Annotated in this window: 42 protein-coding genes and 1 pseudogene; 11 read left to right on the top strand and 32 right to left on the bottom strand. The window is 71.2% G+C overall.

From position 1 onward, the window contains the following. Nucleotides 1-85 precede the first annotated feature (85 nt). The 3 genes and pseudogenes from ABZ070_RS12120 to ABZ070_RS12110 form a co-directional block, all read right to left on the bottom strand. A pseudogene (locus ABZ070_RS12120) lies at nt 86-529 on the bottom strand (aminoglycoside phosphotransferase family protein); the annotation flags it as partial. 153 nt (nt 530-682) lie between these two features. Then, entirely contained in the window at nt 683-889 is a 207-nt protein-coding gene (locus ABZ070_RS12115; RefSeq protein ID WP_356632656.1) for a hypothetical protein, read from the bottom strand. 220 nt (nt 890-1,109) lie between these two features. Further along, nucleotides 1,110-1,340, bottom strand: a complete 231-nt coding sequence (locus ABZ070_RS12110; protein WP_356632654.1) for a hypothetical protein — start codon at nt 1,338-1,340, stop codon at nt 1,110-1,112. 232 nt (nt 1,341-1,572) lie between these two features. Between ABZ070_RS12110 and ABZ070_RS12105 the strand changes: the two genes are divergently transcribed. Next, nucleotides 1,573-2,739, top strand: coding sequence for a serine/threonine-protein kinase (locus ABZ070_RS12105; RefSeq protein WP_356632652.1), 1,167 nt, complete (start codon nt 1,573-1,575; stop codon nt 2,737-2,739). A gap of 19 nt (nt 2,740-2,758) precedes the next feature. Here ABZ070_RS12105 and ABZ070_RS12100 read toward each other — a convergent pair whose 3' ends face one another. The 9 genes from ABZ070_RS12100 to ABZ070_RS12060 form a co-directional block, all read right to left on the bottom strand. Beyond that, entirely contained in the window at nt 2,759-3,574 is an 816-nt protein-coding gene (locus tag ABZ070_RS12100) for an RNA methyltransferase (RefSeq protein ID WP_356632650.1), read from the bottom strand. A 112-nt stretch (nt 3,575-3,686) separates the two neighbouring features. Further along, on the bottom strand, nt 3,687-4,919 hold the full coding sequence (cobA, locus tag ABZ070_RS12095; protein WP_356632648.1) for a uroporphyrinogen-III C-methyltransferase: 1,233 nt from the start codon (nt 4,917-4,919) through the stop codon (nt 3,687-3,689). Nucleotides 4,920-5,124: 205 nt separating this feature from the next. Then, a complete protein-coding gene (gene cobT / locus ABZ070_RS12090; protein ID WP_356632646.1) occupies nt 5,125-8,751 on the bottom strand; it encodes a nicotinate-nucleotide--dimethylbenzimidazole phosphoribosyltransferase in 3,627 nt (1,208 codons plus the stop codon). A gap of 308 nt (nt 8,752-9,059) precedes the next feature. Beyond that, nucleotides 9,060-10,331 (bottom strand): precorrin-6y C5,15-methyltransferase (decarboxylating) subunit CbiE, encoded by a 1,272-nt coding sequence (gene cbiE, locus ABZ070_RS12085; RefSeq protein WP_356632644.1) that lies wholly within the window; start codon nt 10,329-10,331, stop codon nt 9,060-9,062. A gap of 122 nt (nt 10,332-10,453) precedes the next feature. Continuing rightward, entirely contained in the window at nt 10,454-11,083 is a 630-nt protein-coding gene (locus ABZ070_RS12080; RefSeq protein ID WP_356632642.1) for a GNAT family N-acetyltransferase, read from the bottom strand. Nucleotides 11,084-11,259: 176 nt separating this feature from the next. Next, entirely contained in the window at nt 11,260-12,120 is an 861-nt protein-coding gene (locus ABZ070_RS12075; protein ID WP_356632640.1) for a MetQ/NlpA family ABC transporter substrate-binding protein, read from the bottom strand. A 75-nt stretch (nt 12,121-12,195) separates the two neighbouring features. After that, nucleotides 12,196-12,867, bottom strand: a complete 672-nt coding sequence (locus ABZ070_RS12070) for a methionine ABC transporter permease (RefSeq protein WP_356632638.1) — start codon at nt 12,865-12,867, stop codon at nt 12,196-12,198. After that, nucleotides 12,864-13,982, bottom strand: coding sequence for an ATP-binding cassette domain-containing protein (locus tag ABZ070_RS12065; RefSeq protein WP_356632636.1), 1,119 nt, complete (start codon nt 13,980-13,982; stop codon nt 12,864-12,866). Before ABZ070_RS12065 ends, ABZ070_RS12070 begins: the two co-directional genes overlap by 4 nt. A 332-nt stretch (nt 13,983-14,314) precedes the next feature. After that, the gene (locus ABZ070_RS12060; RefSeq protein WP_356632634.1) at nt 14,315-14,962 is read right to left on the bottom strand and encodes an HAD-IA family hydrolase; all 648 of its coding nucleotides are present in this window, start codon (nt 14,960-14,962) and stop codon (nt 14,315-14,317) included. 86 nt (nt 14,963-15,048) lie between these two features. Here ABZ070_RS12060 and ABZ070_RS12055 point away from each other — a divergent pair, with 86 nt between their 5' ends. Together ABZ070_RS12055 and ABZ070_RS12050 are read left to right on the top strand one after the other, a co-directional pair. Beyond that, nucleotides 15,049-15,408, top strand: coding sequence for a hypothetical protein (locus tag ABZ070_RS12055; RefSeq protein ID WP_356632632.1), 360 nt, complete (start codon nt 15,049-15,051; stop codon nt 15,406-15,408). A 2-nt stretch (nt 15,409-15,410) separates the two neighbouring features. Then, nucleotides 15,411-15,851: a hypothetical protein gene (locus ABZ070_RS12050; RefSeq protein WP_356632631.1), complete on the top strand. Its 441-nt coding sequence runs from the start codon at nt 15,411-15,413 to the stop codon at nt 15,849-15,851. 24 nt (nt 15,852-15,875) lie between these two features. Here the strand turns inward: ABZ070_RS12050 and ABZ070_RS12045 are convergent, their stop codons facing one another. From ABZ070_RS12045 to ABZ070_RS12035, 3 genes are all read right to left on the bottom strand, one after another. Then, nucleotides 15,876-16,379: a GNAT family N-acetyltransferase gene (locus ABZ070_RS12045; RefSeq protein ID WP_356632629.1), complete on the bottom strand. Its 504-nt coding sequence runs from the start codon at nt 16,377-16,379 to the stop codon at nt 15,876-15,878. Nucleotides 16,380-16,417: 38 nt separating this feature from the next. Then, on the bottom strand, nt 16,418-16,957 hold the full coding sequence (locus tag ABZ070_RS12040) for a sigma-70 family RNA polymerase sigma factor (RefSeq protein WP_356632627.1): 540 nt from the start codon (nt 16,955-16,957) through the stop codon (nt 16,418-16,420). A gap of 175 nt (nt 16,958-17,132) precedes the next feature. Continuing rightward, nucleotides 17,133-18,281, bottom strand: coding sequence for a glycerophosphodiester phosphodiesterase (locus tag ABZ070_RS12035; protein ID WP_356632625.1), 1,149 nt, complete (start codon nt 18,279-18,281; stop codon nt 17,133-17,135). Between the two features lie 208 nt (nt 18,282-18,489). Here ABZ070_RS12035 and ABZ070_RS12030 point away from each other — a divergent pair, with 208 nt between their 5' ends. Continuing rightward, entirely contained in the window at nt 18,490-19,179 is a 690-nt protein-coding gene (locus tag ABZ070_RS12030; RefSeq protein ID WP_356632623.1) for a lysophospholipid acyltransferase family protein, read from the top strand. Nucleotides 19,180-19,316: 137 nt separating this feature from the next. Here the strand turns inward: ABZ070_RS12030 and ABZ070_RS12025 are convergent, their stop codons facing one another. From ABZ070_RS12025 to ABZ070_RS12015, 3 genes are read right to left on the bottom strand one after another with little or no spacing between them, the layout of a single operon-like run. Further along, on the bottom strand, nt 19,317-20,861 hold the full coding sequence (locus ABZ070_RS12025; RefSeq protein ID WP_356632621.1) for an MFS transporter: 1,545 nt from the start codon (nt 20,859-20,861) through the stop codon (nt 19,317-19,319). Beyond that, on the bottom strand, nt 20,858-21,409 hold the full coding sequence (locus tag ABZ070_RS12020) for a helix-turn-helix domain-containing protein (RefSeq protein ID WP_356632619.1): 552 nt from the start codon (nt 21,407-21,409) through the stop codon (nt 20,858-20,860). Before ABZ070_RS12020 ends, ABZ070_RS12025 begins: the two co-directional genes overlap by 4 nt. Nucleotides 21,410-21,447: 38 nt before the next feature. Next, nucleotides 21,448-22,785 (bottom strand): BTAD domain-containing putative transcriptional regulator, encoded by a 1,338-nt coding sequence (locus ABZ070_RS12015; RefSeq protein ID WP_356632617.1) that lies wholly within the window; start codon nt 22,783-22,785, stop codon nt 21,448-21,450. A gap of 114 nt (nt 22,786-22,899) precedes the next feature. On the opposite strand from ABZ070_RS12015, the gene ABZ070_RS12010 reads away from it, so the two are divergent. Next, on the top strand, nt 22,900-23,424 hold the full coding sequence (locus ABZ070_RS12010; RefSeq protein ID WP_356632615.1) for a hypothetical protein: 525 nt from the start codon (nt 22,900-22,902) through the stop codon (nt 23,422-23,424). Nucleotides 23,425-23,449: 25 nt separating this feature from the next. Further along, nucleotides 23,450-23,956, top strand: a complete 507-nt coding sequence (locus ABZ070_RS12005; RefSeq protein WP_356632613.1) for an HAD domain-containing protein — start codon at nt 23,450-23,452, stop codon at nt 23,954-23,956. 9 nt (nt 23,957-23,965) lie between these two features. Here ABZ070_RS12005 and argH read toward each other — a convergent pair whose 3' ends face one another. Further along, nucleotides 23,966-25,393 carry an argininosuccinate lyase gene (gene argH / locus ABZ070_RS12000; protein WP_356632611.1) on the bottom strand — a complete coding sequence of 476 codons (1,428 nt, stop codon included), beginning with the start codon at nt 25,391-25,393 and terminating at the stop codon, nt 23,966-23,968. Between the two features lie 85 nt (nt 25,394-25,478). Then, entirely contained in the window at nt 25,479-26,672 is a 1,194-nt protein-coding gene (locus ABZ070_RS11995; protein ID WP_356632609.1) for an argininosuccinate synthase, read from the bottom strand. Between the two features lie 267 nt (nt 26,673-26,939). Between ABZ070_RS11995 and ABZ070_RS11990 the strand changes: the two genes are divergently transcribed. After that, nucleotides 26,940-27,527 (top strand): pyridoxamine 5'-phosphate oxidase family protein, encoded by a 588-nt coding sequence (locus ABZ070_RS11990; RefSeq protein WP_356632607.1) that lies wholly within the window; start codon nt 26,940-26,942, stop codon nt 27,525-27,527. A 67-nt stretch (nt 27,528-27,594) separates the two neighbouring features. Here ABZ070_RS11990 and ABZ070_RS11985 read toward each other — a convergent pair whose 3' ends face one another. The 6 genes from ABZ070_RS11985 to ABZ070_RS11960 form a co-directional block, all read right to left on the bottom strand. Next, the gene (locus tag ABZ070_RS11985) at nt 27,595-28,140 is read right to left on the bottom strand and encodes an arginine repressor (RefSeq protein WP_356632605.1); all 546 of its coding nucleotides are present in this window, start codon (nt 28,138-28,140) and stop codon (nt 27,595-27,597) included. A gap of 7 nt (nt 28,141-28,147) precedes the next feature. Next, the gene (locus tag ABZ070_RS11980) at nt 28,148-29,353 is read right to left on the bottom strand and encodes an acetylornithine transaminase (RefSeq protein WP_356632603.1); all 1,206 of its coding nucleotides are present in this window, start codon (nt 29,351-29,353) and stop codon (nt 28,148-28,150) included. After that, nucleotides 29,350-30,264, bottom strand: coding sequence for an acetylglutamate kinase (argB, locus tag ABZ070_RS11975; protein ID WP_356632601.1), 915 nt, complete (start codon nt 30,262-30,264; stop codon nt 29,350-29,352). Before argB ends, ABZ070_RS11980 begins: the two co-directional genes overlap by 4 nt. Next, on the bottom strand, nt 30,261-31,412 hold the full coding sequence (gene argJ, locus ABZ070_RS11970; RefSeq protein WP_356632599.1) for a bifunctional glutamate N-acetyltransferase/amino-acid acetyltransferase ArgJ: 1,152 nt from the start codon (nt 31,410-31,412) through the stop codon (nt 30,261-30,263). The genes argB and argJ overlap by 4 nt, the downstream gene beginning before the upstream one ends. Continuing rightward, nucleotides 31,409-32,437, bottom strand: coding sequence for an N-acetyl-gamma-glutamyl-phosphate reductase (gene argC / locus ABZ070_RS11965; RefSeq protein WP_356632597.1), 1,029 nt, complete (start codon nt 32,435-32,437; stop codon nt 31,409-31,411). Before argC ends, argJ begins: the two co-directional genes overlap by 4 nt. 505 nt (nt 32,438-32,942) lie before the next feature. Then, a complete protein-coding gene (locus ABZ070_RS11960) occupies nt 32,943-33,347 on the bottom strand; it encodes a DUF5997 family protein (RefSeq protein WP_356632595.1) in 405 nt (134 codons plus the stop codon). A 58-nt stretch (nt 33,348-33,405) separates the two neighbouring features. On the opposite strand from ABZ070_RS11960, the gene ABZ070_RS11955 reads away from it, so the two are divergent. Then, nucleotides 33,406-34,227: a LysR substrate-binding domain-containing protein gene (locus ABZ070_RS11955; RefSeq protein ID WP_356632593.1), complete on the top strand. Its 822-nt coding sequence runs from the start codon at nt 33,406-33,408 to the stop codon at nt 34,225-34,227. A 96-nt stretch (nt 34,228-34,323) separates the two neighbouring features. On the opposite strand, the gene ABZ070_RS11950 is transcribed toward ABZ070_RS11955, so the two are convergent. The 3 genes from ABZ070_RS11950 to ABZ070_RS11940 all read right to left on the bottom strand — a co-directional run bounded on the left by ABZ070_RS11950 (nt 34,324) and on the right by ABZ070_RS11940 (nt 36,932). Beyond that, nucleotides 34,324-34,899: a histidine phosphatase family protein gene (locus tag ABZ070_RS11950; protein WP_356632591.1), complete on the bottom strand. Its 576-nt coding sequence runs from the start codon at nt 34,897-34,899 to the stop codon at nt 34,324-34,326. Nucleotides 34,900-34,930: 31 nt separating this feature from the next. Beyond that, nucleotides 34,931-35,383: a GNAT family N-acetyltransferase gene (locus ABZ070_RS11945; protein ID WP_356632589.1), complete on the bottom strand. Its 453-nt coding sequence runs from the start codon at nt 35,381-35,383 to the stop codon at nt 34,931-34,933. Nucleotides 35,384-35,495: 112 nt separating this feature from the next. Continuing rightward, on the bottom strand, nt 35,496-36,932 hold the full coding sequence (locus ABZ070_RS11940; RefSeq protein WP_356632587.1) for a PLP-dependent aminotransferase family protein: 1,437 nt from the start codon (nt 36,930-36,932) through the stop codon (nt 35,496-35,498). Between ABZ070_RS11940 and ABZ070_RS11935 the strand changes: the two genes are divergently transcribed. Together ABZ070_RS11935 and ABZ070_RS11930 are read left to right on the top strand one after the other, a co-directional pair. Beyond that, nucleotides 36,931-37,827, top strand: a complete 897-nt coding sequence (locus tag ABZ070_RS11935) for a DMT family transporter (protein WP_356632585.1) — start codon at nt 36,931-36,933, stop codon at nt 37,825-37,827. The genes ABZ070_RS11940 and ABZ070_RS11935 overlap by 2 nt on opposite strands. A gap of 103 nt (nt 37,828-37,930) precedes the next feature. Beyond that, nucleotides 37,931-38,122: a DUF1918 domain-containing protein gene (locus ABZ070_RS11930; protein ID WP_356632583.1), complete on the top strand. Its 192-nt coding sequence runs from the start codon at nt 37,931-37,933 to the stop codon at nt 38,120-38,122. Nucleotides 38,123-38,137: 15 nt separating this feature from the next. On the opposite strand, the gene ABZ070_RS11925 is transcribed toward ABZ070_RS11930, so the two are convergent. Next, nucleotides 38,138-39,400, bottom strand: a complete 1,263-nt coding sequence (locus ABZ070_RS11925; protein ID WP_356632581.1) for a family 10 glycosylhydrolase — start codon at nt 39,398-39,400, stop codon at nt 38,138-38,140. A 173-nt stretch (nt 39,401-39,573) separates the two neighbouring features. Between ABZ070_RS11925 and ABZ070_RS11920 the strand changes: the two genes are divergently transcribed. Then, nucleotides 39,574-40,434: a 3-hydroxybutyryl-CoA dehydrogenase gene (locus ABZ070_RS11920; protein WP_356632579.1), complete on the top strand. Its 861-nt coding sequence runs from the start codon at nt 39,574-39,576 to the stop codon at nt 40,432-40,434. Nucleotides 40,435-40,484: 50 nt separating this feature from the next. Here ABZ070_RS11920 and ABZ070_RS11915 read toward each other — a convergent pair whose 3' ends face one another. Continuing rightward, nucleotides 40,485-41,015 carry an NUDIX domain-containing protein gene (locus ABZ070_RS11915; protein WP_356632577.1) on the bottom strand — a complete coding sequence of 177 codons (531 nt, stop codon included), beginning with the start codon at nt 41,013-41,015 and terminating at the stop codon, nt 40,485-40,487. A gap of 51 nt (nt 41,016-41,066) precedes the next feature. Continuing rightward, entirely contained in the window at nt 41,067-42,404 is a 1,338-nt protein-coding gene (locus ABZ070_RS11910; protein WP_356632575.1) for a transcriptional regulator, read from the bottom strand. Nucleotides 42,405-42,891: the final 487 nt, after the last annotated feature.

The following is a 42,891-nucleotide window of genomic DNA, read 5'->3' as shown; positions in this document are numbered from 1 at the left end:
TACTTCACGTATGCACCTGCGCACCCGTGCCCCTCGTCGGCCTGCGCCGCAGGCGCAGAGATAAGGCTTCCCGCGAGGAACGCGGCGACGGCTCGACGCGGTGCAGACGGGCCAGCAGGACGGCGGCGTCCTCCCAGGGGGCGGCATCCGGGTCCGCCGGGTCGACAGGGGTGCCGTAGGGCCACACCGTGACGGGCCGGTCCTGCGGCTCGGCGACGGTCCCGCGCGGGAGCGGGATCGGCGGCAGCAGGATCCCGGCGAAGGCCGGGTGGGCGGCCAGGCCGAGGCGGGCGCGGTGGCCGTCGCGGTCGGTGTCGGGGGCGTGGGCCTTGGCGACGGCGGTGCCGTGACGGACGACGATTCCGTCGGGGCGGTCGGCGAGCGTCTCGCCGGAGCAGGAGCCGGGGGTGTCGGGGGCCTCGTCGGTGCCCTCGCGGGCGCCGCAGGCTCGGCAGGTGGCGCGGGGGGTGGTGCGGTGGGCGGCGTCGCGGGCGACGTCGGCCAGGGCGCGTACGACGGGTCCGGTCACCGCTGGAGCGTATCCCGGGGTCCGCAATGCGCGATGGCCGGTCAGCTCCCCAGCTGACCGGCCAAACGCTGCCGTCCGCCGCACCCCCGTCCCCACGGGGCTGTTGGCCGGATGTCCCCGACCCGGACCGCTCTTCCGGGCCCGGGGCGCCTTTCAGCGCCCCAGCATCACGCCCACGGACGACGCCTGTGTGACCACCGCATCCCAGCCGCCGAAGACGACCACGAGCAGTGCCGCGAGGGGAAGGACCATGGCTGTCGCGACCAGCGGGTGCCGGGTGCCGGACGGGCGGGCGCCGAACGCGGCGGATGCCCTGCGTCCCTGCGTGCGGATCATCGTCCGCGATGCCGTGTCCGCCATGGTCCTTCTCCTGTCGTGGTTGGCAGCGGCGGGTGTCTGACCTCGGGGGACGAGTGCTGCACCCGCCGCTTGACATCAACATTAGGGAAGCGGAGGGGCCCGGGCGTCATGCCCTCGTACCGATTGGCGGGCCTCCCGGAGGATGAGCCGTCACCCCCCGGTGTACTCCCCAGGGTGGAGACGCCGCTGCGGGAGTTGGGGTCTTCCCTGAGGGGGCCGCTCAGTCGGTTGCGTCCTCGCGCGGGACCGGCTGCTCCACCAGGGCCAGCACGCGGTTGGCCATGAACCGGGCCGTGCGGACGGCGGTGCCGGTGCGCGTGACTTCGCTCACTTCGACCACCCCTCTGCGGACCGCCGTCTCGACCCTGCGGCCCGCCCGGCTTGCCACCACTTCGTAGGTACGGGTCGTGTCCCCCGCGTCCACGACTATCTCCACGCGGTCACCCTTCATCGATCCAATCCCCCTTCTTCGACGAGGCGTTGAGATCTCGCACGAGCCGGCGGAGATGGATCCGGCCTCCGCTGACCACCCCTCAAGTGTCCCATCGGGCACTGACAATCGATCGGCTCACGAGGGCGCGGCCTATGAGCGCACCGGCGCGGCGGTACGTAAGCTGTGCCACGTCACAAGCGGACGACCGGGCAGCGGGGTGGGGCCTCCCCACCGTAGGTAGGGGACGGACATGGCGATGATGCGGCTCCGGCGCGAGGACCCGCGTGTCGTCGGCTCGTTCAGGCTGCACCGGCGGCTGGGCGCGGGCGGTATGGGCGTCGTGTACCTCGGGTCGGACCGGCGGGGCCAGCGGGTCGCCCTGAAGGTGATCCGGCCCGACCTGGCGGAGGATCAGGAGTTCCGCTCGCGGTTCGCGCGCGAGGTGTCCGCAGCGCGGCGGATCCGCGGCGGCTGCACGGCCCGGCTGGTGGCCGCGGACCTGGAGGCCGACCGGCCGTGGTTCGCCACCCAGTACGTCCCCGGCCCCTCGCTGCACGACAAGGTGGCGGAGGAGGGCCCGCTGCGGGCGGCCGACGTGGCCGCGATCGGCGCGGCGCTGTCGGAGGGCCTCGTCGCGGTCCACGAGGCCGGCGTGGTGCACCGCGACCTGAAGCCGTCGAACATTCTGCTGTCGCCCAAGGGGCCCCGGATCATCGACTTCGGCATCGCCTGGGCGACGGGCGCGAGCACGCTGACCCATGTGGGGACGGCCGTGGGGTCGCCCGGCTTCCTGGCTCCCGAGCAGGTGCGCGGTGCCGTGGTCACGCCGGCCACGGACGTCTTCGCGTTGGGTGCCACGCTGGCCTATGCGGCGATGGCCGACTCGCCGTTCGGGCACGGCAGTTCCGAGGTGATGCTCTACCGGGTGGTGCACGAGGAGCCACAGTTGCACGGGGTGCACGACGCACTGGCTCCGCTGGTCTCGGCTTGTCTGGCGAAGGATCCGGAGGAGCGTCCCAGCACCCTGCAACTGTCCATGCGGCTCAAGGAGATCGCGGCCAGGGAGGCTCAGGGGCTGCACGACGCGCGGCCGCCGGCGCAGCGGGAGCGGGTGGAGCTGGACCGTGCCACCGCGCGCTACCCGGAGCACATGGAGCGTACCGAGCGCATGGAGCGGCGTACGGGTGGCTCGACGAGGCCGCAGGCGCCCTCCCGTACCGGCGGCGGGTCCCGGCCTCAGCAGCCGCGCAACACGGGCGGTACGAACGGCCGGCAGGGAGGCACCCGGTCGGGCGCCAGGACGACGGCGACCGGGCGGCGGCCCGCCAATCCACGGCTGCTGCGTCAGCGGATCACGGTCTTCTTCGTGGTCACGCTGATCGTGGCGCTGGGCATCGCGGCGGCCCAGAAGCTGTAGCCGCCGTCAGCGGCAGCGGCTAACGGGGGCGGCCGGTCGCGACCGCGTAGAAGGCGACCGCGGCCGCGGCGCCTACGTTGAGCGAGTCGACTCCGTGTGCCATGGGAATGCGGACCCACTCGTCGGCCGCCATCAGCGCCTTGGTGGACAGCCCGTCGCCCTCCGCGCCGACCATGAGCGCTACGCGCTCCAGGCTGTGCGGGGCCGCCTCTTCGATGGAGGTGGCTTTCTCGTCGGGGGTGAGGGCGAGCAGCCTGAATCCTGCCTCACGCACCGTTTCGAGACTCTTGGGCCATGTGTCGAGGCGCGCGTACGGAACGGAGAACACGGCGCCCATGGAGACCTTGACGGAGCGTCGGTACAGCGGGTCCGCGCAGTCCGGTGAGAGCAGCACCGCGTCCATACCGAGGGCCGCCGCGCTGCGGAAGATGGCGCCGATGTTGGTGTGGTCGTTGACCGACTCCATGACCACCACCCTGCGGGCGGGGGTCAGGAGTTCGGCCGCCGCCGGGAGGGGCTTGCGCTGCATGGACGCGAGGGCGCCCCGGTGCACGTGGTAGCCGGTGACTCGTTCCGCGAGGGCGGGGTCGACCGCGTACACGGGGGCCGGGACCTCGTCGATGACGTCGCGCATGACGTCGACCCACTTGGCGGAGAGCAGCATCGACCGCATCTTGTAGCCGGCCTGCCGGGCGCGGCGGATGACCTTCTCGCCCTCGGCGATGAACAGGCCCTCCTCCGGTTCGCGGCGGCGGCGCAGTTCGACGTCGGTCAGACCGGTGTAGTCGCGCAGACGGGGGTCGTCGGGGTCCTCGATGGTGATGAGATCGGCCACAGGGTGATACTGCCTTCTTGGATGTGCGGTGCCAACGGTTCCAGCAGAATGCCGTTACCGGTGGTTACTTGTGCCGGTGGTCACTTGTACCGGCGGCTACTTCTGCCGGTGGCTACTTCTGTGTGCCGACGGCGACGACGTCGCCGATGACGATGACGGCCGGGGGCCGTACGTCCTGCGCCTTGACGGTCTCCGCGACCGTGGCGAGCGTGGCGTCCACCCTCCGCTGGGCGGCGGTCGTTCCCTCCTGGACGAGAGCGAGCGGGGTGTCGGGCGCCTTGCCGTGGGTGATGAGGGCCTGCGCGATGGCGCCGATCTTGTCGACTCCCATGAGGATCACCAGCGTGCCCCGCAGGCGGGCGAGGGACTTCCAGTCGACGAGCGAACGCGGGTCGTCGGGGGCGACATGGCCGCTGACGACCGTGAACTCGTGCGCGACGCCGCGGTGGGTCACCGGGATACCGGCGGCCGAGGGGACCGAGATGGAGCTGGAGATGCCGGGCACGACGGTGCAGGGGATGCCCGCCTCCGCGAGGGCCTGGGCCTCCTCCATGCCGCGGCCGAAGACATACGGGTCGCCGCCCTTGAGCCGCACGACGGCCTTGCCGGCCTTGGCGTGCTCGATGAGGGCGTTGTTGATGGCCTCTTGGGCCATGAACCGGCCGTACGGGATCTTCGCGGCGTCGATCACCTCGACGTGCGGCGGGAGTTCGTCGAGCAGGTCGCGCGGGCCCAGGCGGTCGGCGATGACGACGTCGGCCTCCGCGAGGAGCCGGCGGCCGCGGACGGTGATCAGGTCCGGGTCGCCGGGCCCGCCGCCGACGAGGGCGACGAACGGGGCGCGGGTGCGGTGGTGCGGCGCGGCGAGGGTGCCGTCGCGCAGCCCCTCGACGATCGCGTCGCGCACGGCGGCGGAACGCCGCGGGTCGCGGCCGGTGAGGACGGCGACGGTCACGCCGTCGCTGCGGCCTGTGGCCGGGGTCCAGGCGGTGGCGGCTTCCGCGTCGTCGCTGCGGACACACCAGGTCTTGGTCCGCTCGGCCTCCGCGGACGCGCGGGCGTTGGCGTCGGCGTCGCTGGTGGCGACGAGGGCGTACCAGGCGTCGGCGATGTCGCCGTCCTCGTAGCGGCGACGGGTCCAGGTGATCTCGCCGGACTCGGCCATGGCCTCGACGGAGGGGGTGGCGGACGGGGAGATCAGGGTGACGTCGGCGCCGGCCGCTACCAGGGCCGGGAGCCTGCGCTGGGCGACCTGCCCGCCGCCGATGACGACGACGCGCCGCCCCGCGAGACGGAGACCGACGGGGTAGGCGGGTTGCTCGGCGTGCGGGACGTGCTCGGCCATGGCGGTGCGGCTCCTCGGGCGGGGCAGGGCGGTGAGTGAGGCCGCTGCGACGCTGAAGCGGCTGGTGGGGACGGGTGAGGGGTCCTGGCCACCACGATACGGCCCCGCGTGGGGAGCCTCGGGGGCCGTTGCGGAACAGTTGCTTCCGGGACCTGTGCGCCGCGCACCCGGTACGGAGCGGACCAGGTGCGCGGGCGAGGACGGCCTACTTCTCCGTGACGCCTGCCGAGTCGAACGTCGCCACCTCGTGCATGGCGCGCGCGGCGCTCTGGACCACCGGCAGCGCCAGCAGGGCGCCCGTGCCCTCGCCGAGACGGAGATCGAGGTCGACCAGCGGCCGCAGGCCCAGCTTGTTCAGCGCCGCCACATGACCGGGCTCCGCACTTCGGTGACCGGCGATGCACGCGGCCAGCGCCTCGGGGGCGATGGCGCGGGCGACGAGGGCCGCCGCGCCCGTGCTGACGCCGTCCAGGACGACCGGTGTCCGCAGCGAGGCACCGCCGAGAATGAGACCGACCAGCGCGCAGTGCTCCAGACCGCCGACCGCCGACAGAACCCCGATCGGGTCCGCCGGGTCGGGCCGGTGGAGTTCGAGGCCGCGGCGGACGACGTCGACCTTGCGGGCGTGCATCTCGTCGTTGATGCCGGTACCGCGACCGGTGATCTCGGACGGGTCGGCGCCCGTGTAGACGGAGATCAGCGCTGCGGACGTGGTGGTGTTCGCGATGCCCATCTCGCCGGTGAGCAGCGCCTTGTTGCCGGCGGCCACCAGGTCGCGGGCGGTCTCGATGCCGACCTCGATCGCCGAGAGCACCTCTTCACGGCTGAGGGCCGGTCCGGTGGTGAAGTCTGCGGTGCCGGCACGCACCTTGCGCGGCAGCAGGCCGGGGGTGGCCGGCAGGTCGGACGCCACGCCGACGTCGATGACGCAGACCTCGGCCCCGACCTGGTTGGCGAAGGCGTTGCAGACCGCCCCGCCGCCGAGGAAGTTGGCCACCATCTGGCCGGTGACCTCCTGGGGCCAGGCCGTGACTCCCTGGGCGTGCACGCCGTGGTCGCCCGCGAAGATCGCGACGGCCGCGGGCTCCGGGATCGGCGGCGGGCACATCCTGGATAGGCCGGAGAGCTGTGCGGAGATGATCTCCAGCATCCCCAGCGCGCCGGAGGGCTTGGTCATCCGCTTCTGGCGTTCCCACGCCTCACCGAGCGCCTTGGCGTCCAGCGGGCGGATGTTGGTGACGGTCTCCTGCAAAAGATCGTGCGGCTCCTCGCCGGGCAGCGCCCGGCGGCCGTACGTCTCCTCGTGGACGACCCACGACAGGGGTCGGCGCTTCGACCAGCCCGCCTGCATCAGCTCGGGTTCCTCGGGGAACTCGTCGACATACCCGACGCAGAGATAGGCGACGACCTCGAGGTGCTCGGGCAGGCCGAGCGTACGGACCATCTCGCGCTCGTCGAAGAAGGAGACCCAGCCGACGCCGAGCCCCTCCGCGCGGGCGGCGAGCCAGAGGTTCTCGACGGCGAGCGCCGAGGAGTAGGGGGCCATCTGCGGCTGGGTGTGCCGGCCGAGGGTGTGGCGGCCGCCGCGGGTGGGGTCGGCCGTCACGACGATGTTCACCGGCGTGTCGAGGATGGCCTCGATCTTCAGTTCCTTGAACTGCTTCGCCCGGCCCTTGGGCAGCGACTTGGCGTACGCCTCGCGCTGGCGCTGGGCGAGTTCGTGCATCGTGCGGCGGGTCTCCGCGGAGCGGATGACGACGAAGTCCCAGGGCTGGGAGTGGCCGACGCTGGGCGCGGTGTGCGCCGCTTCGAGGACCCGCAGGAGGACCTCGTGCGGGATGGGGTCGCTGCGGAAACCGTTGCGGATGTCGCGGCGTTCGCGCATGACGCGCAGGACCGCTTCGCGTTCGGCGTCGTCGTAGCCGGGCGCGGGGGCCGTGGCCCTCTCGACCGGCTGGGGGGCCTGGGCCTCGCCCGCGCACTCGTCGTGGTCCGCGACGGGAGACACGACGGCCTCCTGGCCAGGAGCGGGTTCGCCGGTCTCGGGGGCAGGGGCCGCGTCAGCGTCCGCGGGGGTCGCGTCCGAGGGGGCCGTCTCCGCAGGGGTTGCGTCGGGGCCCGCCTCGGGAGCGGTGTCGGACTCCGCAGCGACCTCGGTGGGGGCGGGCTCCGCGACGACGTCGGGGCCGGGCTCAGGCTCCGGATCAGTGGCAGGGTCCGCCTGGGCTACGGGTCCGGTTTCGGGGCCGGCTTCCGCGGTCGCCGCGTGCACGGCTTCCGGCAGGGCCTCCGCCTCGGGAGCCGACGCGGACGGCGCGACGTTCTCCGCCTCAACGGCCGGAGTCTCAGCCTGCGGAGCCTCGACGGGGGCGGCTTCGACGGGGGCGGGCTCGGACAAGGCCTCCGTCTGCGGCACCTCTGCGGCACCGGGAAGCGCAGCCTCGGGTGCGGGGACCGGCTCCTGTGCCGCCGCGTGCTGGTGCGGCTCCGAGCCGCCGGTGCGCGGAGCAGGCACGGTTGCCTCCACCGCGACGGGCGCGTGCTCCGACGGGGCCTCGGCGGCGGGCTGTTCGGCCGTCGGCTCTGCTGCCGACTCGGCCGACGCCTGCGGGACGACCGTTTCTTCGGCAGCCACGGGCGTGGCCGTGGGCGCGTGGTCCTGTGGCGGCTGGGGGTCCCAGGGGGCACCGGCCTGCGGGGGGATCTCCCCCAGCTGCGGGCCGGGCAGCTCGGCGGCGGGCTCCTCGCGCGGTACGTCGAGGTATTCCACGCCCGTGTGGGCGGGCTGCGCCGGGGTGGTGCGGACGACCATCGGATGCGGCGGCGTTCCGGCCGGACCTCGGTCGGCGAGCGAGCGGACCACGCCGCTGGAGGTGTCGGGCACAGGCGGTCCCATGTGGAGCGGGCGACGCGCGGGAGGCGGCGTCGGCATGGCGGAGGTGGCGGCCGCGGGCATCCGTACGGCGCCGAGGTCGACGGAGCCGGAGTCACGGCCGCCCGCCTCGTGGGCGCCGGTCTCGTGGACGGCCGTCTGTGTGGCGGCGACCGCCTCGTACTGGGGCACGCCCTGCTCGTGCGCCGCAGCAGCGGGCGTCTCCGCCGGGGCCTCGGCTACGACGGAGGACTCGGCGGAGGCCTCGACCGCGACGGGGGCCTGCGCCTGCGCGGCGACGGCGGCCGGGTCGTCCGGCGCCACGCCGGGGATCACCGACATCGTCCCCTGTACCTGCACCAACGGCTCCTGTGCGGCGACTTCCTGCGCCGGGACCTGGTACTGCTGAGAGTCCTGGGGCAGGCCGTCCTGGAACTGCTGCGAGCCCTGGGGCGGGGCCTGGACCTCCTGGAAGGCGGGCTCCTGGACTGCCGGAGTCACCTCGACGAACTCGGGAGCCGTCATCGCCTCCGGCGCCGAGCCAGGCACGAACGCATCGCCCGGGGCGGGCTCCCCTGCCCCCTGCTCGACACCGTGCACAGCCGGTGCGGCCTGGTAGTCGTGCGCCTGGTAGGCGGCGGACCCGTAATCGGTCCGGTACTCGCCGCTCTGATGCAGCGCCGCGTCCTGGGGCGCCATCGGCTGAACGCCCGCGGGCGCCGCCGCGTACTGATCGGTGGCGGGCGCCGCCTGCATGTGCCCGGCCGGAGCCATGGCAGCGTGCTGGGGGTCGCTCCATGCGCCCTGCGCACCAGGCATCAGCAGGAGGTCGTCCTCTTCCGGGCTGCTCGCGGAGGGTTCGAGGTAGGTGTACGCGCCGGGAGCGGGGACGCCCGGCTGCTCCACCATGCCTGCGTTCTCCGGCAGCCCCTCACCCGGGATCTGGCCGGTGTCAGTCATGCGCGTACCCCTCGCCCATCGGTTGCTCCTTCGCCCATCGCCCGGGACGTCCGACAGCGGCACACCTGACGCCCGTCAACAAGAACGAGCGTGTGCGCCGCGCGGCACGATTGACCCACGGACCCAGACATTGTCGCGGTCGTTCGCCACCGCGGCAGCAAGATCCGCCGCGGTTCGCTGTGGGCTGCGCCACGTCGCGCGACCCCCCGGTATCGGCGTACCACATTTGGGAACCAAAGTGGCTCCCTTTTCCGGACATTGACGAACGAAGCGACGAACACCCGGCTGCGGTACAACGATCGGCCAGCCTACCCCGGACCGTCCGTGGCGGGGGGCCGGGGGCGCGGGTCGGGCTGCCGTCCGCAGAGCAGGAAGACGACCGATCGCTCCCGCTCCGACCAGTCGGAGGTGTCCATTTCGACGGACTGGAGCAGGGCGCATTCGACGGCGTACCCGCCGGCGGCGAGCGCCGCGCCGATGGCCTCCGCCTCGTCACGCGTGGAGGCATGGGCGACGATGCGCTCCGGCCGCCGGTCCGCCACGGCGGTGACGACCGGCACTCCCCCGCCTCCGATGCGCACGACATCGGGTTCGGGCAGTCGTTCGAGAACGTGCGGGGCGCGCCCCTGCACCACCTGGAGTTGGACGCCGAAGCGGCGGGCCGACGCCTCGGTGCGGCGGCAGGCGTCGGGGTCGGCGTCGACGGCGATCACGGCGGCGCCGAAACGCGCTGCTTCCGCGGCGAGTGCGCCACTGCCGCTGCCGATGTCCCAGAGGAGGTCGCCGGCGCGGGGCCCCAGCCTGGCGAGTTGGGCCGCCCGCAGTCCGGCGTACTCGCCCTCGCCGGTGGCCGTCTCCGTGGGGTCGCCCGTGGCCGTCTCGGCGTACGGCAGCGCCCATCCGCGCAGGGCCGGCGGGTAGCCCGGCTCCCGGCCGGCGATCCAGCCGCCGGCGCCGGTGTGGGGGGTGGCACTGCCGGTGCCGCCGATGACGATGACGACATTGGGGTCGCGCCACATGTGGTCGGCGACCTTGTCGGAGGTGAGGACGGTGACCTGCTCCCGGTCGGTGCCCAGTTCCTCACAGATCACGAAGGTGCGGTGGATTCCGTCGAGCAGCAGTGCGAGTTCGGCGGGCCCGGCACCCGGCGAGGTCAGAACCGCGACCTTGGTGTGTGCCCGGCACACATTGACCGCGCGGCGCAGCGTACGGCTGTGTGCGACGACGATCTGGGCGTCGTCCCAGGGCATGCCCGCCCTGGCGAAGGCGGCGGCCACGGAGGAGACGGCGGGCACGACCTCGACCTCGAGGCCGTACTCGGGCGCCCGCAGCGTGCGTACGACGCCGAAGAAGCCGGGGTCGCCGTCGGCGAGGACAACGGCGCTGCCGCGGTGTCCGGCGATCCGTCGGGCGGCGAGGTCCACGCTGCCGAGCCGGATGCGTTCGGCAGCCGGCGGCACTTCGGGCAGCGCCAGATGGTGGGCGGCGCCGGCCACCAGGGTGGCGGCGGACAGCGCCGACCTGGCCGCCTGGGTGAGCGGCGAACCGTCCCAGCCGATCACCGTGACCCGGTCGGCCATCGTCGTCAGTCTCCTGGAGGTTGTCGCAGGTCGGAGCAGTTCCGCGGGTACGCGTCGCAGGGTGAGGGTACCTGGCGGCCCCGGCCTCGGGCCCCGGGGAGGGTCCCACCACGCCCGGGGGATCAGTTCCAGTCGGTGAAGGAGGTGTAGCCCGCCTCGGCCATGCGGTCGGCCTCCATGTCCTCGGGCAGCAGGCTCCAGACGATGAGGTCGGTGCGGATGTCCGCCCACGTGCCGTCCTGCGTCTGGGTGCGCGCTATCCAGGCGTTGCGCAGGACGCCTTCGCTGATGCAGCCGATCTTCTGCGCCACCTGCTGGGAGGCGGTGTTGTCCGCGGCGGTGCGCAGCTCCATGCGCTCGAACCTCTGGTTGCGGAAGAGCCATTGGGCCACGGCGAGGACGGACTCGGTCGCGTATCCCTCGCCGCGCGCCCAGGGGGCCGTGACGTAGGAGACCTCGGTGGACAGCGTGCGCCAGTTGGTGTTCTGCAGGTGGACGACGCCGACGAGCCGCTGAGTGAGGAACTCGGTGACGGCGAGGACGATGCCGTGGCCCTCCGTCCGTATCGCAGGAGCGATCCTGCGCACCCATTCCTCGGAGTCCGCAGTCGTGTAGGGGTGCGGCACGGAGGTCCACGCGGTGACCATCTCGTCGTTCATCATCTCGGTGTGAGCCGCGATGTCGGCGTCCTCGTAGGGGCGCAGTACCAACCGCTCCGTACTGATGGACACGTCCGGGAAGGCGGTAGTCATGCGCAGCTCCATGCCGAAGACTGTCGATAAATGGTCAAAGCCGTTGGGTTGTCGTAGCCGTAAAGGCACAGCATGCAACATCGGGTGCGCGCCGCGCATGGCCGGGTGGGGTACGACGCGGCCCCGCGCACCTTGGTAGGTGCGCGGGGCCTGAGTCAAGTGGGGCCGCTCGAGCCTTACTTGGCGGCGCCGAAAGCGGGCACGACGGAGCCGGCGTACTTGTCCTCGATGAACTTCTTCACCTCGGGCGAGTTGAGGAGCTCGGCGAGCTTCTGCACACGGCTGTCGCCCTCGTTGCCCTCCTTGACGGCGAGGAAGTTGGCGTACGGGTTGCCTTCGGCCTTCTCCAGCACCAGCGAGTCGGTGGCGGGCTCGAGGTCGGCTTCGATGGCGTAGTTGCCGTTGATGACGGCGGCGTCGACGTCGTTCAGGGCGCGGGGCAGCGTGGCGGCCTCCAGCTCCTTGAACTTCAGGCCCTTCGCGTCGGCGATGTCGGAGAGCTTGGCGTCGGTGCCCACACCGTCCTTGAGGACGATCAGACCGTTGTCGGCGAGCAGGTGGAGTGCGCGGCCCTCGTTGGTGGTGTCGTTGGGGACCGCGACGGTCTGACCGGCCTTGATGTCCTTGATGTCGCCGGCCTTCTTGGAGTAGAGGCCGAGCGGCTCGAGGTGGACGTTGACGACCGGGACGATGGTCGTCTTGTTCTTCTTGTTGAAGTCGTCCAGGTACGGCTTGTGCTGGAAGAAGTTGGCGTCGACCTGGCCCTGCTGGGTGGCGGTGTTCGGCAGGACGTAGTCCGTGAACTCCTTGACCTCCAGCTTGAGGCCCGCCTTGGCCGCCAGCTTGTCCTTGACGTAGTTCAGGATGTCGGCGTGCGGCGTCGGGGACGCCGCGACGACGAGCGCCTTGGACTGGTCGGCCTTGGCGCCGGACTCGGTCTTGGCACCCGGGTCGGAGGCCGTGCCGCAGGCGGTGAGGCCGAGGGCGAGGGCGGCGGTGGCGCCGGCGGCCGCGGTGAGCTTGATGTTCTTACGCACGAAAAGTGCCTCTTTCTGGTGGTGGAACGTCGCCCGGACAAGGAGTGCGGGCTGTGTGGGGAGAGTTGTCGAAGGTCAGCTTGCGGCGCGTCCGCGGCGGGCGAGGAGCCGGACGACGCCGTCGCCGACGAGCTGCACGATCGTCACCATGGCGATCAGGATCACGACCGTGATGAGCATGAACTGGGTCTCGAAGCGCTGGAATCCGTAGGTGACTGCTTTGGATCCGAGGCCTTCGCCGCCGACCGCGCCGGCCATCGCCGAGTAGCCGACGAGGACGATGACGGTGGTGGTGACCGCGGCGACCAGCGAGGGCAGGGCCTGCGGCAGCAGCACCTTGCGGACGATGGTGGGAATCGAGCCGCCCATGGACTGGACTGCTTCGACCAGGCCGTGGTCGACCTCGCGGATGGCGGTCTCCACGAGGCGCGCGAAGAAGGGGATGGCGCCGACGGCGAGCGGCACGATCATCGCGGTCGGGCCGATGAAGGTGCCGACGACGAGGGTTGTGAACGGGATCAGCGCGATCAGCAGGATGATGAACGGCAGCGAGCGGCCGATGTTCACGATCACGCCGACGACCTTGTTCACCGGGGTGTTCTGCAGCAGTCCGCCCTTGTCGGTGAGGACGAGGAGCACACCGAGCGGCAGTCCGCCCGCGACGGTGACGAGGGTGGACCACAGCACCATGTACAGGGTGTCCAGCGTTCCCTGGCTCAGCAGGGGCTCCATCTCGGACCAGGTCACTTCGCGACCTCCTTGACAAGCTCGGGCGCGCTCTGCGCCGGGATGAAGGCCGACTGCCCGCCGGGGCCGACGATGTCGACCTGCAGGCCCTGCTCGCGCAGGAAGCCGACCGGGACGACGTTCTCTTCGTAGCGGCCGGGCAGTTCGATGCGCATCCGGCCGATCTGCTTGCCTCCGACGGTGTCCATGGCGGCGCCGAGGATCGAGATGTCGATGTTGTAGGTGCGCGAGAGCTGGGAGATCACGGGCTGGGTGGCGGCCTCGCCGTGGAAGGTGACGTCGATGACCGTGCGGTCGGGGCCGGAGGCCTCACCGCCCACCGGGAACAGCTCCTGGGCAAGTTCGGAGCCGGGGGTCGCGAGCAGTTCGCTCACCGTTCCGGATTCGATGATCTTCCCCTTCCTCATCAGGGCGGCCGAGTCGCAGATCGTCTTGACGACGTCCATCTCGTGGGTGATCAGCAGCACCGTGAGTCCGAGCTGCCGGTTGAGGTCCCGCAGCAGCTGGAGGATCGAGCGCGTGGTCTCGGGGTCGAGGGCGCTGGTGGCCTCGTCGGACAGCAGCACCTTCGGGTCGCCGGCGAGTGCGCGGGCGATGCCGACGCGCTGCTTCTGGCCGCCGGAGAGCTGGCCGGGGTAGGCCTTGGCCTTGTCGGCGAGACCCACCAGGTCCAGGAGTTCCAGGGCCTTGCGGGAGCGCTGGGCGCCGGACACGCCGAGGATCTCGAGGGGGAGCTCGATGTTGTCCTTCACGGTACGCGACGACAGCAGGTTGAAGTGCTGGAAGACCATGCCGATGCGGCTGCGCGCCTCGCGGAGTTCCTTGGAGGCGCGGCGGCCGCGGCCGGCGAGGGCGGTGAGGTCCGTTCCGGCGACGGTCACGGTGCCGGAGGTGGGGCGCTCGAGGAGGTTGACGCAGCGGATCAGCGAGGACTTGCCGGCGCCGCTCTGGCCGATGACTCCGAAGACCTCGCCTTCACGGACGTGCAGGTCGACGCCGTCCAGAGCGGTGACCTCGCGGCCGCCTCGCGACTGGTAGACCTTGGTAAGGCCCGTAGTGGTGATCACAGGGGTTTCCGTCACTGTCGAGTGCACGGCGCGGTGTCCGCCGGGCACGGGGCATTCGGTTCCGATGCGGCACGGCTGGTTCGGCTGGTGGCCGGGGCAACGCGTGCGCGGGGCAGGCTCGGTCCGGGTGCGTTCCTGGTTCTTCCGGGGACGATCGGACGCGGCGCGGCTGTCGGTCTCGCTTCGGGGCGCGAGGCTCAGGCAGGGGCCCTCAGATGGCGCACATTCGACACATACAACGAGCACCGGGCGTCGTGATCGCCTCGGTCGCAAGGGTGCGGCTGCTCGTCGTGGTCATGGGTGCAAGTAAAACAGACAGGCCGAAGATCAGACCGGCACTGTCCGAATAGCGGACATCTCCTGAACGCTATTCGGACGGCTCACTCCCCGGCTGTGATCTCGAGGCCTGCGGCGGTGACCTGCACGGACACGGCGGAGAGGTCGGGGACGACCACATCGGCGGCGAGCTCGTCGCGGCCGTGTGTTGTGGTCAATGCCACGGTGCGCATGCCCGCGGCGCGTCCGGCGGCCAGGCCCGCGGGAGCGTCCTCGAAGACCACGCAGCGCGCGGGGTCGACGCCGAGGCGGCGTGCGGCGAGCAGGAACGGCTCCGGGTCGGGCTTGCCACGGGTGATGTCGTCGGCGGCGATCATCATCTTGGGCACCACGCCGACCTCCGCGAGCCGGGCCTCGGCGAGCCGCCGGGTGGCGGAGGTGACCACGGCCCACCGCTCCGGGGGCAGCTGTGCGAGGAGTGCGAGCGTGCCGGGCAGTGCCACCACTCCCTGGGCCACGTCCTCGACCTCGAGGTGCTCGATGCGCGCCACCGCCTCGGGGACGACATGGGCGGGCAGCAGGTCGGCGGCTATCTCGGCGGCCGGTCGGCCGTGCAGCCCGACGCGGGCGAAGTCCTCCGCCGTGATGCCGTACTCACCGGCCCACCGCGTCCAGCAGCGGTTCACCGACTCCATGGAGGAGATGAGGGTTCCGTCGTTGTCGAACAGCAGGGCTTCGGCGTGGAGCTTCATGCCACCGACGATAGGTGGGCCGTCGCCCTCCGGTTGCGCCGGGGCCGCGCGCATCGCGCCCTTTGGCCCGTAATACCCTCGAGCCCATGCTTGACGCCCTGACGGTCGCGGTCGCCGTGACCGCGCTCGCCCTCGCCGCGTGGTGCGGCTTCGCCGCGTACCGCGATCAGCCCACCAAGGACTGGCACTTCATCGGCATGGCCGTGGTGAGCGTGCTGGCACTCGCGCAGCTGGTCGTCGGGATCGTGCAGCTCGGGCGGGGCGAGAAGGCCGACGAGGGCACCGCGATCTTCCTGTCGTATCTGATCGGCTCCGCCTTGGCGGTGCCCGCGGCCGGCTTCCTGTCGCTGGCCGAGCGGACCCGCTGGGGCTCGGCGACGGTCGCGGCCGGCGCGGTGGTGCTCGCGGTCCTCGAGGTGCGGCTCCACGACATCTGGGGAGGCTGACGATGGCCGAGCCCACCACGCAGGACAACATGCGGCAGAACACGCGGAAGAAGCGGACGAAGCTGGTCGCCGGACCCGGGCTGCTGCTGGTCTGGCTCTACGGCGTGATGTCCGTCGGCGCCGTGTCCCGGTCCGTCTACCAGATCCTCACCGACTTCGGCAGCGCCCCGCTCGCGCATGTACTGTCGGCCGTCGCGGCCGTGGTGTACGCCTTCATCACCTACACCCTGGTGCGGGGCGGCGAGAGGGCCCGCAAGGCGGCGCTGGTGTGCTGCGCCGCCGAGCTGGCGGGCGTGCTGATCGTGGGGACGTGGACGGTGCTGGACCCCTCCGCGTTCCCCGACTCGACGGTGTGGTCCGAGTACGGCATGGGCTACCTCTTCATCCCGGTGCTGCTGCCGGTCACCGGGATGCTCTGGCTGCGGCGGTCGCGGGTCTCCTGAACTCCTCCGGATCTTTTGAAGGCGTCAGGCGCTGGCCACGTACGCGCCGGCGGACGACTCCTTCTCCAGGGTGACCAGGGTCAGGCGCGGTCCCAACTGTTCGCGGGAGACGGGGACATAACCGCGGCTGCGGTACAGCCGCAGGTTGCTCTCGCTGCGGTGGCCGGTGAAGAGCTGGAACCGCTTGGCCGCCGGGTCCCCGGCGAAACGCTGCTCGATCGCGTCGAGCAGCCGGCCGCCCAGGCCGTGCCGCTGCATCCGGGGGTGGACGATGAGCTTGGCGATGCGGGCCGTCCCCGTGTCGTCCATCCGGGCGCGCACAGAGGCGACGACCTCGTCACCGAGTTTGGCGACGAGGGCGGGACCCTGGGCGATTTCGGCACGGAGGTCGGCCAGCGACTGGGTCAGGGGCTCGATGCCGTAGTCGCCGTAGAGCTCGGCCTCGGTCTGATAGCACAGATACTGCAGCTTGAGGATGTGCTCCGCGTCGGTCTCCGCCGCCGCCGAGATGGTCACGCTCATGCCCATGTGCGCACGCCTCCCGCTCACCTGTCACCGCCGGTTGTCTACCGCTCCTTTCCCCGATGTTCAGGAGCTGCAACCTCTGCCGCGAGCATTCTGCGCAGACACCCCAGGCAACGGGAACGCAGTGGCCCCAGACTTCCTTGTGAGATACCCAACGTCCCTGCGATTTCGCGGTAGGTGGGGTCATGGGGGGACAACATCGCAGTCAGCAGCCGGGGGCAGTTCCCCGGAGTGCGGGCCACGGCGGCCCGCAGCGCACGACGGCGCTCGCTCCTGAGCGCGGCGCGCTCGGGCCCGCCGGCCGGGTCGGCGGAGGGCTCGTGACGGTACGGAAGTTCGCGCGCCGCCTTCCTGCGGGCGCGGCGCGCTTCCGCCCGTACGGCGGCCCGGACCCAGCGCGCGGCGTCGGTCGGCGGCCCCTCGCCGCCGAGCTGCTCCAGGAGCCTTACCCATACGGCCTGTTCCAGGTCACCGGCCTCCATCGAGGCGCCCGGTGCTTCAGCCGTCGCCTCGGCGCTCACCAGGTACCTGAGCGCGCCGACGACATGGACGGGGGTCGGTGTTTCGTCGAGAACGGTCATGCCGGGCGGGACGGCGGACAGGAGGGAGGTGGTTGCCCCGCGGGAGTGCCGTCACCCGTACGGGGTGGACCGGGGAGCGGCTGCCCGAGGGATCAGGGGCGACGCCGCGTCAACCTCGTGTGGCGACAGCGGTTGACGCGGCGTCGGGCCGGTGGAGCCGGTTGCCCGTCCGGCTTCAGGCGGTGAAGTCGGCCGCCGCCAGCAGGCCCGTGTCCGGGTTGTCGGTGAAGATGCCGTCGATGCCCGTCGCGAAGTACGCGGCGTATGCACCGAAAACGTCCCCGTAGGCGTTCGGGTCCGTGCCGCGCCGGAAGTCGGCGGGGAGAAACGTGTTCTCGTTGCGCATCGTGTAGGGGTGCAGGATCAGCCCCTCGGCGTGGGCGTCACGTACCAGCGTCGTCGGCGTCGTCAGCCGGCCGTTCGCGTCCTTCGGGATGACGAGGTCCAGTGTCGGGCCGAGGCCCTGGGCGAACGAGGCGATCCACTTCAGGCCCTCGGGCTTGACCAGATCTGCGACGGTGCGCGGGTCATTGGCCTCCACGAAGTCCCACGGGCGGGAGCTCGCGCCCGACAGCAGGACGACACACGGCGAGGACACCAGCCGTGACATCCGCTGCATACTGCTCGGCTCGAACGACTGCACGAAGACCGGCGAGTTGCCGCGGTGCCGCCCGTACCGCCGCAACAGCTTCGCCAGCGGTTCCTCGAGCCCGAGGCCGAGCCCGCGGAAGTAGCTGGGATGCTTGGTCTCGATGTGCAGCCACACGGGGCGGCCGCGCCGGCGGCCCTCCCGCTCGGCCCAGCGCAGCACCTCCTCGAACGTGGGCACGGTCCACCGGCCGTCGTAGAGGGTGTTCTCCTGCCGGGTGCCGGGGATCCGCTCCTTGGCACGCAGGGTCTTGAGCTCGGCCAGCGTGAAGTCCTCGGTGAACCACCCGTTCAGGCTGACACCGTCGACCGACTTCGTGGTCCTGCGCGAGGCGAATTCCGGGTGCGCGGCGACGTCCGTCGTACCGGTGATGTCGTTCTCATGACGGCATACGAGATGCCCGTCCTTCGTCGGCACCAGGTCCTGCTCGATGACGTGTGCGCCCATGTCGAGGGCGAGCTGGTACGAGCCGATGGTGTGCTCGGGGCGGTAGCCGCTGGCGCCGCGGTGGGCGATCACCGTGGGCACGGGCAGGTTCCTGCCGGGCGGGCGACCGCTTCCCCCTCGTTCACCCGCCTGCGCCGGCCCGGCGCCGACGCCGAGCGCGGCGGTGGTGAGGACCGCGGCTCCCAGCACACTCCGACGCGCCGGACGGCTGCTCGCACCTTGTGTCATGAAACGTTCCTCCATGTGATGTCCCGCACTGCCAAGCGACGCCCGATGGTAGGCAGTTGAGCCTTCGTAACGGCAGACCCTGCACGAACACCGCGGAAACACACGTCAACACTGCGTATCAGGTCGATGAACCCGATGTGCGATCCGGGGTGACCCGCGAGTATCGTCCTCACCTGCAAAGATTTCACCGGCCATATCCGCCCGTCCCATGACACCGGAGGACCCGTTGTCCCGCTTGACGCTCATCAAGGCAGTGCTCGGGCCGATCCTGCGCCTGATGTTCCGCCCGCGCGTGGAAGGCGCGGAGAACATCCCCGGGACGGGGCCGGTGATCCTCGCCGGAAACCACCTCACCTTCATCGACTCGATGATCCTTCCGCTGGTCTGCGACCGGCCGGTGTACTTCATCGGCAAGGACGAGTACGTCACGGGCAAGGGCCTCAAGGGTCGCGCCATGGCCTGGTTCTTCACCGGCTGCGGCATGATCCCGGTCGACCGCGACGGCGCCAACGGCGGAGTGGCGGCGCTGATGACAGGCCGCCGGGTGCTGGAGGAGGGCAAGATCTTCGGTATCTACCCGGAGGGCACGCGCTCTCCCGACGGCCGCCTGTACCGGGGCCGTACGGGCATCGCCCGCCTGACCCTGATGACCGGCGCGCCGGTCGTCCCGTTCGCCGTGATCGGCACCGACAAGCTCCAGCCGGGCGGCGCGGGCCTGCCGCGTCCCGGCCGGGTCTCGATCCGCTTCGGCGAGCCGATGGAGTTTTCCCGCTACGAGGGCATGGACCGCGACCGCTATGTGCTGCGCGCGGTGACGGACTCGGTGATGGCGGAGGTCATGCGGCTGTCGGGGCAGGAGTACGTGGACATGTACGCGACCAAGGCGAAGGCCGCGTAGCGCTTGTCCCGGGGGCTCTGCCCCCGGTCCCCCGCCCCTCGATCTCCCCTACGGCCCGGCGGCCGTGGGAGGGGGTACCTCCCACGGCCGCCAAGCGTAGGCGGATTGCCGCCGGCGGGCCGAGCACGCGTGACTCGTCAGTGCTCGACGCCGTCCGCCAGCTTCTGGCCCCGCAGCAGGAACCACGCAGCCACCCCGGTCACCAGCAGCACCACCGCCCCCGCGCCCGCCGCCTGGCGCAGGCCGTCGACAAAGGCTTCCTGCGCCGCGCCCACCAGTGCGTGGGCCTGGTGCGGCGGGAGGACCGTCGATGCCTCGACCGCGCCGCCCAGTGATTCGTGTGCGGCGAGCGCGACACCCGCCGGGGTGCCTTCAGGGGCGGTGAAGTCCCGGTAGACCCCGGTCACGATCGAACCCAGCAGCGCGATGCCGAGCGCCGCGCCCAGCTCGTACGCGGTTTCCGACACCGCCGACGCCGCTCCCGCCTGCTCCTTGGGGACGCTGGAGAGGATCACGTCCGCGGTGACGGTGAACGAGAACCCGGCGCCCGCACCCACGATGAGCAGCGCGGCTCCGAGCAGCGGATAGCCGGTCGAGCTGCCGAGCAGGGTCAGTACGGCGAGGGCGAGTCCGACGGCGGCGAGGCCGCCGGCCACCACGGACCGCACGGAGAAGCGGCGTGCGACCTTGCCGGCCACGAGGCCCGTGGCGACCGCGCCGATCGCGGCGGGCAGTTCGGCGAGTCCCGCCTCGAGCGGCTCGCGGCCCTGGACCAGCTGCAGGAACTGGGACAGGAAGAACACCAGGCCGGACAGGCCCAGGATGGTCAGGAGATCCGCCAGCACCGCACCGGAGAAGCCCCGGTGCTTGAACAGCCGCATGTCGAGCAGCGGCGTGTCGAGCGTGAGCTGCCGGCGGACGAATCCATACAGTCCGGCGATGCCGAGAAGCGCCGCGGCGCCGGCTTCCCAGCTCGGGCCGTGGCTCGCGGCCTCCTTGATCGCGTAGACGACCGCGACCATGCCGACGAGTGACAGTGCCACACTGATCAGGTCCCACGGGCCGGTGACCGGGTTCTTCGACTCGGGCAGGAGCTTGATGCCGACGACGACCAGTACCGCCATCACAGGCAGATTGATCAGGAAGACCGATCCCCACCAGAAGTGCTCCAGCAGGAACCCGCCGACGACGGGCCCGACGGCCGCGCCCGCGGACGCCGTGGCACCCCAGATACCGATGGCGAGGCTGCGTTCCCGCGAGTCGTGGAAGATGTTGCGGATCAGCGCCAGCGTGGACGGCATGAGGGTCGCGCCGGCGACGCCGAGGAGCGCCCGCGCGAGGATCATCGTCTCGGGAGTGGTGGCGTACGCGTTGAGCACGGAGACCGCGCCGAACGCGACGGCGCCGCTCAGCAACAGCTTCTTGCGGCCGATGCGGTCGCCGAGGCTGCCCATGGAGACCAGCAGGCCCGCGATGACGAACGAGTAGACGTCGCCGATCCAGAGCAGCTGCGTTCCGGTCGGCTGGAGGTCCTCGCTGAGGAACGGGGTCGCGAGGCCGAGGACGGTGGCGTCCACGGCCACCAGCAGAACGGCGAGGACCAGGACCGCGAGCGCCAGCCAGCGGCCGGGGCGGTACAGGGTCTCGTCCGTCCCGGTCGTGTGCTGGACGGTGCTGCTCATTTCTCCACTCTCCGTTGCGCTCCGCCGAGCAGGAGCTCGGCGGTCATGTACTGGAAGTCCTTCTGGGCGACCCGGCCGTCCATCACGGCCCAGGCGCAGGAGCCGATGAGGGCGTAGAGCGCCTCCGTCAGCCAGGCCGGTGTCAGATCGATGCGGAACTCGCCCTGGGCCTGACCGCGCCGGAACACATCGCAGACCCGGGCGTCGAGGCGGGCCCAGCCCTCGTTGACCTGGTCGCCTTCGAAGAGCTGGTTCTCGCTGTAGAGGAAGGCCAGAAGGTGGGCGGACGGTTCCGCCTCGGCGATCAGCCGCCGCAGTCCGTCGCCCGCGCCGCCCTCTTCGAGCCGCGCGCGGTCGAGCGCCGCCTCGAACTCCTGGATGCCGAGCTGCTCGAGCGCCCTGACCAGCGCGTCCCGGCCGGCGAAGTGCCGGTGCAGGGTGGCGCGGCCGATTCCCGCAGCCCGGGCGACCTCGTCCATGGTGGCGGTCGACTTTCGGGCGAGGAGGGCGGCGGCGGCGCGGAGCACGTGTTCTCGGTCCATGGCCATGAGACAAGCTTAGCCCATGTGAGACGCCAATGTCTCATTCAGTACGCCGACGTCTCCTTGCCGCAGGTCCCGAGGCTGCACCACCGGCGTCGGCCGCTTTCGTCGGCGAACACCCAGCCGCAGTTCTCACCCGGGCAGACCCGGATGGTGAAACGCGCGGGACCGCCGAGCACCTCGGCTGCACTGCGGGCCACGGCCAGGACGGGCAGCCGCAGTCCGGCGGACGGCGAAAGCCGCCACCGGCCCAGCCCGTCCTCACCGCGGACGAACACCGACACCTTCGCGGCGTCCTCCGCCACTCCGGCCACCGCCTTGAACGCCCGTACGTCGTCGGGATCGGTCAGGCAGGCGTACAGCCGCGTTCGGAACGCGCGTGCCTCGTCCAGCGCCGCCGCGGCCTCGTCCGGACGCCGGCGCGCCTGTTTCAGCAGTCCGGCCACCAGCCAGTCCTCGGCCAGATCCAGATGTCCGGCCCACACGGCGAGCGTGGTGTAGGTGCGCAGCCACTCCGAGCCGGGCTGTCGCGGACCGTTCCAGCCGGCGTAGGTGTTGCAGAACTCGAGCGCGGGCAGCCCGCTCGTAGACCAGGGCAGCCACTCCTCCCCCACCCGTACCGCGTAGAGGGGGGTGGGCGGCCGGTTCAGCCGGGGGTCGCCGTGCAGGATGCGGTCGTGCAGAGTGTGCAGCCCGGCGCCGGGCTCGATGCCGAGCCCGGTCACCAGCGCCCGGCGGGTCATGCGGTAGAGCTCAAGTGCGTCGGCCTGGCGGCCGCAACGGTACAGGGCGGTCATCAGTGCCTCCACCAGCCGTTCCCTGCCCGGGTGTTCGGGGGCGAGCGGAGTCAGGTCGGCGACCACCCTGTCATGCAGGCCCAATTGGAGTTGGGCCTCGGCCCGCTGCTCCAGTGCCGACAGCCGCAGCTCGCCGAGCGGCCCGCCGAGCCGCTCGCGCAGCGCGTCATTGGCGACGTCGACGAGCAGTGGACCGCGCCAGAGCGCGAGGGCACGGTCGTACAGACGCGCGCGCTCCGCGGGATCGGCGGCGGCACCGGCCCTGTGGGCGAGATCGAGGAACTCCTGGGCGTCGGTCTCATGGCCGCCCGGGTTGAGGGCGTAACCGTCGTGGCGGGTGTCCATGTGCAGCCCGTACGGCCCCAGACGGGCGCGGAGACGGCCGATGTAGGTGTGAACGGTGCCGCGGGCCGAGGCGGGAGCGACACCGTTCCACAGCAGGTCGATGAGGCGCCGGGTCGTCACCACGCGGCCTGCTTCCAACAGGAGGATCGAGAGCAGACAGCGCTCCTGGCGGCGACAGCCCACCAGGACCCGGTCTCCGTCGTGACGGGCCTCGAACGGACCCAGCAGCTGGAACTCCATGGCAGCCGCGAGCCTAGTCGCCAGGGGCGGCGCCGGACAGCCGTGGTGAGAGCGTGGTCAGGGGTCGGGGAGAAGCTGAGCCGGAAAGCCGGAACTCTTCCCCAGGGAGACACCATGCGACGAACCGTTGTTGCTCTGACGGCATTTGCCGCCACCACGCTGATGGGCGCGGCGCCTGCGTCCGCGTCCGCGCCTGCCGTCGCTGCGGCCGCCGGCCTCGGCTGGCGGCCGGCGCCGACCGCGCCGTGGGACGTCGCCGCGGGTGTACGGTGCGACTTCGCCGTTCACGGCGAGCCCATCGTCGACGAGGTGGTGCAGCGCGTGTCGCAGACCCACCCCGACGGGTCGCCGAAGCGGGTCGCGTACAAGGGAGACCTGGTCGTCCGGGTCACCAACAAGGACACGGGCGACTTCTACGACGCGGACGCGAGCGGCACCGCGGTGGTCGACTACCGGAGGGACGGCTCCCAGTTCTGGTCGGTTCTGGGACCGGTACTCGTCGGCATCGGCGAGGGTAATCTCGACCGGGGCCTCTACATCATCGACGGCGTGTACACGCTGGACATCAGCTCGTCCGGGTACCGGACGGTGACCATGGCCCACGGATCGGTGATCGACATCTGCGAGCGGATCGACTGAGCCGCTCCCTGCCCGGAGTGCGCCCATGAAGCCTTTGCTGCTGATCGACGTCGACGGCCCGCTCAATCCGTACGCCGCGAAACCCCAGCGCAGACCGCCGGGTTACACCACCCACCGGATGCGGCCGACGGGCTGGACGGACGGCAAACCTCTGCGGGTGTGGCTCAACCCCGCGCACGGGGCCGAGTTGCGGGCGCTCGCCGAGCACTACGAACTGGTGTGGGCCACGACGTGGAAGGGCGAGGCCAACGACTGGACAGGCCCGCATCTGGGCCTGCCCGAACTGCCGTTCATCGACTGGCCGCAGATGCACGGACGGGCGCCGCGCGGCACCTTCTGGAAGACGCAGTACATCCTCCAGTACGCCGCGGGGCGCCCGTTCGCCTGGTTGGACGACGACATCACGCAGTCCGACCACGAGTACGTGGAGCTGAACCACCTCACCGCCGCCCTGCTGCTGCGCGTCGACGAACGGATCGGGCTGACCGAACCGGACTTCGACGCGCTCGCGGACTGGGCGGCGGCGATCTGAGGGCAGCGGTTACTTCTTGGCGTCGGCCCAGGCGTGCTGTATCACCAGGTCGGCCTTGACCTCGTTGAGCTGAGTGGCCACCGCCGAGGGGGCCGTGCCGCCCCGGCCGTTGCGGGAGGCCAGGGCTCCGGGCACGTTCAGGACGGTGCGAACCTCGGGCGTCAGGTGCGCGGAGATCTTCGCGAACTGCTCGTCCGTGAGCTGGTCCAGCTCGATGCCCTGCTGCTCGCACTCCTTGACGCACTCGCCCGCGACCTCGTGCGCCACACGGAACGGCACGCCCTGCTTGACCAGCCACTCGGCGATGTCCGTCGCGAGCGAGAAGCCGGCCGGGGCGAGCTCCTCCATGCGCTCCCGGTTGACCGTGAGTGTGGCCATCATCCCGGTGAACGCCGGCAGCAGCACCTCGAGTTGGTCGCAGGAGTCGAAGACCGGCTCCTTGTCCTCCTGCAGGTCGCGGTTGTAGGCGAGCGGGAGGGCCTTCAGCGTCGCCAGCAGGCCGGTCAGATTGCCGATGAGCCGGCCGGACTTGCCGCGCGCCAGCTCCGCGATGTCCGGGTTCTTCTTCTGCGGCATGATCGAGGAGCCGGTGGAGAAGGCGTCGTGGAGGGTCACGAAGGAGAACTCCTTCGTGTTCCAGATGATGACCTCCTCGGCGATCCTCGACAGGTTCACGCCGATCATGGCGGTGATGAACGCGAACTCGGCAACGAAGTCACGGGAGGCCGTGCCGTCGATCGAGTTGCCGGCCGAGCCGCGCTCGAAGCCGAGGTCGGCGGCGACCGCCTCCGGGTCGAGCCCGAGCGACGAGCCTGCGAGCGCGCCGGACCCGTACGGGGAGACGGCGGTCCGGGTGTCCCACTGACGCAGCCGTTCGGCGTCCCGCGACAGCGACTGGACGTGGGCGAGCACGTGGTGGGCGAAGAGCACGGGCTGAGCGTGCTGGAGGTGCGTGCGCCCCGGCATGGCGACGTCCGGGTGCGCCTCGGCGAGGCCGACGAGGGCGTCCTGGAGATCGGCGACGAGAGCGCCGATGATCCGGGCGTGGTCGCGAAGGTACATCCGGAACAGGGTGGCGACCTGGTCGTTGCGGGACCGGCCGGCGCGGAGCTTGCCGCCGAGGTCGGGGCCGAGCCGCTCGAGCAGACCGCGCTCAAGGGCGGTGTGGACGTCCTCGTCGGCGATGGTGCCGACGAAGTGGCCGGATGCCACGTCCGCTTCGAGCTGGTCGAGGCCGGCCAGCATGCGCGTCAGCTCGTCCTCGGTGAGCAGCCCCGCCTTGTTGAGGACGCGGGCGTGGGCGCGGGACCCGGCGATGTCGTACGGCGCGAGACGCCAGTCGAAGTGCACCGACGCGGACAGCTTGGCCAGCGCCTCCGCCGGGCCGTCGGCGAAGCGGCCGCCCCAGAGCCGGACGTCACCGTTGTTGCTGCTCACAGTTCAAGCTCCTGGAAGGTCGGATGTGCCACCTCCTCCCCGTGCCGGGACGGTGCGGGGAGGCGGTCTGTACAACGGATGCGGGTTACGCGAGGTCCCGCTTGGCCGCGATCTTCTGCGAGAGGCCGAAGATCTCGATGAAGCCCTGCGCCTTGGACTGATCGAAGGTGTCGCCCGAGTCGTAGGTGGCGAGGTTGAAGTCGTACAGCGACTCGTCCGACTTCCGGCCGGTGACGACGGCCCGGCCGCCGTGCAGGGTCATGCGGATGTCGCCGGTGACGTGCTGGTTGGCCTCGTTGATGAAGCCGTCCAGGGCGCGCTTGAGCGGGGAGAACCACAGGCCGTCGTAGACCAGCTCGCCCCAGCGCTGCTCGACCTGCCGCTTGTACCGGGCGAGCTCGCGCTCGACGGTGACGTTCTCCAGCTCCTGGTGGGCGGTGATCAGCGCGATCGCGCCCGGGGCCTCGTAGACCTCGCGGGACTTGATGCCGACGAGCCGGTCCTCGACCATGTCGATCCGGCCGATGCCCTGGGCGCCGGCCCGCTCGTTGAGCTGCTGGATGGCCTGCAGGACGGTGACGGGCTTGCCGTCGATGGCGACCGGGACGCCCGCCTTGAAGGAGATGACGACCTCGTCGGCCTCGCGGGCCTCGGCCGGGTTCGAGGTGTACTCGTAGATGTCCTCGATCGGCGCGTTCCAGATGTCCTCCAGGAAGCCGGTCTCGACGGCCCGCCCGAAGACGTTCTGGTCGATCGAGTACGGCGACTTCTTGGTGGTCGCGATCGGGAGCTGCTTCTCCTCGCAGAAGGCGATCGCCTTGTCCCGGGTCATCGCGTAGTCACGGACCGGGGCGATGCACTTCAGCTCGGGGGCGAGGGCCACGATGCCGGCCTCGAACCGCACCTGGTCGTTGCCCTTGCCGGTGCAGCCGTGGGCGACGGTGGTGGCGCCGTGCTTCTTGGCGGCGGCGACGAGGTGCTTGACGATCGTCGGCCGGGAGAGCGCGGAGACCAGCGGGTAGCGGTCCATGTAGAGGGCGTTGGCCTTGATCGCGGGGAGGCAGTACTCCTCGGCGAACTCGTCCTTGGCGTCGGCGACCTCGGCCTCCACCGCACCGCAGGCGAGCGCGCGCTTGCGGATGACGTCCAGGTCCTCGCCGCCCTGGCCGACATCCACGGCAACGGCGATGACCTCGGCGCCCGTCTCCTCGGCGATCCAGCCGATGGCGACGGAGGTGTCCAGGCCGCCCGAGTAGGCGAGTACGACGCGCTCGGTCACGGGTTTCTCCTTACGGTGCAAACGCTGATGGGTATAACTATGCAGCGCTCCGTATGCTTTGTCAATCGACACGGAAAGGACCAGCTCACAGGGGTGGCCGGCCCATAGGGCCGGTGCCCGGATCGACGGGAAGAACGGGAGGAACGGGTGAGCACAGGCAGGCGATGCCGCACGCAGGGCCGCCTTCCGCCCGGTGCGCGCCCGGGGCGGACTCCGGCCCGTCTCGATCTCACCCGGGGACGCCAACCCGTGGCCGATAATCCGCCCATGGGGAAAACGTATGAACGCATCGAAGGACGCCTGCGCGACTTCATCGAGGCGCAGCCGGTCTTCTTCACGGCCACCGCGCCGCTGACCGGGGACGGGCACGTCAATCTGTCGCCCAAGGGCCGCAGCGGCACGCTGGTCGTCGTCGACGACATGACGCTCGCCTACCTCGACTTCGGCGGCAGCGGCGCCGAAACCATCGCGCACGTCCGCGAGGAGGGGAACGGGCGCATCACGCTGATGTGGTGCGCCTTCTCCGGGCCCCCGCAGGTGGTGCGCGTGCACGGCCGGGGCGAGGCGGTCTTCCGGGACGACGCCCGCTGGGCCGAACTGATCGGCCTCTTCGAGAAGGCCGACGGTCCGGCAGCCCGGGCGATCATCGTCGTCCACGCCCGGCGCATCAGTCAGGTGTGCGGGTTCGCGGTGCCCTTCATGGACTACCGGGAGGAGCGGACCCAGCACGCTGAATACTTCGGACGGAAGTCGGAGGAGGAGTTCGCCGCGTACTGCGAGAAGAAGGAGCACGTGGGCATGAGCCTGGACGGGCTCCCGGCACTGGCGTTGCCGCTGCCGGCGCGCACGGCCTGAGCAGGGCCGGCGCCCTCCCCACGGCCACCAGGCCGTGGGGAGAGCCCCGAAAACGGAACCTGGTCGACTACCGCCCGTTCTGTGCCAGACGCAGCAAGTGGTCCGCCAGCGCCTGCCCGCCGGCCGGGTCGCGGCTGATCAGCATCAGCGTGTCGTCGCCCGCGATCGTGCCCAGAATGTCGTGCAGTTCCGCCTGGTCGATGGCGGAGGCCAGGAACTGTGCCGCCCCCGGCGGCGTGCGCAGGACCACGAGGTTGGCCGACGCCTCCGCCGAGATCAGCAGCTCGCTGGAGAGGCGCCGCATGCGCTCCTCCTTCGCCGACTCGCCGAGCGGCGCCTGCGGGGTGCGGAAGCCGCCCTCGCTGGGCACCGCGTAGATCAGCTCGCCGCCGGTGTTGCGGATCTTCACCGCGCCCAGTTCGTCGAGGTCCCGGGAGAGCGTCGCCTGGGTGACGTTCAGCCCGTTGTCCGCGAGGAGCTTCGCCAACTGGCTCTGGGAACGCACCGGTTGCCGGTTGAGGATGTCCACGATCCGGCGGTGGCGGGCCGTGCGGGTCTGCGGTACGGCGGGGCCGCCGTGCTCAGCGTGTTCGGGGTACCGCGCCTCTGTCATCGTCGTCTCATTCTCCGGATCGTCCTTCCCCGCCGCTCGCCTCGAGGATGCCGGGCAGCGCCCGGAGCAGGGCGTCCACCTCTTCGTCGCCGATGGTCAGCGCCGGCATGAGCCGTACGACATCGGACGCGGGAGCGTTCACCAGGAAGCCGGCATCCTGAGCCGCCTGCTGCACCCTGGGTGCGAGGGGCTCGGTGAGCACGATACCCAGCAGCAGGCCGCTGCCGCGGACATGGGAGACAAGCGGATGATCGAGGCCTTCGATCGAGTCGCGCAGTTTCTCGCCGAGCCGCTTGACCGAGTCGAGTACGCCGTCGGCGGCAAGGGTGTCGAGGACGGCGAGGCCAGCGGCGCAGGCGACGGGATTGCCGCCGAACGTCGAGCCGTGGTGGCCGGGCTTGAGCAGCTCGGCCGCCTCACCGAAGACGACGGTGGCGCCGATGGGCAGGCCGCCGCCGAGCCCCTTGGCGAGGGTGACGATGTCCGGCTCGACGCCCTGGTGGGCCTGGTACTCGAACCAGTGGCCGGTCCGCCCGATGCCCGTCTGCACCTCGTCGAGCACCAGCAGGGTGCCGGTGGCCCGGGTGATCGCGCGCGCGGCCTCGAGGTAGCCCTTGGGCGGCACGATCACGCCGTTCTCACCCTGGATCGGCTCGATGATCACGAAAGCGGTGTCCTCGGTGACCGCCTCCCGCAGCGCCTCGGCATCGCCGTATGCGACGTGCGTGACGTCCGAGGGCAGCGGCAGGAACGGGCCCTGCTTGGCAGGCTGCCCGGTGAGCGCGAGGGCGCCCATGGTCCGGCCGTGGAAACCGCCGGTGGTGGCAACCATGTGATGACGACCCGTCAGCCGCCCGATCTTGAAGGCGGCTTCGTTGGCCTCGGCGCCGGAGTTCGCGAAGTAGACACGGCCGGGGCGGCCGAAGAGCTGGAGCAGCCGCTCGGCGAGCGCGACGGGCGGCTCTGCGACGTACAGGTTGGAGACGTGTCCGAGGGAGGAGATCTGGCGGGTGACCGCCTCGATGACGGCGGGGTGGGCGTGGCCCAGCGCGTTGACCGCGATGCCGCCGACGAAGTCGGTGTACTCGGTGCCGTCGGCGTCCCAGACCTTGGCGCCCTCGCCGCGGACGAGGGACAGCTTCGGTGTGCCGTAGTTGTCGGTCATGGCGCTCTGCCACCGCTGGGCGAGCTGCTCGTTGCCGTTGCCACTCATGCTTCCCCCTGTCCGTCGGGCACGACCATGGTGCCGATGCCTTCGTCGGTGAAGATCTCCAGCAGGATCGAGTGCTGCACACGTCCGTCGATCACGCGGGCGGTGTTGACCCCGTTGCGTACGGCGTGCAGGCAACCCTCCATCTTGGGGACCATGCCGCTGGAGAGGTCGGGCAGCAGTTTCTCCAACTGCGTGGCGGTGAGCCGGCTGATCACCTCGTCGCTGTTGGGCCAGTCCTCGTACAGGCCCTCGACGTCGGTGAGGACCATCAGCGTCTCGGCACCCAGTGCCGCAGCGAGTGCCGCAGCCGCCGTATCAGCATTGACGTTGTAGACATGTCCGTCGTCCTGTGAGCGGGCGATCGAGGAGATGACCGGGATCCGGCCGTCGGCGAGCAGCGCTTCGATGGCGCCGGCGTCGATCTCGGTGATCTCGCCGACCCGGCCGATGTCGACGAGCTCTCCGTCGATCCGGGGCTGGTGCTTGGTCGCGGTGATCGTGTGGGCGTCCTCGCCGGTCATGCCGACGGCGAAGGGCCCGTGCCGGTTGAGCAGCCCGACCAGTTCGCGCTGGACGTGCCCGGCCAGCACCATCCGTACGACGTCCATCGCCTCGGGGGTGGTGACACGCAGGCCCGCCTTGAACTCGCTGACCAGGCCGTGCCGGTCGAGCGCGGCGGAGATCTGCGGGCCGCCGCCGTGCACGACGACCGGCTTGAGGCCGGCGTGGCGCAGGAAGACGACATCCTGGGCGAAGGCGGCCTTCAGCTCTTCGTCGATCATGGCGTTGCCGCCGAACTTGATGACGACGATCTTGCCGTTGTGGCGGGTGAGCCAGGGCAGCGCCTCGATGAGGATCTGGGCCTTGGGCAGGGCGGTGTGCTTCCGGGTCGGACTCTGGGCAGTGCTCATGAGCTGTACGCGCTGTTCTCGTGGACGTAGTCGGCGGTGAGGTCGTTGGCCCAGATGACGGCGGACTCGGACCCGGCGGCGAGGTCGGCGGTGATCCGGACCTCGCGGAAGCGCATGTCGACGAGGTCGCGGTCCTCGCCGAGGGAGCCGTTCTTGCAGACCCAGACGCCGTTGATGGCGACGTTCAGCTGGTCGGGCTCAAAGGCGGCGCCGGTGGTGCCGATCGCGGACAGCACCCGGCCCCAGTTGGGGTCCTCGCCGTGGATGGCGCACTTGAGGAGGTTGTTACGGGCGATGGAGCGGCCGACCTCGACGGCGTCGTCCTCCGTTGCGGCGTTGATCACCTCGATGCGGATGTCCTTGCTGGCGCCTTCCGCGTCGCCGATCAGCTGCCGGGCGAGGTCGTCGCAGACGGCCCGAACGGCTTCGGCGAACTCGTCGGGTGCCGGGACGACGCCGCTGGCACCGGAGGCGAGCAGCAGCACGGTGTCGTTGGTGGACATGCAACCGTCGGAGTCGACCCGGTCGAAGGTCTGCCGCGTGGCGTCGCGCAGGGCCGTGTCGAGGGCGGTGTGGTCGAGGTCGGCGTCGGTGGTGAGGACGACGAGCATGGTGGCGAGACCGGGGGCGAGCATTCCGGCCCCCTTGGCCATGCCGCCGACGGTCCAGCCCTGCCCCTGCGCGAGTGCGGTCTTGTGCACCGTGTCCGTGGTCTTGATGGCGATGGCGGCCTTCTCGCCGCCGTGCTCGGAGAGCTGGGCGGCAGCCTGCTCGATGCCCGGGAGCAGCTTGTCCATGGGGAGCAGCACGCCGATCAGGCCGGTGGACGCGACAGCCACCTCGCCCGCACTGTGACCGAGGACGTCCGCGACCTTCTCGGCCGAGGCGTGGGTGTCCTGGAATCCCTTGGGACCCGTACAGGCATTGGCGCCACCGGAGTTGAGCAGTACGGCGGTGACCTCCCCGCCCTTGAGTACCTGCTCGCTCCACAGCACGGGGGCGGCCTTGACGCGGTTGGACGTGAAGACGCCCGCGGCGGCGCGGCGGGGCCCCTCGTTGACCACGAGGGCCAGGTCCGGGTTGCCGTTCGCCTTGATTCCGGCGGCGATGCCCGCTGCCGTGAATCCCTTCGCTGCGGTCACGCTCACGGCGCAACTCCAATCGTGGAAAGACCGGTGCTCTCGGGGAGTCCGAGGGCGATGTTCATGCTCTGCACCGCGCCGCCGGCGGTGCCCTTCGTGAGGTTGTCGATGGCGCTGATCGCGATGACCCGGCCGGCGTTCTCGTCGTACGCGACCTGGATCTGGACGGCGTTCGATCCGTAGACGGAGGCGGTGGCGGGCCACTGGCCCTCCGGCAGCAGGTGCACGAACTCCTCGTCGGCCAGCGCCTTCTCGTACGCGGCGCGTACGTCGTTCGCGGTCGTGCCCGGCTTCGCCTTGACGGAGCAGGTGGCGAGGATGCCGCGGGCCATGGGTGCGAGGGTGGGGGTGAAGGAGACGCTGACCCGCTCCCCCGCGACCGCGCTCAGGTTCTGGATCATCTCGGGCGTATGACGGTGGCCGCCGCCGACGCCGTACGGGCTCATGGAGCCCATGACCTCCGAGCCGAGCAGATGCGGCTTGAGCGCCTTGCCCGCGCCGGAGGTGCCGGTGGCGGCGGTGATCACGGCCTCGGGCTCGGCGATACCGGCCTGATAGGCGGGGAACAGGGCGAGCGAGACGGCGGTGGGATAGCAGCCGGGCACCGCGACACGCTTGGACCCCTCCAGCGCGGCGCGGGCACCCGGCAGTTCGGGCAGGCCGTAGGGCCAGGTACCGGCGTGCTCGGAGCCGTAGAAGCTCTCCCAGTCGGCCGCGTCCTTCAGCCGGAAGTCGGCACCCATGTCGATGACGAGCACATCGTCACCGAACTGCTCGGCGACCGCGGCGGACTGTCCGTGCGGGAGCGCGAGGAACACGACGTCATGACCGGCGAGCACCTCGGCGGTCGTCGGTTGGAGCACCCGCCCGGCCAGCGGCAGCAGGTGCGGCTGCAGCGAGCCGAGCGGTTGGCCGGCATTGGAGTTGCCGGTCAGGGCGCCGATATCGACCTGCGGGTGGGCCAGGAGCAGCCGGAGCAGCTCCCCGCCCGCATACCCGCTCGCCCCTGCTACTGCTGCTCGTACCGTCATCGAATGTCCTCCTCATCGATGGCATGACTATACGCATAGCCGCAGTTTTATGCAATGAGTGCTCGGGCGGCGGGCGCATGGCAGGGGCCCTCGCCGAGACCCGGCGCACCGGCCGGACGGCCGGCGCCGGCGAGCGGAGCGGCCGGCCGGGCTTCGATGTCGTCGCGCACGGCTCCGGCAGCCTCGGCGGCGGGGCAGCCCGCTCGCGTCCTCGGGTTCTCTCCGCGCCGGTCGGTCAGCAGCGTGCGCGACGAACGCGAGCAGCGGCCGCAGATGCGTGGCGGAAAGAGCGGAGAGCGGTCCCGCCGCGCCCCGTCCACGCAATCGCCCACTGCTCGGTGAGCCGGTTCACGGCGCGTACGGTTCGTTTTGCCGCGCGCACCGCGTCTCCCGGTGCTCGGATGCGGCGAAACCCCCGGGTCCGACATGGACGGCGGGGGTCTCGTTCTCCTGCTTGTGCGGTTGGATCCCGGGCTCCGCGCCGCTGCCGGCCCGGAGCTCGGGGTCAGGAACGCGGCTGATCGGGCCTGTCGGCCCGCGCCGCGTTCTTCTCCTTGATCCGCACCGCTTCCTTGCGGACCTCGACCTGCGTGGCGCGCTCCTGCCGCAGCCACCCGGGACATTCCGCCTTGAGCTCCTCGATCTGCTCGGTGGTGAGGGGCTCCGTCACACCGCCGCGGGCGAGGCCCGAGATGGAGATGCCCAGCTTCGCCGCGACCACCGGCCGGGGGTGCGGGCCGTTGCGCCGGAGTTCCTGGAGCCACTCGGGCGGGTCGGCCTGGAGCGCACTCAGCTCGGCGCGCGAGACGACGCCCTCCTGGAACTCGGCAGGGGTGGCCTCGAGGTACACACCCAGCTTCTTCGCCGCGGTCGCGGGCTTCATGGTCTGGGTGGTCTGGTGCGACGTCATGGTGTCAAGGGTATCGAGCGTGTGCGCCACCTCCGACCACGACCGGTAACCTGGCGGCGTGACAGGCTCGGAAGTACCCCCTTCGTTCCGGCTGGCCTATGTTCCGGGCGTGACGCCGACCAAGTGGGTGCGGATCTGGAACGAGCGGCTGCCCGACATCCCACTGACGCTGGTCTCGGTGTCCGCCGCCGAAGCCACCGAGGTGCTGCGCGGCGGCGGCGCGGACGCGGGGTTCGTGCGGCTGCCGATCGACCGTACGGACTTCAGCGCGATCCCCCTCTACACCGAGACGACGGTCGTCGTGGTCCCGAAGGATCACGTGGTCGCGGCGGTCGACGAGGTCTCCGCAGCCGATCTTGCCGACGACATCGTGCTCCACCCCCTCGACGACACCCTCGACTGGGAACGCCCTCCGGGGCGGCCCGCCAACGAGCGCCCCGCCACGACGGCGGATGCGATCGAGCTGGTGGCGGCCGGGGTCGGCCTCCTCGTCGTCCCGCAGTCGCTCGCGCGTCTCCACCACCGCAAGGACCTCACCTACCGTCCGGTGAACGACGCTCCCGAGTCTCGCGTCGCGCTGTCCTGGCCGGAGGACGAGACCACGGACCTGGTGGAGGACTTCATCGGCATCGTCCGCGGGCGGACGGTCAACAGCTCACGGGGCCGCACCCAGGCCGCCGGCGCTGCGCAGCCGAAGGACAAGCGCCCGGATACGGGCGGCGCACGGCAAAAGCCCGCCGCGGGCAAGGCGTCCGGGGGCAAGCCGGCCACGGGCAAGGCCGCAGGCAGGTCGGCGGGCAAGGCGGCCGGCAAGAATCCGCGCAGCGGTTCCGGCGGCCCCAAGGCGGGCAAGCGCGGCAAGCCCCGACGCCGGTCGTAGTGGAGGCCGGGACCGCGGCGGAGGCAGCCTTCCCGCGGCCCAGGCGTGAGTCGCTCGCGGAGAGCCGCGCGGCCTCGGGGGAGAGAGCTGACGGATTCAGGCCGCCGCTTCCAGCCGGAGGTTCCAGCGGCCGGGTGTGCCGGTCAGCGTCACCGTCGACAGCGGGCGGGCGTCCACGTTCCAGTACATCGAGGGATGCGCTCTCAGCGCGTACACGAAGGCCGCCCGTACGACAGCGGGCTCGGTCACGGCGACGATGGAGCCGGCGGCGTCGGCGGGGCGGGTGTCCAGCCAGCCCCCTATGCGGGAGATGAAGGCGAGCAACGGTTCCCCGCCGTGCGGCGCGCTGCGCGGATCGGCGAGCCACGCGTCGACGGCGGCGGGCTCCCTGGCGGTGACCTCGGCGAGGGTGAGGCCGCGCCAGCGGCCCATGTCGCAGTCGCGCAGCGCGGGCTGGGCCAGCGGTGCGAAGCCGAGGGCGTCGCCGGTGGCCCGGCTGCGCGCGGTCGGTGAGCAGTAGCGCAGCTCGGCGGCGCTGAGGGGTACGAGGGCGTGGGCGGCGAGCTGCACCTCGTGCCAGCCTGCCTGGTCGAGGGGCCGGTCGTCGTCGAAGCGCTCGGTGAGCAACGAGGAGGTACGCGCGGCGGCGACCAATGTGACCCGGACACTCATGGCGTGATGGTGCTGGCCAATGCCTCGCAGGTCAAGGGGTCGCCGACGGGGGCTGCTGGAACGGGAACACCAGCCAGTCCCCGGGGTGCGCGAGAGTTTTGAAGCCGATCTTCTCGTAGACGCCATGGGCGTCGTCGGTGGTGAGCAGGACCCGGCGCACGCCGAGGGCCGCGAGGTGGTCGCGGACGGCGGTGACGAGGGCGGTGCCGAGCCCGCCGCCGCGGGCGGGCCGGTCGATGTAGACGTCGCACAGATAGGCGAAGACGGCGTGGTCGGTGACGACGCGCGCGTAACCAGCCATTTCTCCCGTGGACGTTTCGTAGGCGCCGAAGTTGAGCGACGCGCCGACGGCCCGGTCGTGCGTCTCACGGCTGCGGCCGATCGCCCAGTAGGCGTCGGTGGAGAGCCAGTGGTGGACGCGGTCCGCGTCCAGGCGGCCGGGGTCGGTGGAGATCGTGTACGCGCCGTGGACCGTGTCGCTCATGGCAGGAGGCTCGCACAGGGGCGCAGAGCTTGTCAGCGGCGTTTCACCGGCGGGCGGCGCCGTCCGCGTTTCCCCGGCGAGCGACCTCGGCCGCGCCTTGCGGCAGACGGCGTCAGTGCAGTGCTTCGTCACATGCCGTGCGCAGTCTGCGGACGCCTTCCACGATTTCCACGGGGCCTGCCACGCCTGCGAAGCTCAACCGGATGTGCCCGGCGGGGGCTTCGGCACAGAAGTAGGGGCGGCCTGGGGCCACGGCGACGCCGGCACGCAGGGCCGCTGCGACGAGTGCGGCCTCCTCCGCACCGTCGGGCAGCCGCAGCCACAGGTGGTAGCCGCCGGAAGGGATGCGGGGCAGGGTCAGTTCGGGCAGCTCGAGCCGCAGGGCCGCGGTCATGGTGTCCCGACGGGTCTTCAGTTCGTCTGCCACCGTGCGCAGATGGCGGCTCCACGCGGGCGCGCCGACCAGTTCGAGGGCGGCTTCCTGGAGGGGGCGCGGGACGAAGAAGGTGTCGACGACGTGGATGGCGCGCAGTCGTTCGAGGACGGGGCCGCGGGCGGCGAGCACCCCCACCCGCAGACTGGGCGATGTCGCCTTGGTGAGCGAGCTGACGTGGACGACGACCCCGTCGTGGTCGTCCGCGGCGAGCGGCGGCGGCAGTGCGCCCGCGTCGCTGTGGACGAGCCGACGGGCGAAGTCGTCCTCGACGACGAAGGCGCCTGCTTCGCGGGCGATGCGCAGGACGTCGGTCCTGCGCCCGGGGGCGAGGACGGCGCCCGTCGGGTTCTGGAAGAGGGGCTGGCAGACGAAGACTCGTGCGCCGGTGGCCCTGAAAGCGGCGGCGAGCAGGTCCGGCCGTACGCCGTCCGCGTCGACGGGCACCGGCACGGGCCGCAGTCCGGCTGCGCGGGCGATGGCCAGCATGCCCGGATAGGTGGGCGACTCGACGAGGACGGGCGCGCCGGGCGGGGCGAGTGCGCGCAGCGCGGTGGTCAGCGCGGACTGGCCTCCCGCGGTGATCAGGACATCGGCCGCGGTGACACTGTCGCCGAGGCCGCGGGCGAACCATTCCCGTAGTTCGGGCAGGCCGTCGACGGGCGGGCGGCCCCACGCGCCGGGGCGGCGCCCGGCCCGCGCGAGGGCGACGGCCATGGCGCGCTCCGGCTGGAGGGACGGATGCAGGTAGCCGCCGTTGAACTCGACGACGCCGGGCGGCGGCGCGGCGAGGGTGACCAGCACCCCGGAGGCGTCCACCGCCCGCGGCACGATCTCCGTTGCGGAGTCGGCGCTGAGGGACACCTCCTGCCAGGAGGTGTCCGGGGCGGTCGGGGTGTCGGGGCGCTGCTGGGCTCGGTAGGCCCCCGCACCGGGCCGGGTGACGACGAGCCCTTCCGCGGCAAGTTGGGCGAGAGCGCGAGAGACGGTCACCGGGGACACCCGGTAGCGCTCGACCAGGGCCCGGCTCGAAGGAAGCTTTCCACCCACCGGGTAGCGGTCGAGCTCTCTTTTCAGGGAGTACGCCAGTTCCGCCACACTGCTACGCTCTTGCATGACAGCACAGGATAGCGCTACTCCCGCATCCCCGATAGCGGTCAGCAGCGGCATCCTCCTCGCCGTACTGGGCGTCGTCGCCTTCTCGCTGACCTTCCCTTCCACGGTGTGGGGGCTGGAGAGTTTCGGTCCCTGGTCCCTGGTCTCGGTGCGCAGCGTGCTCGCGGCGGTGGTCGCCGGCACGTTCCTGCTGGCGATGCGCGTGCCGCTTCCGGAACGCCGCCACTGGGCCGGTCTCGCGACGGTCGCCGCGGGTGTGGTCGTGGGCTTCCCCCTGCTGACGACGCTCGCCCTGCAGACGTCCACCTCCTCGCACGCCGCCGTGGTCGTGGGTCTGCTGCCATTGACCACGGCCGCCTTCGCGGCGCTGCGCACCGGCCGCCGGCCGTCGCGTACGTTCTGGGCGGCGGCACTCGCCGGCGCCGCCGTGGTGATCGCTTTCACGGTGCAGCAGAGCGGCGGGACGCTGCACGCCGGGGACCTGTACCTGTTCGGCGCGCTGCTGGTGTGCGCCGCGGGCTACACCGAGGGCGGCCGGCTCGCACAGTGGATGCCGGGCTGGCACGTCATCGGCTGGGCGCTGATCCTCTGCCTGCCGCTCGCCCTCGCGGGCTCCGCGGTGGCGCTGGCGTACGAACCGGTCCGGCTCAGCGCCCACGGCGTCGTCGGACTGGTGTGGGTGGCCGCCGGATCCACGTTCTTCGGCCTGTACGTCTGGTACCGCGGGATGGCCGAGATCGGCATCAGCAAGGCGAGCCAGCTCCAGCTCGCCCAGCCGCTGCTCACCCTGGTCTGGTCGGTGCTGCTGCTCGGCGAGGCGCTCTCGCCCGCGGCGCCGCCGGCCGCCGTCGCGGTCCTGGTGTGCATCGCGGTCACCCAGCGCGCCCGCACCTGAAGCCGCCCGGTGGAGGTGCGGCGGGCCCCCTCGGCCGTAGACTCGAACAGAGACCGGAAACGGACCAATGACATATCGAGCCGCTTCGAGGAGGTCACTCCCGATGCAAGCCAACGTGGGCGACACGCTGCTGGTGCACGGCCGGACAGTGGGCCAGCACGACAAGGTCGCCGAAGTCGTCGAGGTGCTGGGCCAGGGGGGCAATCCGCCGTTCCGCGTCCGCTTCGAGGACGGGCACGAGGCGCTGATGTCCCCCGGACCCGACACCGTCGTCAGGCACCACGAGAAGACCTGAGCTTCAGTCCGCACGTCAGGCGGGCGGCCGGACCCTGGTCGGGTAGTGATCGGCCACCACCCTGGTCATCGCCCCGAGTGGGTCCGCCACAACCTCCATCGCGGAGAAGAAGCAGTGGCCGCGCACCGTCGCGTACTTCTTGGCGTACGTGAGGTGCCGGGAGAGTTCCGCCGGGTCCTGCCAGGCCTCCGGCTGGCTGGGCACGCCGACCTTGTACAGGGCCTCCCCGATGTACAGGTCGACGCCCGTGCCGCTCGCCACATCCGCCCACCAGGGCACGAGCGCCGAGTAGTCCGCGGCGGGGAAACCCATGTTCCAGTAGACCTGGGGGACGACGTAGTCGATCCAGCCCTCCTTGACCCAGTGCCGGGTGTCGGCGTGCAGATCGTCGTAGGTCTGCACGCCTGCCGCCGTACGGGAGCCGAGCGGATCCGTGGTGGCGTTGCGCCACACCCCGAAGGGGCTGATCCCGAAGCGGACGTGTTTCTTCGCCGCTTTGATCCGTGCCGACATCTCCCGTACGAGCCGGTTGATGTTGTCCCGGCGCCAGGCCGCTTTGTCGGTGAAGCCGTCGCCGTACCGGGCGAAGGTCGCGTCGTCGTCGAAGACCTGGTCGGCGACGGGGTACGGGTAGAAGTAGTCGTCGAAGTGGACCGCGTCGATGTCGTAGCGCACGACGGCGTCCATCATCGCGTCCTGGACGAAGCGCCGGACCTCCGGGATGCCGGGGTTGTAGTAGAGCTTTCCGCCGTAAGCGACGGTCCATTCCGGGTGCCGCCGGGCCGGATGGGTCTCGATCAGCCGGGACGGGTCCGTGTGATTGGCCACTCGGTACGGGTTGAACCAGGCGTGCAGCTCCAGCGCGCGCCGATGGGCTTCGCGTACCGCCGTGCGGAGCGGGTCCCAGCCGGGGTCCTGGCCCTGGACGCCCGTCAGGTACTGGCTCCACGGCTCGTACGGCGACGGCCACAGGGCGTCCGCAGTGGGCCGGACCTGGAAGACCACGGCGTTCAGTCGGCGCTCCACGGCGGTGTCGAGGTATGCGAGCAGTTCCGAGCGCTGCCGGGCGGCCGTATGGCCCGGTTGCGAGGGCCAGTCGCGGTTGCCCACGGTGGCGAGCCACATGCCGCGGAACTCCCGCTTGGCCGCCCGCCCGCTGCCCAAGGCCCGGGGAGCGGCGTCGGCCGCTGTGCGTGCTGCCGCATCCCCGGTCGTCGCGAGGCCGGCGAGCGCCCCGGCCGCAGTGATCACGAATCCTCTTCTACCGATACGCCCCATGTATCCACCCCTGTCGGGCTCGGTGTCAGCCGTCGTATCCGCAGAGCATGCCCGCCCCGGGGGCTCGAGCACCCACACATCCGGAGTAACGTCGGGGAGTCGGGCGGGCGCCGGAACCATACGGGGGACCTGCCGGCCGAAGGATCAGCGAAAGGCACGAGGTGACGGACTCAATGGCCGACATTGCACGCGTCGGAGTGGTGGGTTGCGGCCAGATGGGCGCGGGCATCGCGGAGGTGTGCGCCCGCAGCGGACTCGAGGTGAAGGTGGCCGAGACCACGGGCGAGGCCCTGGAGATCGGTCGCACCCGGCTGTACAACTCCCTCTCCAAGGCCGCCGAACGCGGCAAGATCACGGAGGAGGAGCGCGACGCCACCCTGGAGCGGCTGAGCTTCACGACCGACCTCGGGGAGTTCGCCGACCGCGATCTCGTCGTCGAGGCCGTCGTGGAGAACGAGCAGGTCAAGACCGAGATCTTCCAGGTGCTGGACCAGGTGGTGACCCGCCAGGACGCGATCCTCGCCTCCAACACCTCCTCCATCCCGCTGGTCAAGCTGGCCGTCGCGACCTCGCGGCCGGACCAGGTCATCGGCATCCACTTCTTCAACCCCGCCCCGGTGCAGAAGCTCGTCGAGCTGATCCCCGCGCTGACCACCTCCGAGGAGACGATCAAGCGCTCCGAGGCCGTGGTGCAGCAGGTGCTGGACAAGCACCCGATCCGCGCCCAGGACCGCTCGGGCTTCGTGGTGAACGCCCTGCTCATTCCGTACCTGCTCTCCGCGATCCGGATGTTCGAGTCCGGGATCGCCTCGCGCGAGGACATCGACAACGGGATGGAGATGGGCTGCGCCCACCCCATGGGCCCGCTGAAGCTCTCGGACCTGATCGGCCTCGACACGGTGGCCTCGGTCGCCGACAGCATGTACGCCGAGTTCAAGGAGCCGCTGTACGCCGCTCCCCCGCTGCTGCAGCGGATGGTGGACGCGGGCCGGCTCGGCCGCAAGACGGGCGCCGGGTTCTACCCGTACTCCTGACACACCCGAGTGCCGCCGGGCCGCAGGGTGTCGGCCGAGCCGCCCGGCGGTCAGCCGAGCCGCAGATGGTGCAGCATCAGCAGCCCGGCCGCCATGTTGGCGGCCGGGACCTCGCCGCGGGCGATCATGTCGGGCACCAGTTTCAGCGGTATCCACTCGCGGCGGGACGACTCGAAGTCGTCCTCGGGGTGGCCGATGTAGGTGGCGTCGTCGGCCCAGTAGAGATGGTGGCGGGCGTCGGTGAGGCCGTTGGACGGCTCCACGGTCAGCAGGTGCCGGAGGGGGCCGGGCCGCCAGCCCGTCTCCTCCTCCATCTCCCTCGCCGCCGCGGCGGCGATGTCCTCGCCGTCCTCGACGACACCCGCCGCGAGTTCCCATCCCCAGCTGTCGGTGATAAAGCGGTGCCTGAAGAGCATCAGCACCTCGTTGGACTCGTTGACGGCGGTCGCGACAGCCACTGGCCGCAGCCGGATGAGGAAGTGGTCCAGATGTCGGCCGTCGGGCAGCTCGACATCCGCGAGATTGACCCTGAACCAGCGGTTCTCATAGACGGTTTGTTCACTTAAGTTCGTCCACTGCACGTTTCTGCCACCTTCCGACGAGTAGATGGCAACATGGCAGCAGGAGCTCGGTCAGAGGGGAACGCGCAGGGCTCCGTCGATGAGTCCGGCCGCCCCTTCGGCTTCCGCGCAGCCGCTCGCCGCCAGGTGCCGGCGCACGGCCCGCAGCCGGTCCCGCAGACGCTGCGACTCCATCCCCCGGGCCCGCTCCACCATCTCCGCCGCCGTTCTCGCCGCCCGGTCCGCCTCGCCCAGGCACAGCTCGATCTGGGTGAGCATGGCGAGCCGGTGGACCCGGCCGCGGTCGTGCGCCGGTGTGCCGACAGCGGCAGTCGCGTGCTCCCTGGCCGCTCCGAGGTCACCGAGGCTCAGCAGCGCCTCCGCGACCTGGACGTTGACCAGGCCGGGCTGGACGTAGCCGGTCTCGTCCGGTTCGCTCCCCGGCCTGATCCGCTCCGCCTCCGACTCGGCGCGCCGGATGCAGGTGAAAGCGCTCGGGCCGTCGCCGAGATGGGCGTACGCCTTGGCCTGCATCGCGTACAGGTCGGCGGCGAGCGCCGGGGTGAGCTGCCGGCCGGCGGACCGCAGCGCCGTCTCCGCGAAGGCGACCGCCTGCCGGTGCTCCGCCATGAACAGCGACTGGTTGACCAGCAGCGCGATCACATAGGCGCCCAGCCCCCGGTCACCGCTCGCCTTGGCCAACCGCAGCGCCTGGTGGAAGTAGCGCTGGGCGAGGCCGTGCGCGTCGGAGTCGTAGGCGCAGATGCCTGCCACCGACACAAGTCCTCCGGCGGCGCGGTGCAGTTGGCGGCCCAGCTCGTTGTCGTACGAGCCGCGCAGCAGCGGGGCCGTCTCCGCGTTGAGGAAGCCGACGATGCGCGAACGGGTCGCGATGCCGCCCGCCCTGCGGTACATCAGCTCGTAGTGCGCGCGGGCGGCCCGCAGCATCTCTATGTCGGCCATGCTCACGCTGGTCCGGCCGCTGCGGGAGACGTCCGCGTCCTCCGGCGGGTTCTCCCACTCCCACACCGGCATCACGGCGGGCGTGCCCGTCACCGCGGGCGCCCCGATGGTATGCGGCCGCTGCTGCTCGTCGAAGCGCCACAGAGCGGTGGCGCGATCGACGAACCCCGACAGCGACGAACTCTGCGGCGCGGCACGCTCCGGCACACCGAGACCGATGTCGTCGAGTGTGACCACACGGTGCAGCCGGTCTGCCAGCACCTCGCAGATCAGGTCGGGGACCTGGCCGCGCGGCCGCTGGCCTTTCAACCACCGTCCCACGGCGGTGTGTTCGTAACGCAGCGACAGCCCTCGCGCCCGGCCCGCGGCGTTGACGCGCACGGCGAGGCCGGCGTGGGAGATGCCCGCCTCGTCGAGCAGGGCGTCGAGCTGGGTGTTGGGCTGCATGGGCCCCCTCCGATGACTCGGTCCGCTCAGCGTAGTAGAGGCCGATTCGCACGGGGTGTGAAACAAGTGCGCTTTTCTGCGCCTTGCGTCCTCTCCCGCCGTGCACGGTGGGCCGGTTGACTGAACTGCCTCTCACAGAGGCGGCCGGGCCGCCGGCTCCCCCTCGTACAGTGCGGCGGCCCCACTGCGTCGTCCGTCCTGCTGATCTGCCCGACACTCCGCGGCAGGACGGGCGGCGCCAGGCCGCGGGCGGACCCGGCCGGTCCTTCGGTCCCTTCCCGGGCCGCCCCTCGCACGGCGCGGACCGGCTTCCCCCTCCGGCCCGCGCCGTTTCGCGTGGCGGGGGCGGGGCCGCTGCGCGGGGCGCTTTTCCCCACCCCGCCCCTTCCCGAACCGGGGCAGGCCCCGGGCCCCGTACCGCGCTTCGCGCGGTGTCCTCAATCGCCGGACGGGCTGACTTCGCTCCGCGAAATCCAGCCCCGCCGGC

This window comes from Streptomyces sp. NPDC006283 (assembly GCF_040613325.1).
Taxonomy (GTDB): domain Bacteria; phylum Actinomycetota; class Actinomycetes; order Streptomycetales; family Streptomycetaceae; genus Streptomyces.
This window is presented reverse-complemented; position numbering and strand designations above follow the sequence as displayed.

Coding starts and splice junctions, on each gene's coding strand:
- ABZ070_RS12105 (WP_356632652.1), top strand. CDS start 1,573: ATGGCGATGATGCGGCTCCGGCGCGAGGACCCGCGTGTCGTCGGCTCG.
- ABZ070_RS11980 (WP_356632603.1), bottom strand. CDS start 29,353: ATGAGTGGCAACGGCAACGAGCAGCTCGCCCAGCGGTGGCAGAGCGCC.
- ABZ070_RS12030 (WP_356632623.1), top strand. CDS start 18,490: ATGACACCGGAGGACCCGTTGTCCCGCTTGACGCTCATCAAGGCAGTG.
- ABZ070_RS12110 (WP_356632654.1), bottom strand. CDS start 1,340: ATGAAGGGTGACCGCGTGGAGATAGTCGTGGACGCGGGGGACACGACC.
- ABZ070_RS11985 (WP_356632605.1), bottom strand. CDS start 28,140: ATGACAGAGGCGCGGTACCCCGAACACGCTGAGCACGGCGGCCCCGCC.
- ABZ070_RS11930 (WP_356632583.1), top strand. CDS start 37,931: ATGCAAGCCAACGTGGGCGACACGCTGCTGGTGCACGGCCGGACAGTG.
- cobA (WP_356632648.1), bottom strand. CDS start 4,919: ATGGCCGAGCACGTCCCGCACGCCGAGCAACCCGCCTACCCCGTCGGT.
- ABZ070_RS12050 (WP_356632631.1), top strand. CDS start 15,411: ATGGCCGAGCCCACCACGCAGGACAACATGCGGCAGAACACGCGGAAG.
- cbiE (WP_356632644.1), bottom strand. CDS start 10,331: ATGGCCGACCGGGTCACGGTGATCGGCTGGGACGGTTCGCCGCTCACC.
- ABZ070_RS12020 (WP_356632619.1), bottom strand. CDS start 21,409: ATGGCCATGGACCGAGAACACGTGCTCCGCGCCGCCGCCGCCCTCCTC.
- ABZ070_RS12010 (WP_356632615.1), top strand. CDS start 22,900: ATGCGACGAACCGTTGTTGCTCTGACGGCATTTGCCGCCACCACGCTG.
- ABZ070_RS11945 (WP_356632589.1), bottom strand. CDS start 35,383: ATGAGCGACACGGTCCACGGCGCGTACACGATCTCCACCGACCCCGGC.
- ABZ070_RS12055 (WP_356632632.1), top strand. CDS start 15,049: ATGCTTGACGCCCTGACGGTCGCGGTCGCCGTGACCGCGCTCGCCCTC.
- ABZ070_RS11950 (WP_356632591.1), bottom strand. CDS start 34,899: ATGAGTGTCCGGGTCACATTGGTCGCCGCCGCGCGTACCTCCTCGTTG.
- cobT (WP_356632646.1), bottom strand. CDS start 8,751: ATGACTGACACCGGCCAGATCCCGGGTGAGGGGCTGCCGGAGAACGCA.
- argB (WP_356632601.1), bottom strand. CDS start 30,264: ATGAGCACTGCCCAGAGTCCGACCCGGAAGCACACCGCCCTGCCCAAG.
- ABZ070_RS11940 (WP_356632587.1), bottom strand. CDS start 36,932: ATGCAAGAGCGTAGCAGTGTGGCGGAACTGGCGTACTCCCTGAAAAGA.
- ABZ070_RS12025 (WP_356632621.1), bottom strand. CDS start 20,861: ATGAGCAGCACCGTCCAGCACACGACCGGGACGGACGAGACCCTGTAC.
- ABZ070_RS11910 (WP_356632575.1), bottom strand. CDS start 42,404: ATGCAGCCCAACACCCAGCTCGACGCCCTGCTCGACGAGGCGGGCATC.
- ABZ070_RS11925 (WP_356632581.1), bottom strand. CDS start 39,400: ATGGGGCGTATCGGTAGAAGAGGATTCGTGATCACTGCGGCCGGGGCG.
- ABZ070_RS12005 (WP_356632613.1), top strand. CDS start 23,450: ATGAAGCCTTTGCTGCTGATCGACGTCGACGGCCCGCTCAATCCGTAC.
- ABZ070_RS11960 (WP_356632595.1), bottom strand. CDS start 33,347: ATGACGTCGCACCAGACCACCCAGACCATGAAGCCCGCGACCGCGGCG.
- ABZ070_RS12045 (WP_356632629.1), bottom strand. CDS start 16,379: ATGGGCATGAGCGTGACCATCTCGGCGGCGGCGGAGACCGACGCGGAG.
- ABZ070_RS12040 (WP_356632627.1), bottom strand. CDS start 16,957: ATGACCGTTCTCGACGAAACACCGACCCCCGTCCATGTCGTCGGCGCG.
- ABZ070_RS12080 (WP_356632642.1), bottom strand. CDS start 11,083: ATGACTACCGCCTTCCCGGACGTGTCCATCAGTACGGAGCGGTTGGTA.
- ABZ070_RS12115 (WP_356632656.1), bottom strand. CDS start 889: ATGGCGGACACGGCATCGCGGACGATGATCCGCACGCAGGGACGCAGG.
- ABZ070_RS12035 (WP_356632625.1), bottom strand. CDS start 18,281: ATGACACAAGGTGCGAGCAGCCGTCCGGCGCGTCGGAGTGTGCTGGGA.
- ABZ070_RS11935 (WP_356632585.1), top strand. CDS start 36,931: ATGACAGCACAGGATAGCGCTACTCCCGCATCCCCGATAGCGGTCAGC.
- ABZ070_RS12060 (WP_356632634.1), bottom strand. CDS start 14,962: ATGAAGCTCCACGCCGAAGCCCTGCTGTTCGACAACGACGGAACCCTC.
- ABZ070_RS11990 (WP_356632607.1), top strand. CDS start 26,940: ATGGGGAAAACGTATGAACGCATCGAAGGACGCCTGCGCGACTTCATC.
- ABZ070_RS12015 (WP_356632617.1), bottom strand. CDS start 22,785: ATGGAGTTCCAGCTGCTGGGTCCGTTCGAGGCCCGTCACGACGGAGAC.
- ABZ070_RS11920 (WP_356632579.1), top strand. CDS start 39,574: ATGGCCGACATTGCACGCGTCGGAGTGGTGGGTTGCGGCCAGATGGGC.
- argC (WP_356632597.1), bottom strand. CDS start 32,437: ATGACGGTACGAGCAGCAGTAGCAGGGGCGAGCGGGTATGCGGGCGGG.